Origin of the sequence: Flavihumibacter sp. ZG627, assembly GCF_000814325.1 — a bacterium.
Lineage (GTDB): Bacteria > Bacteroidota > Bacteroidia > Chitinophagales > Chitinophagaceae > Flavihumibacter.
In genome coordinates this window covers 634,387-692,057 of the sequence record NZ_JPHF01000002.1, presented here as the reverse complement: position 1 = coordinate 692,057, position 57,671 = coordinate 634,387, and the positions used below count along the sequence as shown (strand labels likewise).

General features: G+C 42.8%; 40 protein-coding genes and 1 tRNA gene (2 of these 41 only partly in view). 17 read left to right on the top strand and 24 right to left on the bottom strand.

Annotated features, from left to right (window positions below; genetic code table 11):
* Nucleotides 1–249, bottom strand: partial view of a hypothetical protein gene (locus HY58_RS06465; RefSeq protein ID WP_039129432.1) — the 5' portion only. 66 nt of this gene lie to the left of the window's left edge; only the first 249 of its 315 coding nucleotides appear in the window; its start codon is at nt 247–249; its stop codon lies beyond the left edge, outside the window.
* A 48-nt stretch (nt 250–297) separates the two neighbouring features.
* Nucleotides 298–1,185, bottom strand: a complete 888-nt coding sequence (locus HY58_RS06460) for a hypothetical protein (RefSeq protein ID WP_156123597.1) — start codon at nt 1,183–1,185, stop codon at nt 298–300.
* A gap of 212 nt (nt 1,186–1,397) precedes the next feature.
* Here HY58_RS06460 and gyrA point away from each other — a divergent pair, with 212 nt between their 5' ends.
* The gene (gyrA, locus tag HY58_RS06455) at nt 1,398–4,010 is read left to right on the top strand and encodes a DNA gyrase subunit A (RefSeq protein ID WP_052323887.1); all 2,613 of its coding nucleotides are present in this window, start codon (nt 1,398–1,400) and stop codon (nt 4,008–4,010) included.
* A 35-nt stretch (nt 4,011–4,045) separates the two neighbouring features.
* Nucleotides 4,046–5,329: a lipopolysaccharide assembly protein LapB gene (locus tag HY58_RS06450; RefSeq protein ID WP_039129426.1), complete on the top strand. Its 1,284-nt coding sequence runs from the start codon at nt 4,046–4,048 to the stop codon at nt 5,327–5,329.
* Between the two features lie 248 nt (nt 5,330–5,577).
* Here HY58_RS06450 and HY58_RS06445 read toward each other — a convergent pair whose 3' ends face one another.
* The gene (locus HY58_RS06445; RefSeq protein ID WP_039129424.1) at nt 5,578–6,849 is read right to left on the bottom strand and encodes an NAD(P)/FAD-dependent oxidoreductase; all 1,272 of its coding nucleotides are present in this window, start codon (nt 6,847–6,849) and stop codon (nt 5,578–5,580) included.
* A gap of 68 nt (nt 6,850–6,917) precedes the next feature.
* On the bottom strand, nt 6,918–8,150 hold the full coding sequence (serA, locus tag HY58_RS06440; protein WP_039129423.1) for a phosphoglycerate dehydrogenase: 1,233 nt from the start codon (nt 8,148–8,150) through the stop codon (nt 6,918–6,920).
* A 139-nt stretch (nt 8,151–8,289) separates the two neighbouring features.
* Here serA and HY58_RS06435 point away from each other — a divergent pair, with 139 nt between their 5' ends.
* Genes HY58_RS06435 through HY58_RS06420 form a run of 4 tightly spaced genes read left to right on the top strand, consistent with a single transcriptional unit; the run spans nt 8,290 to nt 13,125 of the window.
* Complete coding sequence (locus HY58_RS06435; protein ID WP_156123596.1) at nt 8,290–9,504, top strand: serine hydrolase; 1,215 nt, start codon at nt 8,290–8,292, stop codon at nt 9,502–9,504.
* 39 nt (nt 9,505–9,543) lie between these two features.
* The gene (locus HY58_RS06430) at nt 9,544–11,049 is read left to right on the top strand and encodes a bifunctional ADP-dependent NAD(P)H-hydrate dehydratase/NAD(P)H-hydrate epimerase (protein ID WP_039129422.1); all 1,506 of its coding nucleotides are present in this window, start codon (nt 9,544–9,546) and stop codon (nt 11,047–11,049) included.
* 7 nt (nt 11,050–11,056) lie between these two features.
* Nucleotides 11,057–12,121, top strand: a complete 1,065-nt coding sequence (locus HY58_RS06425) for a proline iminopeptidase-family hydrolase (RefSeq protein WP_039129418.1) — start codon at nt 11,057–11,059, stop codon at nt 12,119–12,121.
* Nucleotides 12,121–13,125 (top strand): sodium:calcium antiporter, encoded by a 1,005-nt coding sequence (locus HY58_RS06420; protein ID WP_039129415.1) that lies wholly within the window; start codon nt 12,121–12,123, stop codon nt 13,123–13,125. Before HY58_RS06425 ends, HY58_RS06420 begins: the two co-directional genes overlap by 1 nt.
* A gap of 22 nt (nt 13,126–13,147) precedes the next feature.
* Here the strand turns inward: HY58_RS06420 and HY58_RS06415 are convergent, their stop codons facing one another.
* The 8 genes from HY58_RS06415 to HY58_RS06380 all read right to left on the bottom strand — a co-directional run bounded on the left by HY58_RS06415 (nt 13,148) and on the right by HY58_RS06380 (nt 25,498).
* Nucleotides 13,148–14,311, bottom strand: coding sequence for an exo-alpha-sialidase (locus HY58_RS06415; RefSeq protein WP_039129412.1), 1,164 nt, complete (start codon nt 14,309–14,311; stop codon nt 13,148–13,150).
* 2 nt (nt 14,312–14,313) lie between these two features.
* The gene (locus tag HY58_RS06410) at nt 14,314–15,813 is read right to left on the bottom strand and encodes a sialate O-acetylesterase (protein ID WP_052323885.1); all 1,500 of its coding nucleotides are present in this window, start codon (nt 15,811–15,813) and stop codon (nt 14,314–14,316) included.
* Nucleotides 15,810–16,997: an AGE family epimerase/isomerase gene (locus tag HY58_RS06405; RefSeq protein ID WP_052323884.1), complete on the bottom strand. Its 1,188-nt coding sequence runs from the start codon at nt 16,995–16,997 to the stop codon at nt 15,810–15,812. Before HY58_RS06405 ends, HY58_RS06410 begins: the two co-directional genes overlap by 4 nt.
* Nucleotides 16,998–17,012: 15 nt before the next feature.
* Complete coding sequence (locus HY58_RS06400) at nt 17,013–18,260, bottom strand: MFS transporter (protein WP_039129407.1); 1,248 nt, start codon at nt 18,258–18,260, stop codon at nt 17,013–17,015.
* Between the two features lie 8 nt (nt 18,261–18,268).
* A complete protein-coding gene (locus HY58_RS06395) occupies nt 18,269–19,489 on the bottom strand; it encodes a kelch repeat-containing protein (protein ID WP_082022063.1) in 1,221 nt (406 codons plus the stop codon).
* Nucleotides 19,434–20,375, bottom strand: coding sequence for a dihydrodipicolinate synthase family protein (locus HY58_RS06390; RefSeq protein ID WP_039129405.1), 942 nt, complete (start codon nt 20,373–20,375; stop codon nt 19,434–19,436). The genes HY58_RS06395 and HY58_RS06390 overlap by 56 nt, the downstream gene beginning before the upstream one ends.
* A 131-nt stretch (nt 20,376–20,506) precedes the next feature.
* Complete coding sequence (locus HY58_RS06385) at nt 20,507–22,087, bottom strand: RagB/SusD family nutrient uptake outer membrane protein (protein ID WP_039129403.1); 1,581 nt, start codon at nt 22,085–22,087, stop codon at nt 20,507–20,509.
* Between the two features lie 27 nt (nt 22,088–22,114).
* Nucleotides 22,115–25,498: a SusC/RagA family TonB-linked outer membrane protein gene (locus HY58_RS06380; RefSeq protein ID WP_039129399.1), complete on the bottom strand. Its 3,384-nt coding sequence runs from the start codon at nt 25,496–25,498 to the stop codon at nt 22,115–22,117.
* Nucleotides 25,499–25,635: 137 nt separating this feature from the next.
* Here HY58_RS06380 and HY58_RS06375 point away from each other — a divergent pair, with 137 nt between their 5' ends.
* Nucleotides 25,636–26,343 carry a FadR/GntR family transcriptional regulator gene (locus tag HY58_RS06375; protein WP_039129397.1) on the top strand — a complete coding sequence of 236 codons (708 nt, stop codon included), beginning with the start codon at nt 25,636–25,638 and terminating at the stop codon, nt 26,341–26,343.
* 12 nt (nt 26,344–26,355) lie between these two features.
* On the opposite strand, the gene HY58_RS06370 is transcribed toward HY58_RS06375, so the two are convergent.
* Together HY58_RS06370 and HY58_RS06365 are read right to left on the bottom strand one after the other, a co-directional pair.
* A complete protein-coding gene (locus HY58_RS06370) occupies nt 26,356–27,597 on the bottom strand; it encodes a DEAD/DEAH box helicase (protein WP_039129394.1) in 1,242 nt (413 codons plus the stop codon).
* Nucleotides 27,598–27,660: 63 nt separating this feature from the next.
* The gene (locus HY58_RS06365) at nt 27,661–28,938 is read right to left on the bottom strand and encodes a hypothetical protein (protein ID WP_039129391.1); all 1,278 of its coding nucleotides are present in this window, start codon (nt 28,936–28,938) and stop codon (nt 27,661–27,663) included.
* 135 nt (nt 28,939–29,073) lie between these two features.
* On the opposite strand from HY58_RS06365, the gene HY58_RS06360 reads away from it, so the two are divergent.
* Together HY58_RS06360 and HY58_RS06355 are read left to right on the top strand one after the other, a co-directional pair.
* Entirely contained in the window at nt 29,074–30,417 is a 1,344-nt protein-coding gene (locus tag HY58_RS06360; RefSeq protein ID WP_253271513.1) for an MATE family efflux transporter, read from the top strand.
* Nucleotides 30,418–30,820: 403 nt separating this feature from the next.
* The gene (locus HY58_RS06355; RefSeq protein WP_082022062.1) at nt 30,821–32,083 is read left to right on the top strand and encodes a C1 family peptidase; all 1,263 of its coding nucleotides are present in this window, start codon (nt 30,821–30,823) and stop codon (nt 32,081–32,083) included.
* An 83-nt stretch (nt 32,084–32,166) separates the two neighbouring features.
* On the opposite strand, the gene HY58_RS06350 is transcribed toward HY58_RS06355, so the two are convergent.
* Together HY58_RS06350 and HY58_RS06345 are read right to left on the bottom strand one after the other, a co-directional pair.
* Nucleotides 32,167–35,205: a SprB repeat-containing protein gene (locus HY58_RS06350; protein WP_039129384.1), complete on the bottom strand. Its 3,039-nt coding sequence runs from the start codon at nt 35,203–35,205 to the stop codon at nt 32,167–32,169.
* Nucleotides 35,206–35,466: 261 nt separating this feature from the next.
* Nucleotides 35,467–38,517: a hypothetical protein gene (locus tag HY58_RS06345; RefSeq protein WP_156123595.1), complete on the bottom strand. Its 3,051-nt coding sequence runs from the start codon at nt 38,515–38,517 to the stop codon at nt 35,467–35,469.
* Between the two features lie 587 nt (nt 38,518–39,104).
* On the opposite strand from HY58_RS06345, the gene HY58_RS06340 reads away from it, so the two are divergent.
* Genes HY58_RS06340 through HY58_RS06330 form a run of 3 tightly spaced genes read left to right on the top strand, consistent with a single transcriptional unit; the run spans nt 39,105 to nt 43,608 of the window.
* Nucleotides 39,105–40,868 (top strand): thiamine pyrophosphate-binding protein, encoded by a 1,764-nt coding sequence (locus HY58_RS06340; protein ID WP_039129378.1) that lies wholly within the window; start codon nt 39,105–39,107, stop codon nt 40,866–40,868.
* Nucleotides 40,869–40,877: 9 nt separating this feature from the next.
* Nucleotides 40,878–42,608 (top strand): FAD-dependent oxidoreductase, encoded by a 1,731-nt coding sequence (locus HY58_RS06335; protein ID WP_039129375.1) that lies wholly within the window; start codon nt 40,878–40,880, stop codon nt 42,606–42,608.
* On the top strand, nt 42,601–43,608 hold the full coding sequence (locus HY58_RS06330; protein ID WP_039129374.1) for a 3-oxoacyl-ACP synthase III family protein: 1,008 nt from the start codon (nt 42,601–42,603) through the stop codon (nt 43,606–43,608). Before HY58_RS06335 ends, HY58_RS06330 begins: the two co-directional genes overlap by 8 nt.
* On the opposite strand, the gene HY58_RS06325 is transcribed toward HY58_RS06330, so the two are convergent.
* The gene (locus tag HY58_RS06325) at nt 43,588–47,523 is read right to left on the bottom strand and encodes an AAA family ATPase (RefSeq protein ID WP_039129371.1); all 3,936 of its coding nucleotides are present in this window, start codon (nt 47,521–47,523) and stop codon (nt 43,588–43,590) included. The genes HY58_RS06330 and HY58_RS06325 overlap by 21 nt on opposite strands.
* A 118-nt stretch (nt 47,524–47,641) precedes the next feature.
* On the opposite strand from HY58_RS06325, the gene HY58_RS06320 reads away from it, so the two are divergent.
* Both HY58_RS06320 and HY58_RS06315 read left to right on the top strand, forming a co-directional pair.
* Nucleotides 47,642–48,226, top strand: coding sequence for an alkylphosphonate utilization protein (locus HY58_RS06320; RefSeq protein WP_039129368.1), 585 nt, complete (start codon nt 47,642–47,644; stop codon nt 48,224–48,226).
* 28 nt (nt 48,227–48,254) lie between these two features.
* Nucleotides 48,255–49,775, top strand: a complete 1,521-nt coding sequence (locus tag HY58_RS06315; RefSeq protein WP_039129365.1) for a serine hydrolase — start codon at nt 48,255–48,257, stop codon at nt 49,773–49,775.
* Nucleotides 49,776–49,845: 70 nt separating this feature from the next.
* On the opposite strand, the gene HY58_RS06310 is transcribed toward HY58_RS06315, so the two are convergent.
* On the bottom strand, nt 49,846–50,415 hold the full coding sequence (locus HY58_RS06310; RefSeq protein ID WP_039129362.1) for a hypothetical protein: 570 nt from the start codon (nt 50,413–50,415) through the stop codon (nt 49,846–49,848).
* Nucleotides 50,416–50,827: 412 nt separating this feature from the next.
* On the opposite strand from HY58_RS06310, the gene HY58_RS06300 reads away from it, so the two are divergent.
* Both HY58_RS06300 and HY58_RS06295 read left to right on the top strand, forming a co-directional pair.
* Complete coding sequence (locus HY58_RS06300) at nt 50,828–51,202, top strand: LytTR family DNA-binding domain-containing protein (protein WP_039129356.1); 375 nt, start codon at nt 50,828–50,830, stop codon at nt 51,200–51,202.
* A gap of 91 nt (nt 51,203–51,293) precedes the next feature.
* A complete protein-coding gene (locus tag HY58_RS06295; protein ID WP_039129354.1) occupies nt 51,294–53,102 on the top strand; it encodes a hypothetical protein in 1,809 nt (602 codons plus the stop codon).
* Between the two features lie 85 nt (nt 53,103–53,187).
* Here the strand turns inward: HY58_RS06295 and HY58_RS06290 are convergent, their stop codons facing one another.
* From HY58_RS06290 to HY58_RS06275, 4 genes are all read right to left on the bottom strand, one after another.
* Nucleotides 53,188–53,634, bottom strand: a complete 447-nt coding sequence (locus HY58_RS06290) for an RES family NAD+ phosphorylase (RefSeq protein WP_039129352.1) — start codon at nt 53,632–53,634, stop codon at nt 53,188–53,190.
* A complete protein-coding gene (locus tag HY58_RS06285; RefSeq protein WP_052323882.1) occupies nt 53,631–54,062 on the bottom strand; it encodes an antitoxin Xre/MbcA/ParS toxin-binding domain-containing protein in 432 nt (143 codons plus the stop codon). Before HY58_RS06285 ends, HY58_RS06290 begins: the two co-directional genes overlap by 4 nt.
* Before the next feature lie 93 nt (nt 54,063–54,155).
* Nucleotides 54,156–54,229, bottom strand: a tRNA-Pro gene (locus HY58_RS06280).
* A gap of 191 nt (nt 54,230–54,420) precedes the next feature.
* Nucleotides 54,421–55,125, bottom strand: a complete 705-nt coding sequence (locus HY58_RS06275; protein ID WP_039129349.1) for a hypothetical protein — start codon at nt 55,123–55,125, stop codon at nt 54,421–54,423.
* Between the two features lie 366 nt (nt 55,126–55,491).
* Here HY58_RS06275 and HY58_RS06270 point away from each other — a divergent pair, with 366 nt between their 5' ends.
* The gene (locus HY58_RS06270) at nt 55,492–55,803 is read left to right on the top strand and encodes a hypothetical protein (protein WP_156123594.1); all 312 of its coding nucleotides are present in this window, start codon (nt 55,492–55,494) and stop codon (nt 55,801–55,803) included.
* A 30-nt stretch (nt 55,804–55,833) separates the two neighbouring features.
* Here HY58_RS06270 and HY58_RS06265 read toward each other — a convergent pair whose 3' ends face one another.
* Complete coding sequence (locus HY58_RS06265) at nt 55,834–56,850, bottom strand: dipeptide epimerase (RefSeq protein WP_039129343.1); 1,017 nt, start codon at nt 56,848–56,850, stop codon at nt 55,834–55,836.
* A 17-nt stretch (nt 56,851–56,867) separates the two neighbouring features.
* Nucleotides 56,868–57,671, bottom strand: the final stretch of a protein-coding gene (locus tag HY58_RS06260) for a 4-alpha-glucanotransferase (protein WP_039129341.1). 1,887 nt of this gene lie beyond the right edge of the window; only the last 804 of its 2,691 coding nucleotides appear in the window; its start codon lies off the right edge, out of view — the gene reads right to left on this strand; its stop codon occupies nt 56,868–56,870.

The window sequence follows — 57,671 nt, the reverse complement described above, 5'->3', positions numbered from 1 at the left end:
CTGATGATCTTTATAAGGAGCTACGGCATCAATTAGAAGTGTATATTTCCCAGGTTTTACAGATAGATTAAAACTGCTCCCAATGTGGCGGGATTGAATAGTGTCTTTCCCGTTAATTAACCATACGTTGCGTAAAGCCATAGCTGGTACAACCTGGCCTTTGATATTACATACTGTTCTCTCTTTTGCTGCTTCCAGTGTAGTGACTGCTGCAATGGTACCCAATAGTACCCATGTTGATTTGGTCATGATTTCCCTGATTTTTAAATGCTAACGGTAAGGGATGGAGGAAAAACGCTAGTATTCAATGACCGTGCCAAGCCCATTGATACCGATGATGCGGGTGCGGATTGCAACGCCATATTTGCTTTCAGGGACAGCTATTGTGATCGTCTGGGAAGGTTGGATTGATCCAATTAAAAGGTTTTCGGTATGGTGGATCACCTGGTTCTTCTGGATAAAATCAATTGCCACCACTACATCTTGCAGAGGTTTAGCGCTGGTATTGGTAACAGAAAGTTTAAGGCCTGATATCCCTCCAAAAAGGCCAACTGAGTAATCGGATTTCACTATTGTCAGATGCCTCTTAAGGGAAGCAAATTCAAGAACCGGGTTGGGTGGGATTGTAAATAAGTTATTATCTGAATTATTATTTCCCGGCATATTTGCAACCATGGATGCCATCTCGGGAACTATATTATCCCGGCTCTCATTGTTTTTTTGTTGTGATCGTTTTCCGGAGGTGCCGAAGTAGATACCAAAAGAAAGAAGTAGTATAAGTGCACCGGCAATGTATATTCGGTTTCCCTGCTTTTCTGAATGATTCTGATGGCTTAATTGACTTTCGAGGCTCTCTGTTACATTGGCTGAAAACACGCCTTCATCTGTAGCGCCGGATGTTATTTCCCTGGCTGGAAGAATGACCGAAACATATTTTCGAGTATATGTTCCCAATTGTGACCTTGGCCAGGATGAATTTTCATGGTGGTGAACAGTGCTATAGAGGTCATCTTCAGCTACTGGTGCGTAAGCCACAAGTTCTTCAAATTCACAGGGGTATTTCCATGATGCACTTTTCCCTTCGGACCAAACAAGGTCGTAGGCTTTAAGTTGCAACCGGACCAACTCTTCAAAAGAATATGGTCCGGATTCAATGTTATTTCGCAACAATCTATACTGTTGCATAGCCATCATTTTTGTAGTTATAAATCAGGCAAGACTGTAAAATATCCCGGACTATAAATGTACAAAAAAGCCTTGGTACCGAAGGTGGAAAAAATGGGTTTAAAATGGTCATTTTGTTAAGGTTTTAAGGCTTAAAAATGGTAGATTTGCCAACCTTTTGGGAAGCTATTTTCACAACAATCAAATACCGCACCGGCGGTTAAATATTAAGCATGGAAGAAAATCTGACGCCACTGGAAACAAACGACTCCAACCGCATCGTCCAGATCAATATTGAAGAACAGATGAAAACGGCCTATATCGATTATTCGATGTCGGTTATTGTTGGTCGCGCACTTCCCGATGTTAGGGATGGACTGAAGCCGGTTCACCGCCGTATTCTTTTTGCGATGAACGATCTGGGTATGTCTTTTAATAAGCCCTTTAAAAAATCAGCGCGTATTGTTGGAGAAGTATTGGGTAAGTACCATCCACACGGAGATTCTTCTGTATATGATGCCATTGTGAGGATGGCACAGGAGTGGAGTATGCGTCACACACTGGTTGATGGCCAGGGAAACTTTGGTAGCCAGGACGGTGATGGCCCGGCCGCAATGCGATACACTGAGGTTAGGATGCAACGGATCGGGGAAGCGATGCTTCAGGATATTGAGAAAGATACCGTTGACTTCCAGTTAAACTTTGATGACTCACTTCAGGAACCAACGGTTTTGCCAACCCGCATTCCACAGTTGTTGGTGAATGGTTCAACTGGTATTGCCGTAGGGATGGCTACTAATATGATGCCGCATAACCTGGGTGAAGTTGTTGATGGTTGTATTGCATATATTGATAATCGTGAGCTCACTGCAGAAGATCTGATCAAATATGTAAAAGCTCCGGATTTTCCAACCGGTGGAACAATTTGGGGAATGGATGGGGTAAGGCAGGGATTGCTCACCGGCAGAGGCAGGGTAGTGCTGCGGGGCAAAATGCATGTTGATACTAAACCCAGCGGGCGTGAGCAGATAATAATCACTGAAGTTCCTTACCAGGTGAACCGGGATGCACTTTGTGATAAGATCGGACAGCTGGTAGTTGGAAAAGTAATTGAAGGCATTGCGCATGTCAACAACGAATCAAACCAGAAAGAAGGTACGCGTATCGTTATTGACTTGAAAAGAGATGCCGTAGCCAACGTGGTTATAAATATGTTGTTCAAATTCACTGAACTGCAAACTTCATTTGGTATTAATAATGTGGCATTGGTAAAAGGTCGTCCCAAGACACTTAACCTAAAGGAACTGATCCATGAATTTGTTGAGTTCAGGCATGAAGTGGTCGTTCGGCGTACAAAGTTTGAACTGAAAGAGGCCCAGAAACGAGCTCATTTATTGCTTGGTTACCTGATTGCTCTTGATCATCTGGATGAAGTAATAGCACTGATAAGAAGTTCTGCAACTCCCGACATTGCCAAAGAAAACCTGGTAAATGCCGGATGGGGCCTGGATGAAATACAAGCTAAAGCAATCCTTGAATTGAGATTACAGAGGCTTACTGGTATGGAGCGCGACAAGATCCGGGAAGAATATGATGAACTGATGAAACTTATCACGCATTTGCAGGAATTGCTTTCGAATGAAGGAATGCGTTATGATGTTATAAAAACGGAACTACTTGAGGTTAAGGAAAAGTTTGCAACACCTCGTAAATCAGAGATTACATACCTGGCAGATGAAATGAATATCCTTGATTTCATTGCTGAAGAAGATGTAGTTATTACGATTTCCCATCTCGGTTATATCAAAAGAACCTCCGCCACAGAATACCGTCAACAACGCCGCGGAGGCAGGGGGGCAATTGGAGGTAAAACCAGGGACGAGGATTTTATAGAGCATATTTTGGTTGCATCAACACACCATAGTTTGATATTCTTTACGGAGAAGGGAAGATGTCATTGGATGAAGGTTTATGAAGTGCCTGAAGGAGAGAAGAATAGTAAAGGCCGTGCCATTCAGAATCTAATGCAGCTGCCCCCGGATGACAAGGTTCGGGCAATTATTGATGTGGCTAACCTGGATGATAAGGATTTTGTCCAGAGTCATTATATTGTACTTTGTACTAAGCAGGGCATTATTAAAAAGACCCTCCTTGAAGATTTTAGCAGGCCGCGTCAAACTGGCGTAAATGCTATCACCATTGTTGAGGGCGACCAGTTGCTTGATGCCCGCATGACCGATGGGAGCAGTGAGATCATGATGGCGGTTAAAAGCGGTAGAGCGATCCGATTCCCGGAATCCAAGGTGCGTCCAACAGGCCGTGGAGCAATTGGCGTTACCGGTATCGAAGTGGATGAAAAAAATGATGAAGTTATTGGTATGATTTGTGTCAAAAAGGACGATATTGAAAAAACTGTCCTCGTGGTAAGTGAAAAAGGATTTGGTAAGCGTACTGAGATTGATGAATACAGAATTACAAATCGAGGCGGTAAGGGTGTCAAAACAATCAATGTCACCGATAAGACAGGCCCGCTGGTGGGTATTTTGGATGTAACTGAGAAAGAGGATCTGATGATTACTTGTAAGAGTGGATTGACGATCAGGACCTCCATTGCAGATATCCGTGCAGCAGGAAGAGCCACCCAGGGTGTTAAACTTATTAGTCTCCAGGGAGCGGATGAAATTGCGGCAATTACTAAGCTTGACGAGGTGGAAGATATTCCGGCAGTAGAAAGTGAAGGAAATGTGAATGCTTTTGTTGAAGGAAGCTCTGACACAACCAATCAGGCAGGAAATCCATCTAATGACGCGGAGAATACCGGTGAAGAAGAACCTCAAAACAATTAATTATTTTTAAAACCTTCAAACATAAAAATAGTCTGATGAAAAGATTCCTACTTACGACGTTGCTTGCAAGTGCCATTCTGGGTGCATCAGCGCAGAACCTGGAAAAGATAAAGGACCAGGTTAAGAAGAAAAATTATACTGAAGCAAAAACCCAGATTGACCAGTTCCTGGCAAATGAAAAAAATGCCAAGAATTCGGAAGCATTGTATACAAAGGCCAAGATCTATAACGAGATTGCTCAGGATCCTGCTTTAGCGGCGAGCAATCCGGATGCACGGTGGACAGCATTTGAAACACTGAAGCAGTATGTCGCTTCTGATGAAAAAGGCGAAGTAGTATTGCTGCAACTGGATAATTACAAACCTCTGATGGATATGTACCAGGGTTACTTTAAAGCAGGGGCAGAAGATTATAATGCCAATCGCTTTGAGCCGGCATACGGCAATTTCAAGAATTGCCTGGCGGTGAGTGAGTACATGGCTGAAAAAAAATGGAGCAACGTTGCCCTCGACACAACGGTTGTGCTTTATGCCGGCATTAGTGCAGAAAAGTCTGGTAAGCGTGACGACGCGGCCCTCTATTACGGTAAACTTGCTGAAGCGAAGGTTAGCGGAGAAGGTATGGTAGAAATCTACAAATGGTTGGTGGATCATCATTATAATCAGAAAAAAGACCCTGCTGCAGCAAGTAAGTATCTGGAACTCGGTAAATCAATTTACCCGACAGATCCATTCTGGGCTGCCTTTGACCTTGATATGGCCCGCGATAATGGTGATAAAAAAGTCCTTTTTGAAAAATACAGATCCGTTTTAGCCGCTGATCCAAATAATACTTCAATCCGGTATAATTATGCCGTTGAATTATACCAGGAAGGCTACAAGCCGGATGTTGCTCAGCGCCCTGCAGACGCCGACCAACTGATAGCGCAAGCAAAGGAAAACCTGGAAAAAGTCATTGAATTGAAGCCGGATTATGCTGCTGCATATTTAGTTCTTGGACAAATTCAGTATAACCAGGGGGTTGATTATAACAATCAAAATAAAGCTATCCGTCCTCCGGCAGGTGGTAAACTCAAGCCAGAAGAACTTAAGAAAAAGGAAGAACTTCGTGGATTGATCGCTCAAAAATTCGATGCTGCAGTGCCTCATTTTGAAAAAGTAGATGAACTGTTGGGCTCACAGGGTAAATTAAAAATGGATGATAAGGGATATCTTAAAGATGCCTATGATCTCCTTATAACCATTTATGACAATAAAGGGAATAAGGAGAAGGTAAAGTTCTATGAAGAGAAGTTTAACAACGTTGATAAAGTCCACTAATACATTTTTATAGAATAAAAGCCGTCTCTTACGAGACGGTTTTTTTTTATTAATTTACTGATCAACATGTATTTATTGAATACTTTGATTGTTTTATAACACTTAGAGTATAGGTTTTTTTTATTATTGGAGAATGCATTTTCCGCAGGATATGCAATATTTAATGACCTTATTTCCGAACTCCAAGTAGACTATAATTTATATTATGTTAAATAGTATTATCCTTGATGCAGGTGATCACTCTTCTCTTAAGCTTCGGCAGGCTCTTTATGGAACTCTCTAAAAATAAGGCGTAGTGACTGGTCATAGGTCATATAATTGTATAACCAGTTGATAAATACAAATAGCCGGTTTTTAACCCCCAGTATCAACATCAGGTGAAGGGCCATCCAAACTAACCAGGCAAGGAAACCTCCAAAATGTAATTTAGGCTTTGGAATATCAACAACTGCCAGATTTCTTCCAACAGTAGCCATGGATCCCTTGTCTTTATATTCAAAAGATTTCAGATCCCCTTTTCCTTGTAATATACGGTTCAGATTATAAGCAATGTTCTCAGCTTGTTGCATAGCAACTGGTGCAACCTGGGGATGCCCATTTGGGTAGTCTTCCTTAGGCATCAAAGCGATATCACCTACCGCAAAAACATTCTCTAATCCATTGATCCTATTATAGATATCAACAGGTAACCGGTTCCCTCGCTGAGGTAGTACATTTTCCAATCCGGCAGGTATATGCCCCCGAATCCCTGCAGCCCATATAACTGTAGCTGTGGGTATTGAATTTCCATCCTTACTACTCAGATTTCTTCCGTCATAACCTGCAACCTGTGTATTAAGTAATAATGTTACCCCTAATTTTGAAAGGTACCTAGCCGCCTGTTCTGAACTCTCTGCACCCATTGTAGAAAGCACTTTGCCTGAGCCCTCTACAAGATAAATGTTCATGTTGCCGAAATCCAACTCCGGATAATCTTTAGGCAGAACATAATTTTTCATTTCAGCAATTGCACCAGAAACTTCTACACCTGTTGCCCCTCCACCTACCACAACCACATTTAATAGTCTTTGAAGTTCATCCGGGTCATTTTCGGTAACCGCCGCTTCCAGGTTCTCCATCAACCGATGTCTTATTTGAAGAGCTTCAACGGTTGATTTCATTGAGAAGGCGTGGGTTTCAATTTCTTTGTTTCCAAAGAAATTGGTACCTGCCCCCGTGGCAATAACCAGGGTGTCATATGGGATTGGACCTGAATCTGTGATGACAGTTTTGGCTTCAGTATCAATCCTTTCTATGTTGGCTAACCTTATCCGAACATTCTTACTATTGTGAAATACCTTCCTTAAAGGAAAGGAAATATTGCTGGCATCCAGCCCGGCCGTGGCAACCTGGTAAAACAATGGTTGGAACTGATGATAATTAAACCTGTCAACCAATGTTACCTCGAACCCATTTTTGTTATTTAATTCTCTTGCTAAACGGAGTCCACCGAATCCCGCTCCTGCTATTACCACTTTCATTTTATCTGTTTTAGAAACATTTTACGGTTAGCGCAAAATGCAGGCCGCATATGGAATTTGCCGGTATCTTAATAAAGGAGGCGTACTTTAATAGTATCCTTTACATCTTTCAATAATTTTTGAGCCTGGCTTGATAATTTTTTGTCGACGTCAAGCACTACATATCCGATCTCTTCATTCGTTTTGAGATACTGACCCACAATATTGATTTTATGCCTCGATAATTCAGTATTTATTGCAGAAAGTACCCCGGGAACATTTCGGTGAATATGCAAAATACGGTGAGTTGATTCCTGCGGCGGAAGACTAAGCTCCGGCACAGTCAATGAGCCGTAACTATTTCCCATTTCCAGATACTGAAACAACTTCATGCTAACATCTTCCCCAATATTTTGCTGCGCCTCTTCGGTTGATCCACCGATATGCGGGGTAAGGATAACATTGGGTAGATCCTGAAGAGGACTTTGAAATCTCTCTCCGTTTTTTTCTGGTTCCCACGGAAAAACGTCAATTGCGGCTCCACTTAATTGTCCTTCCACCAAATATTTGCGGAGGGCATCCAGATCTACTACTTCCCCCCTTGCATAGTTCAGTAAAATGCTGCCATTTTTGAAATATTTCAGGATAGATTTGTTGATCATGTTTTTTGTCTGGTTCGTATCTGGTACATGCAGGGTTATTATATCAGATTCAGATACCAGTTCCTTAAGAGATTTGCAGGGGATAGCATTTCCCAGGGGAAGTTTAGTCAAAATATCATAATACTTAACCTTCATCCCCATTGCTTCTGCCATAATGCTTACCTGGGTGCCAATATTTCCGTATCCAATGATTCCCAATGTTTTACCTCTTAATTCATAGCTACCTTTAGCATCTTTCATCCAAATTCCTTCATGGGCTGATTTATTTTTATCTGGTATACGGCGTATCAGCATAATTGAAAGTCCGATCACGAGTTCAGCTACTGATCTGGTATTTGAATAGGGTGCATTGAACACAGCGATTCCTTTTTTGGTAGCAGCCTTAAGATCGATCTGGTTTGTACCGATGCAAAAAGCACCAATTGCCTGCAACTTGGTTGCAGCTTCAAGCACTTTCTCTGTTACAATAGTCTTGGAGCGGATACCCAATAAATGGATGTCTTTGATTTCGCGTATAAGATCGGCTTCTGATAAAGCGCCTGTTAGCTTTCTTACCGAAGCGTATCCCTTCTGTTGAAAATTTTTAACTGCTTTGTCGCTAATGTTTTCGAGGAATAAAATGTTGATTTTGTCTTTTGGATAACTGGTTGTTGGTTCCATATTTTTTGCTTGCTATGTACAAATATCCCTGATTTAGCCCATAATTCCTTGCAGGAAAATACCTTGCGGCATAAGATTTGCCTATCCCAATGCGTTATATTTGTCAAATCCATATCCTTACCAGATAAAAAACAATGTATTGAAAAACAGATTAGTACAATTGATTCTGCTAAGTGCAGTACTATATGGCTGCCGTGAACAAGCTGGCAAAAAAATTGCCAGTGATGCTGCTACCCAGCCCCCTGTAGAAGTTTTTCAGGTTGGGTATGCCGATAAAATGACGGCTATTAAATACGAATCTGCCATTAATACTTTTTTTAACCGGAATTTAGGTGCAAGAGGGTTTAATGGTTCCTGGCTGGTTGCAAAGGATGGTGAGATTATTTCTGAAGGATACAAAGGTTATCGCGATCCCCTGCAGAAAGACAGTGTACTGACCTCAACTGATGCCTTTCACCTCGCTTCAGTGTCAAAAACCTTCACGGCAATGGCAGTCCTTAAACTATGGGAAGAGGGCAAATTGTCATTGGATGCAGATCTTTCTACATTTTTTGATGAATTTCCATACCCCGGCACCACCGTCAAGATGTTGCTTAACCATCGAAGTGGTCTACCCAATTATACCAATTACCTCGATGTTTATAAGTGGGATAAAAAAAAGCAGGCAACAAATCTTGATGTTCTAACTACGCTCTACACCCTTAAGCCGGGATTACAATTTCCAACTGGCAAACGCTTTAGTTATTGTAACACTAATTATGCCCTGCTGGCTCTTATTATTGAAAAAGTTTCTGGTCAAACATACCATGATTATCTGACAAATACATTTTTCCGTCCACTCCAAATGAATGACACTTATGTGTTTCGCGAGGTGGATTTTGAACGTTCTCTCCCGTCTTTCGAATGGAATAACCGGAAATATGGCCTTGAATTCATGGATCTGGTTTATGGTGATAAGAATATTTACAGTACTGTTCGCGACATGCTCAAATGGGACCAGGCGCTTTATAGCAATAAGCTATTCAAAGATTCAACTCTATTAGCTGCATTTTCGGGATACAGTTATGAAAAGGCAGGAACACGTAATTATGGACTGGGCTGGCGTTTAACCGAAGTGGAAAATGGAAAGAAAATCGTTTATCATAATGGTTGGTGGCATGGTAACAACACTGTTTTTATAAGGCTTCCTGAAGAGAATGCAACTATCATTGTTCTTGGTAATAAATTCAATAGAGGAATTTACAAGGCAAAGCAACTCTGTGATCTTTTTGGAGATTACCGCCAAAGTAATAATCGCTTCCAGGATAAGGAAACGGAGAACAACGAGACAATGGTTGGCGGCGGCTCCAATTAAAGCAAACAATTCACTACATTCTTTTTTGTACATTTCGGTATGGTAGTGTTATCAGCCGAACAAGTTCATGGTTGGGATAATTTCACCATGGACAAGGAATCAATTGCTTCCATTGATCTGATGGAAAGAGCCTCTTTAAGGTGCGTTGAATGGATTGAATCTAGTGGGCTATTAAATCATCAATTTGCTGTTTACTGTGGTAAAGGCAATAATGGAGGTGATGGACTTGCCATAGGTCGACTATTACATGAAAAAGGATGCCAGGTTGAAATTTATATTCTTGAGTTTGGGCATTTGGGCACACATGATTTTCAACATAACCTGCAAAGGCTTCATACTCTGCCAGTAAATATCCACTTCCTTCAGCCCGGCACCAAACTTCCGGATATTCCTGATGAAACCATTGTTGTTGATGCCTTACTTGGTACTGGAATCAATCGCGCTGCAGATGGTTTAATGGCCGCCATCATTCAACATATCAATGCCTCAAAGAATATTGTTATCAGTATTGATCTGCCAAGCGGTATGTTTTGTGATTTAGCCACCATTCCAAATGCATGTATCAATGCAACTGTAACACTGAGTTTCCAGTGTTACAAACTAGCCTTCCTTGTTGCAGAAAATGCTTCATTTTTTGGAAGACTTTTCATTTTGGATATTGGTCTGGCAGATGAATATTTATCATCAATAACACCGGAGTATGAGTTGATGGACATTGTTATCGCATCTGGGATAATCAGGCCCCGACCACCTTTTGCACATAAAGGAAATTTCGGTCACGCCTTATTGTTTGCTGGCTCAGAAGGTAAAATGGGTGCTGCTATTCTTGCGGCTAAAGCATGTCTCCGAACCGGCGCAGCTCTCTTAACCTGTATGGTGCCACAGGATGGATTGGCAATCATACAAACAGCCCTGCCAGAGTCCATGGCCATTGTTGCTTCCAAAACCGATGCTTCTCTTCCCCTACCCTCCCTCGATATGTATACTATTATTGGTGCTGGCCCGGGAATTGGTATTGGTGAATCAAGTGCTAAACATCTGCATGAAATTTTAAAGGCATCTACAATACCTATGGTGATAGATGCCGATGCTCTGAATATTCTTTCTAAGAATGCAGAATGGCTAAATTTGCTTCAACCATTTTCAATTCTTACACCTCATCCAAAAGAGTTTGATCGGATTGCAGGATTACATGATTCCGATTTTGCACGTATAGCCACTGCCAGAAGATTAGCTAAAAAGTATCAGCTTATAATAATACTAAAAGGTCACAGGACCCTGATTGCCATGCCAGGAGGGCGCGCGTGGTTTAATACAAGCGGGAATGCCTCCATGGCAAAAGGGGGAAGCGGGGATGTGCTAACGGGAATGATTACCGGCTTACTTTCGAGAGGTTATGCACCAGAACAAGCAGCCCTGCTGGGAGTTTATCTACACGGACTTGCTGGTGAACTTGCAAGCGATATTCATGGGGTGGAATCTGTGCTGGCAAGTGATATAGTTGAAAATATCGGTAAGGCTTTTCAGGCATTAGAAAACAAATAACATTTATATGAAACTATCCTTTCCCAAGGTCCTATCAAGTTTAATGATCCTGAGCCTTTTTTCAGGCTCATGCCAAACCAACGAAAGTCAGGCACCTAAAGAAACAGACAATAAGAACTATTTTTTATCCAGCGAAGAAGGCGTAAGAACAGGTGGAGTAAAAGTTATTCCGATCGAAACCCCAAAAGGCCGCTTCAATGTATGGACGAAGCGTTTTGGGAATAATCCCAGGATCAGGTTATTACTATTGAATGGAGGTCCGGGTGCAACCCACGAGTATTTTGAGTGTTTCGAAAGTTATCTGCCAGCGGAGCAGATCGAATTCATTTATTATGATCAATTGGGCTGCGGCAATTCTGACAATCCCAATGATACGGCTATGTGGGACCTTGCACGTTATGTTGAAGAAGTAGAACAAGTTCGTAAAGCGCTTGATCTGGATAAGGATAATTTTTATTTGCTTGGTCATAGTTGGGGTGGAATTCTTGCAATGGAATATGCATTGAAATATCAGGATCAATTAAAGGGCCTGATAATTTCGAATATGATGTCAAGCTGTCCGGATTATGGTAAGTATGCCGATGAAGTACTTGCAGCTCAAATGGATCCGAAAGTACTGGATAGCATTCGGGCAATTGAATCGCGGGGTGACTTTTCAAACCCTCGTTACATGGAATTATTGATGCCAAATTTTTATGCAAAACATGTTTGCCGGCTACCGATGGATAAGTGGCCTGAACCCATGACAAGATCCTTAGGTAAAACCAATCAATCACTTTACGTAACCATGCAGGGGCCAAGTGAATTTGGCATAGCTGGAAAGTTAGAGAAATGGGATCGGAAGGCTGACCTTTCCCGGCTAACTATACCTGTTATGACAATTGGTGCAAAGCATGATACAATGGATCCCGAGCACATGAAATGGATGGCCGGCCAGGTTCAGAACGGCACTTATCTTTATTGCCCTAATGGAAGCCATATGAGTATGTATGATGATCAGGAAACCTATATCAACGGTTTAATTAAATTTTTGAAAGGAGTTGATGCTGGTAAGAATAAAAATATTCTTTGATGGAATATTTACTCGCTTTTGGCGGATTCTTTGTTTGTTGTATAATTATTTTTTTTGCAGGAAGAAAGCTGTCCTGGTACGGTGATAAAATCGCTGAAATAACAGGATGGGGTAAAGCGTGGGTTGGACTGATTTTAATGGCCTCTGTTACCTCATTACCAGAATTAATGGTTGGTATAAGTTCATCTGCAATTGTTGAGGCCCCAGATCTTGCCGTAGGTGATATATTAGGTAGCTGTGCGTTTAATCTCCTTATCCTGGCCGCAATGGATGCATTTGTTCCTGACCATAAACCTATCTTCAGTATTGCTTCTGCCTCGCATATACTTGCAGCGGCCCTAGGGATTATTCTGGTATCCATGGTTGGCTTCGCTCTGTTCTTACCAAATGAATACAGACTATCTAGTTGGATAGGTATATCCAGCCTACTTTTCACGACGATTTATTTATCATCAATGCGAATTATCTACCTCTTTGAACAGAAGAAGCAGGAATTGATAGGACCTGATCCACCCAAAACGATAGAACATGGTTTATCTTTAAATCAGGCGTGGAAAGCATATGTTTTTTATGCAGTAATTATTGTGGTAACTGCTCTCGCATTACCATGGTTTGCTGAAAAAATATCCACATTAACTGGATTGAAGGAGTCTTTTGTGGGCACAGTATTCCTTGCTATATCAACATCTCTGCCAGAGGTTGCAGTCTCTATCGCGAGCGTACGAATGGGGGCAATTGATCTTGCCGTTGGGAATTTACTCGGATCAAATCTCTTTAATATTTTCATCCTTGCAATCGACGATATCTTTTACACCAAGGGTCTTCTTCTCAAAGATGCGTCCGATTCGCACATCAGTTCCGTTTTATCCGTTATTATTATGTCAGCGATCGTGGTAATCGGTCTTACTTATCGGATCAAAGGAAAACGATACTTTCTGGCATGGGATGCAGCATTGATTTTGATTGTATATATTGTAAATATGATAATCCTTTTGAACCAATAATTTTTGTATTTAATTTATCGGGTCACCACTTTATAATTTTAAATACAATCCTGGAATAATTTTCTTTTTCATAAAGCACACCGATCTTCTTTCTTGATAATTTAACAAGGTCGGAATAGGCTGTAAAATCTCTTTGTTTATCATTGTTACTCTTATCTACAACAATACTTTTTGAATATTGAAGTCCATCATTATAACTGATCCGTAATGTTAGATTATCCCTTCTTCTGGTGTCGGCTGCGTTGCAAAATGCTATGATATTCTTTCCTTTCTTTTTACCAACAGTGAGGATGCTTCCCTGATTAACCGGATCTGGAAGATTGGTATCAAAATAAGTAGTATCCCAGCTTTCACCACCATTGCTGCTTATACTAACAATACGTGCACGGATATCACCCTGCTGATTTCGTGAGTTCATCATTAGTTTGTCGCCAGACATTTCTGTTGCCATAGATTCATTTCCTCCCGGCGTACTCACTGTTTGGGATAGCCGGAAACTGCTGCCATGGTCATCTGTGAAGAAACCGTGTGCCTTATAATCCTCCGCTTTTGGTAGCGGATCTCCCGCGGAATGATTTGCTGCCACAAAAATCCTTCCTTTGTACTTTCCTGAACCAAATTGCATAGCGTGTCCGGGTGTATTTGCATAACTTCTCCAATCTTCAGAAAAATTATATGATGGATTCAATTGTGGCTGCCTGGGGCGATGTGTCTGTACAGTGATGTTAACAGGCTCTGACCATGTTAGTCCGCCATCCGTTGAAGTCTTGTACCATACCTCCCTAAATCCATTACCTTTTCTTACCTCCCCTTCATGGTTATTGCCCGTATTGTAAAACAAGAAAATTCTGCCTCCTGGAAAAGCAGGATCATAAAGGTCAACTACAGGTGCGGGATTTCCTGCCTGCATCTGATCGTAGTCCACAACAGTTTGAAGAGCGCTCCAGCTTTTGCCTTTATCAGTACTTTTCTTTAATACAATATTGATATCGCCAAAATCTCCCGCATTGTTTACCCGCCCCTCGGCAAACGCAAGTAAGCTGCCGTCAGGAAGTTTTATAATTGCCGGGATACGATAACTCTTATGTCCCTCATTGCCGGAAACAAAAACAGGAACTGCTTTATCTTGTGCAAAAGACTGAAGGGAGAACAAAACGATAAATATTGAGAAGATAACCTTAACCATGATTATTTGATTTTTACTTTAAATGTTGATGCAGGAAGCTTTTCGCTATTCACGAGATTGCCGTCACTAAATGGTTTCCAGCCATAATAGATATATTCTGGTTTGAAGTTAACGCTGACGATGATTTTCTTATTAATAATTAAAGCCTGAACTTCATTGATGCCATCCACAGAAAAACCACGTAGGCCCTTTCCATCAGAAGTTTGAAGGCCTTTTAGCGCATGTTTGAATCGCAGAATGACTTTACCTTTCTTGTACTTCACATGTGTGGGTTTTGGACCTGAATATTCAATATCCCTATGCCCATAATGAAAGTGTAATGCCAGCTTTGAAAGCCTCTCCCCTACCGTTTTCTTATCTCTTGGATGCACATCATTTCGTGCTCCGATATCACTGCTTACTGCCATGCCTCCATACTTCACTTCGTCGGATAACTTACGTTGTTCATCACGGAACAAAGGCCAGTAGGTTGATCCGTAATTAGTGGTATCAATAGAGGATAGCTGAACCCAGTAAAATGGCAACGCAGGCTGATTAAATGTATTTCGATAATCATTGATCATAAGGTTCATCAGGCTCCGGTATTCAAGAACCCGCGACATTTCCAATGAATTTGTTTCACCCTGGTATAAGATAACGCCTGCAATAGGATAGTGCTTTATCGGTAAAATACCCGCCTCATAAGCAAATCCAGGTTTGTAAGGATGGTTTGGACCATCTGGTTGTACATTCGCTTTTTCAACAGTACTATTCTGAAAGCCGCGTTCCCTTGACCATGCAGGTAATTCATGGTTATATAACCAGTTACCTTTGATCTTCCTGCTAAACAATGAATCTGAAGACAATGCTTTTCTACTGATAAAAGTTTCCAGAGGTGCACCTCCTATGGACAGATTAATGAGCCCGATAGGGATGCTTTCTTTTCTTGTAAGTTCTTTTGCAAAGTAATATCCGATAGCACTCATATTCTTTACTGTATTGCTATCGCATTGTTCCCAATTACCCTGATAGAAATCTTCCGTATTCATCTTTTTCATGATGGAATCTGAAAACGGAATTCCATAAATTCCTTTCCCTGCATATACAGGATTGTAGAATCTTATAAGAGGTTGATCTGTTATATTTATTTCCTCCCTATAGAACTTGTCCTTTGAAAACGGCCATTCCATATTTGATTGACCAGTACATAGCCATATATCCCCAATGAGTAGATTGTTTAAATAGGTACTGTCATTTTCTGATCGGATTATGACCTTTGAAGGCAAAGTGCTTGCTTTTTGTGGAGGGAATTCAATCACCCAGGTAGAGTCAATACCAGTTAGGGTCGTCTGTTCTTTATTCAGGAATTTTATGGTGACTCTTTTACCCGGCAGCGCCCGTCCCCTGAAATTAATTGGATGGTTCCTTTGCAATACCATATTATCAGAAAAGAATTCATCAATCTGTAATTGTGAAAAGGAGATAAATGGTGTCAGCAATAAAAGGAATAAAAACTTTATCATGATTGCTGGAGGTGTTCATTGAGTATCTGAGTGCAAATCCATTCCTGTCGGGGTAGGTGAAAAGGACCTTTAAAGAGATTTCCCTTTGCTGTTTGGGCAATTGTTCCATCTCTATGTAAGTATCCAAACCATTCTCCGTTTTCCCTGTCATGAAATTTGTTATAGGCATAATCATGAACCATTTTATGCCATTGAGCATATTTTGCATTTCCTGTCATCAGGAAAGCAAGTAGTGTAGCGATGATTGTTTCATTATGAGGCCACCAGAATTTCATGTCCTGCCAGTATTCCTGTACCGGTTTATTATAAACATCTCTGTAATATAATATCCCGCCATATTCTTTATCCCATCCCCTCTCCCACATGTAATCCAACATACGGCAACCGAGAGAAATAAGATGAGGATCATTATTGCGCTTTCGGGCTTCATAAAGTATGAACCACGCCCCTTCAATAGCATGCCCGGGATTAAGTGTTCGGCCATCAATGTGGTCAATAATACTGCCATCTGGGGCAACCTGCTCCATCACACATTTTATATCATCCTTTACAAATTTTTCTTCTATCTGACTTATCCAGGTACTAATCCATTCATCACAACGATCGTCGCCAATCGTTTCCCGAAGTTGCTGAGCAGTATTCATCATGATCATTGGTACACCGATACCAATGGTAGGACGGGTATCAAAATATTTAGGTTGTAGCAGGCCCTTGGTTGTTGCATATTCAATACACTTACCGAAAAGGAATCTGGATTTACTTGCCGCTTCAACGTCACCGCTTGCAAGCGAATAGGCGGCCATGGCAATTACTGCGAATGTTTCTGAAAAAAAATATCGACGTTTACGAATAGGTCTTCCATCTCTCGTTGTATGGAAGAACATCTGGCCATCCGTATCGAAGCAATGCTTTACCAGGAATTCATAACCCAGCTTTGCCCCATATAACCATTCCTGCTTTTTCTCAATAGTGTTGTATAGTGTAGAAAGCAGCCAGGTGGCACGTCCCTGAATCCAAACCGCTTTATCATCATCTATCAAACTCCCATCGTGATCTCTCATAAGTAGAAATCCACCTTGCTCATGGTCATAGGATCTGGGAAACCAAAAGGGAACGGTATCATCCAGCAATTGACTGGAATAAAAGTTCTTCAGCTCTAGTAATTCCTGTTTAGAGTATGACATCGTTGAAATATTATATTAATCTGTAGACAGCTCATCATAGTTATTGACTTTGGGCCTGAGGAAATATAACTGGATCATCAGAACAACCAATACAATTACTCCAAGCATGGCAAACCCTTTTCCCAGATTACCCGCGTCTGTTGATTTTCCCAGAAGATCAGTTATCCAGGCTCCAAAGAACACCCCTGTCATATTCATTAAACCATAAGCAGTAGCCCTGTACTTGGAAGAAACAAACTGGCAAAGTATGGGCATATTATTAGCATCGAACATTCCAAAACCAAATCCGAAGCAAAACGCTGCGCCAATGATGTGGAATAGAGAGTGACCAAAACCCAGAAATAATAATGCCGGGATTGTTAACCCAAGACCTATTGCACTAGTATAGATCCGGCCGCGTATATTTTTCTGTACCCATTTGTCGGAAAGGATTCCTCCGAATATTACGCCGATGAATGAAGAAGCAGCTATCGTAATTGTGGCAATGGGACCAGCCTGCGCCATTTCAATATTCAGGTTCTGTGCAAACAATGTTGGCAGCCAGTTTTTGGTTGCCCAACCAGGAAGGCTCGGGATAGCAAAATAAAATAGAATGATCCAGAAGGATATATTGGTTAGTAATATCCCGATCCCTTTGAAAATGGATTCTTTGTTTGCTGCAGGTTTTAATACAATCCTTGTATCCGGTTCTACAGCCTTTTTCTCTCGCAAAAATAAGATCAGCACGCAAGAATATAGTATCCCCACCAAACCAAAGCTTTGAAATGTATGTTGCCAGGAAAACTTATCGGCGATAGTTGCTCCAAATCCGCCGAGAGCTTGTCCCATATATAGTCCAGTCATATGAATACCGATGGCAAGTGATCTTGTTTTGTCAGAGTGGAAATCTGCAATTAAGGACAAGCCAGCCGGAATATATAGTGCTTCACTCACTCCCATCACGGCTCTCAACCAGTATAATTGGTTGAAACTGGTAGCATATCCCATGGCAAAAGTTACACCTGACCACACAAAGAGGCTTCCGATAATTAACCATTTCCTATTGAATTTGTCTGCAATGATTCCGGAAACCGGACTCATCAGTCCATAGATCCAAAGGAAGATGGCCATCAGAATACCAAAATTTTCTGCCGATTGAAGCTCAACAATATCGACCTGCATGGATGGCTTCATTGTGGAAAGCATTTGCCTGTCCATATAATTGAGTAGAGCCACCACCCATAATAGTCCAACCAGGATCCATGGATATTTTTTGGAGTGCATGCCGATTGTTATTTTATATATGTTTTACCCGATAAAATATTCGGGCTGCGTATACCTGCTTTGATTTCCCCGCTTGGAATGATTATCTCATCATTCCATTTTAATGCAGTTGTTGTAACAGGTGTGCTGAAAGGAATTGAATCAGTTCTTACCCATTCATTATTCACTGTATTATACCGAAGAATTTCGCTGCTGAAGCCTGGATGACCAGCCTGTAATTGATTTTTTTTATCCACCAGCTGCTCCTTTCGTTTTGTATCGTTTTCCTTTGCTATTTCGGCAATCAGTCCCTCAACTTTTGTGAATGTATTTCCTGTATCTCCTCCAAAAAGGAAAATATCCTCACTGCCAATTGGCAGGCCTGTACCTGCCGCCATAGCATAAGGCATGGATGCTTTTTCTGTCCATGTATTTTTATCGGTATCGAATGCAAACATGGTAGAGTAGATCTCACTCACTCCCCCTGCAATTCTTCTCCTCCCCCCAATAAGATAGATATTGGTATTATCTTTCTCCATCTGATTTAAAAGAACAGCATGAGAAACTCGTATAGGGAGTTCCGGCATTTGCTCCCAACCTTTCGATAGATTCTCAAGGTTAAGTCTTAGAAATTCATTTGAAACGGAATCGATTGATTCCCCACCAGCCAGGTAAATATAGGAGCCAATGGATGTAGCCGCAGCATTAGCAACCGGAATTGGCAAAGCCGGTAGTTGATTAATGCTGATCGATTTGCTATCGGGAATGAATTGAACCATCCAAACGGAGTTTGTGAGTCCGTGAGGAGTTTCTCCGCCAGCATAAATGATTCCACCAGGCGTGGCACAATTAGCTCCATAGGCAACCGGATTTGGAAGTGAGTCTGTATTTATGAGGATTAATTCTCCATGCTGGCCCCGACCATATATATAAATGGATTTATGATATTCTTTCTTCCCCCCTTCCCATGGTAATCCCAATGGAAAATTAGCTCCCCCCGCAATCACCAGATGGTCATTATGTATTCCTGCAAGGGGTCCGGCAAGGCCCGTGGCTTCAGCTTTTCCGCTATCTGCAGGTAAAGCTGAAGCAATTTTCCATGCAATGGTAATCTCCTGCTCACCTTGATCGCAGGAAGTGGTATATGACAACATAATAATGGCTATAAGGGAAATGATTCTTCCTTTCATTGGATCAGGCATTAACTGAAACTGCCTGCCGTGAGCAGTACCGGGTGAATCCCAATTCATTTACATCATTCTGAAATAATGTAAATGCTTTACTGTCCATATTTTTTACCGGCAGCCTGAATTCTCCACAATCGACCCCTACAATCTTCATGTATGCTTTACCAGTTGCAATACCACCATATTTGCCTAAAAGCCTGATCATATCAATAGACATTTGTTGCAGTGATCGCGCGGTTTCCTGCTGATTGTTTTCATAGGCCTCAATCAGATCATAGTATAACGGTGCGGCATAATTGAATGTGCTTCCAACGGCCCCTTTTGCTCCCAACGAAAGTGCCGCGAGCATATTCTCATCACGCCCCCAGAGCATATCATATTTTCCTCCCTTAAAACGCAGGCAGGAGAGAAAATCCATGAAATCTTCATGTGTATATTTAATGCCTGCAAAGTTCGGGATCAGTCCATCCACCTTTTGTAGTAGATCGATCATTGGGAAGTTAACTCCTGTGAGTACAGGAATATGATAATAATAAAAAGGCATATCCGGAACAGCAGATGCTATAATTTGACAACATTCTGCCAGCATGTCAATACCCGAAGGTTTAAAATAAAATGGCGCGGTGAAGGAGATAGCATCCAGCCCTATTTCCTTTGCATGAAGGGCCAGTTCAATACTATCTGCAATGCATGTTCCTCCCAATAAGGGCATCACTGTGAAATCCGGATCAGAACTTGTACACTTGGCCCATGCTTCTGCAACAGCCTTTTTTTCTGATAGTGACAGTGATACTCCCTCGCCGGTGGAACCGCAAATAAAGGCCCCGGTAATACCATTATGCTTTAGAAAGGAATAATAGGAAGGTATAATCGATAGGTTCAGATCGCCATTAGCATCCATTGGAGTGAATGGAGCTGCAATCAAACCTTTTAAATGATTGTTGTGCATAAAACAGGTTTATAATTTCGTTTGTTGCTATTGTTTATAAAAATCCATAAAAATGCCGGAAGCAGGAATACTTCCGGCATAATAATAAGAAGCATTATGAACCAACCTGGCTGTTACCAGCAGCCAAAGTATTATTGGGGTTTTGCTGTCTCATATCCCGGAGTCTGGTTAACGAGGGGGTCGTTTGTCCAGATACTGGGTGGAATGGGCCATAAAACCATATGTGCCTGAGTAGCTTTGTCTAGTACACCGTAAGGATGGTTCGTGCTTATGAATACCATTGGTTGGCCCCCAACCTGCATACGGCGGAGATCATACCAGCGCTTTCCTTCAAAAACAAACTCTTTACTACGCTCCTCAAAGATTGCAATCTCATTCGCATCCTTGCTCCCATTTACAAAAGGAGCAGGATCATTTGCCAGTCCACCGAATGCCCTGTTTCGTATTGGTTGTACGAACTCCGTTGGATCTCCACCTTCGGCATTAACGATCTCAGCGAGCATTAACAACCTGTCGGCCTCACGATATACCGGCCAATCGTCTGCAAAGTATCTTTTGTTTGCATCGATGGTCCCCAGGAATTTCACCAACGCAGTATTCCGAACAGTTACAGTATATGGTTGAGTTGATGTGTTTACTTTATAGTAATCATAAAAAGTAGCATCTCTTCTTTTATCGGCCAGATCATACGACTGATATAATTCGAACTTATAACGGTAGCGCTGGATGATCTGCTGAGAATTGGTGGCTGCAATAACCAATGGATCAACCAGGAAATTACCTACTCCTGCACTAACAGTTGAGTCCTTGTAATGCTGGCCGTCGAAATTGTAGGTTGAATAAGTAAAGGCAGATACACCGGGCATCTCAACTTCCCCAACCCTGTAACGAAGTGCAAAAATGATCTCATTGTTGCTTTTCTTATTGTAAGCAAAAACATCTTTGAAATTATTCTCGAGGGCGGGGCCGGTGATGGACAAAAGTGCAGATTTCGCTTCTGCCAGGTCAGCAGTTGTTGCATAAACCTTAGCCGACCAAAGATATACTTCACCTTTCAACATCAAAGAAGCGTTCGGACTCCACAATGTTTTATCAGCAGATGGGGTAGCGCCAAATAATTCTAACGATTTATTGACATCATTCTTTATCACTGCAAGTACTTCAACTTCTGTTGACCTTGCCCTACGGAGCGTTACCTGGTCAGTATTGCCATTCAATACTTCAGGTTCAAGCCAGATGGGAACACCACCATAAGTACGCAGTAGTTGAAAATAGTAATATGCCCGCAATCCATAGGCCTGCCCCAGGAGAAATTTTTTTCTATCCTCCGTTAGGAAACCAACTTCATTCACCTTCTGGATAAAAAGGTTCAATTGAAGAATTGGATTATAAAATCCTCCCCAATTACCTACACCTGCTGAGTTTTCATCTAGCCTTTGTTCAATTATCTGCAGTTCATTGAGGGATGTGTTCTGTACATCTATATTACTAAAGCCTCCTCCACGCATTTCACCAAGACGCAAAAACATGAACTGGTTATTGCGGAACTGATTGTGTAATCCCACCATAAAATTGGAAACCTGTGATTCGTTCTGCCAGAAGTTTCCATCTCCGAAATAATCTTCTGGGGCGAGTTCCAAAGTCTTTCGACAGGAAGAGAATGCAACGATGGCAATCATTGACATCCATATGAGGTGTTTAATCTTATTCATGATCAAAATATTTATTATTTCGGAGTTTTAGAATGTTAGGTTTGCTCCGAATATCAGTGAAGTTGGAATTGTATAGGCGCTGCTTTGTGATCCGGTTCTTTCTGGCAAATTCAGGAGATCGTTTGAAAGATATCCAAGGTTTTGCCCAGTAACTGTCAATGTAAGTCCTTCTACCCTGGCTCTTTTCAATAATGAGGAAGGTACTGAGTAACTCAGTGATATCTCACGGATTGCCAGGTAACCTGAATTGACCCAAAACATATCACTTGGACGATCAAAATTCTTTGTGTTTAATTGATCGGCCCAGGTATATCGGGGATATTTAGCATCTGGATTTTCAGGTGTCCATGTATCCTTTACAATATCAGTGGCATTGAATTCACCCTGCATACTTCCCAGTGCCCACATTTGCATAAAATCCTGCTGGATATGACCCAGACCAAAATCAACCCTGGCAAACAATGAAAGTCCTTTCCATGAAACGGTTGTGTTAACTCCACCAGTCCAACGGGGAATAACCCTTCCAAGAGAAACCTTATCACGATAGTCAATTGTATCATTTTTATCGATATCTCTCCACATCATATCTCCCAACTTGGCGGAAATATGGTTGGTAAGTCCTAATTCACTGATCAGTTTAGCGCTGGCTACTCTTCTTCCAGCTGCTCCACCATACTGAACATATCCTGCCGCAAGGTCAATAACATTATATGCATCCAGGTCTTTCTGATTACGAATAATCCCATCGCTAACGTATCCGAAAATTTCTCCAAATTCCTGGCCTTCCTGGTAACCGCCAACCCAAATAACACGTCCTGTTTTAGGGTCGTATATCTGCTCTCCACCCTGACGGTTGTTCTCATTTCCATTAAAGGGAAGTTTTTCAATGGTATTCTTATTCCACGCAGCATTAGCTCCGATGCTCCAGGAGAGGGTTCTCCCATTTACCAGTTTATAAGAAGCTTCCAGTTCTACGCCCCTGTTACGCATACTACCATTATTGGTACGCAACTGGCCGATTCCTGATGAAAGCGGCAGACCTACATAGGCCAGCTTATCAGTAGTAAGTCTGTTGTAGTAAGCAACTGAGGCATTCAGTTTATTATTGAGGAAGCCCATATCAGCACCTACTTCAATTGTACTTGATTTTTCCCAACGAAGATCTGGTATTGCTATGCCGGTCTGCAAAAATCCAATAACTCCGTTATAAGCAGTTTGTGAACCATAAGAACCCTGGAGTTCGTACAATCCGATACCATTGCTTGTACCTATTCCTATATTTCCATTCAGTCCCCAGCTTGCACGCAGTTTCAGGAAGGAGAGCCAATTATCTGTAGCGGCCATAAAGTTCTCACGATGCGCCATCCAGCCCACAGATACACCAGGAAATGTTCCATACTGGTTGTCGCCCAGCAAACGGCTATAACCATCACGCCTGATCGTAAATGTTGCCAGGTACTTCCCATCATAATCATAATTGATCCTTCCAAATCCTGACATGATACGTTCCCTGAAATGATATGAATCAGTTCCCCTGGTTTGAGTGGTAGCATTATTAAGTGTCAGACCCAGATCCTGGAAATCATCCGTTGGCGCGAGACTTCCACTTGCTGAAAAACCGGTACCATAGAGATTGAAATACTCAAATCCAGCCATGGCAGCAATATTGTGCATATCAGAGAAGCTGGATGTATAATTCAGGATTGCATTATAGGTTTGACGAGTTGTTCGGTCAAAACTATTGGAACTAAATCTTGTTCTATTCCAACCTGTATTAGGATTGGTATAGCTCAACAAGCCCGTACGGAAATCCTTATTAAATGCCTCATACAGTCCTTCGTCATACATTAGAATACCACCAATACGCGCATAGAGATCGCGGGTGAAATTGACCGTAAATGCCTGGTTGAGAGTAAACTTGTCCGTTTGATTATTACGTTTGTATTTATCAATATTTACTGCCGGGTTACCATCACTTGCATCACGACCCAGTAATAGTTCGCCATTAATATTAGTGCCACGTAATGTTGGAGGAGCCGATAACATTCTTCCCCAAAAATTACTTTCACCATTCTGCAGGCTCTGATCTCTCCAGTTGGCTTTCGCAAATTGCAAACCACTCTCAGATTTCAACCATTCTTTAATTTTGTATTCACCATTCAACGCCAGATTAAGCCTGCGATAAAACGTTGCAATGGAAAGTCCATCTTCATCAAAAAATCCAATATTGGCATAATACTTTCCTTTATCATTACCACCACTCATTCCAATATTATAATCCTGAACAGTTGCCTTATCTTTAAGGCCATAATCTCCATAGTTAAATTCCTTATAAATCAGATCGGCAAAAGTTCCATTGGGGTCATAAGCGCCATTCGCATTGGTTGGAACTGCATCTTTCATAGTTTTCCATCCATCTCCTTGGGTAAGCAGTTCACGGTTAATATCATTTAAACGCATAGTGCTCCAAACTGCCCGACTATCATAATTTCCATCAAGAATATTTCCGTTTGCATCTTTATACAGATTACCGGTCCCTCTTGGGCCAACAGCTCCTAAGGTTGCCGCGCCTAATACTCCATTTTTTATAGCTTCCACAACTGCTCTGCGCTGCCAGATGATATAATCCTGAGCAGAAAGAAAATTATATGGCACATTGAGGTAGTTGATACCGTTCTTTGCTTTTAAAGTAATAGAAGACTTTCCCGACTTTCCTTTTTTAGACGTTATTAAGATCACTCCATTGCTCGCACGGGCACCATAAATAGCGGTTGCTGAGGCATCCTTTAGAACTTCAATGCTCTCAATTTCTTCTGGGTTTATATCACTGAGTGAGCCCCGTACCTGACCATCCATAATGATAAGCGGACTGCCGCTGCCATCGAAATCAGTACCGCCGCGAAGTATGATTGATGGTAATGAGCCTGGACGGCCTGTTCCGGTTGAAACCCTGAGGCCTGGAATAGTTCCTGCCAAAGCCTGTGCAGGGTTGGATCTAACACCTGTTTCCAGGATTTTGTTATCTAATTTAGAAATGGAGGAAGTGACCTTGGAACGCTTAATTGTACCATACCCTACCACTACAACCTCATCCATTTTTTGATTAGACAAGCCAAGGGCCACGTTAAATACAGTTTTCTCCCCCACTGCCTCTTCAATGGATTCATAGCCCAGATAACTAAACACCAGGATATCAGCAGGTGCTGCCTGGATTGTGAATTCACCATCAGCACCGGTTTGGGTTCCGGTGTTTTTCCCTTTGATAGTTACACTAACTCCCGGGAGGCCTTTACCATCTTCCCCGGAACTCACCTTTCCGGTAATTGTTTTTGACTGGGCAAAAGTGCCTACCCCAAATAGCAGTCCTGCAAACACCAGCAGGAAGCGCAGGCAAGTAATCGTTTTTCTCATAACAGTTTTTTTATTGCATTATGTATGACATAATAAAATTAGTTACTATTTTAACATTGACAAATTTTTTTTTTATAGTTTGATCTGTTTAGCCGGGAAAAAACAGAATAGGCTATTTTTACCGAATAATAAACACAATGGCTATCAAGGCTTTATTAAATAATTTTAAAACAGTAGATACCAGTTCACTCGTGGATAAAGTGGAAGCGAAGCTGGTTCAGCTGCTACAGGACAGGAAACTTAAGGTTGGTGATGCCATACCCAAGGAAATTGAACTTGCTGAAAAACTCGGGGTAAGTAGAACTGTAATACGAGAGGCCCTGCTTCGCTTGAGGGTAATGGGCCTGATTGAGTCAAAAAAGAAGAAGGGTTCAGTAATCACCAGCCCGGATCTGTTTGGAGTAATGAGCAAGAGTATGAACCCTCACATACTTGACCAGGATACACTAAAAGAAATGTTTGAATTGCGATTAGTTCTGGAAATTGGTATGGCTGATTTCATTTTCCAGAGAATTACTCCGGCTGATATCGCAGAGCTTCGAAAAATTGTGGCTAACGAACCTGATTCAGCGCATATGCATCTATTCAATATTGAGCATGAGATAAAATTTCATGGAAAGCTGTATGAGATCACAGGTAATAATACCATGAAAAAATTCCAGCGCTTACTCCTGCCCGTTTTTGATTATGTGCATCATAGTGGTTTACTTAAAAAACAACTTACGCCTAAAAAATTTGTTTCCCATAAAGGACTTGTTGATATAATTGAAAAAGGAAATCCGGAAATGTTCCGAAATGGAATGCGTAACCATCTGGCATCTCATTTCTCCCGGCTATTCGATTGATCTTCTATTACCCTATTTCTTTTTCTTTTTTTGAGCGGCTTCTGCAGCCTTATTGCCTTCTTCGAGTAGTTGGCGCCAGTTATTATGTGGCGTTTCTTCGGAGAAGGCTATGGTTTCGCGATAGGCATTTTTGTCTATGGTCATCTCCCTGATATCTTTACCGATATAAGCCTGTATGGCTTCCAGTAATTCTTTTTCTTCCTTACTGCAAAAGGATACTGCCTGCCCTTTTTTTACTCCCCTGCCCGTTCTTCCAATTCGGTGGACATAGTTTTCCGGCACATCCGGCAGGTCGTAATTAACCACATAATCAACATCCGGTATATCGATTCCACGAGCATTTACATCAGTTGTTATCAAAAGTTTCACCTCTCCGCTCCTGAATTTCTCCATCACTTCCAACCTGTTGTCCTGTTCCTTGCCACCATGCATCACCAGGCTTTCGATGTCTACTCTTTTCATGGCAGCTTCCACCCGTTCCGCTCTTACCTTGGTGCGTACAAAAACAAGGATCTTTGCATCTGGTAACTCCTTTACCAGCCTTTCCAGGAAAAAGCGTTTGTCATCCATCTCCACCCAGGCAAAAGCATGTTCTACATTTTTTGAAACGGGGTCCTGTGGTGATACCTGTATGCGTATGGGATTTCGAACCATTGCATAAGCAAGGTCCTTTATCTTCAGGTCGATAGTTGCGGAGAAGAATAGTGTTTGGTGCTGACGGGGAAGTTTCCGTTTCACATCAGCGATATCTTTATTGAAACCCAGGTCAAGCATATGGTCGGCTTCATCCAGCACGAGAATCTGCACAGAACTAAGATCAATAAATTGCTGGTGTAACAGATCAAACATTCTACCAGGCGTTGCAATCAGAACATCAACACCTCTTTTCAAAGCCTTGATCTGTGTTTCCTGTTCAACGCCGCCAACAAGTCCAAGTATTTTCACATCCGTATACTGGCCTATTTGTTCAAAGACACCCGCAATCTGGATGGCCAGTTCACGGGTGGGAACCATAACCAGACACCTCAAAAGATGCTGGGGTCTTTTACGCTCCAACTGCTGCTGGATAATATGTAATACCGGAATGGCAAAAGCAGCTGTTTTTCCAGTGCCTGTTTGGGCAATTGCCAGAACATCCTCGCCTTTCAGGATGGACGGAATAGCCTTGTATTGTATATCAGTTGGCCGTTTAAAACCCAGTTCAGCAAGGCTTTCTTTAATGTCGGGGGAAATATTGTATTGTTCGAACTTCATGCAAAATTGATCCCCCGAAAGTAATACAAAAAGCATCATGGCAGTTAGCCATGATGCTTTGATTTAATATCCATAGATCTTTGACTGGTATAAAATATCACCACCATTGTCACGAATGGTCACAACGTAAATTTTATTTGACGACTGTTGTAAATCTAACAGGATGCTATTTTGCTGATTCTTTAACTGGAATTTTTTACTTCCCTCCAGCACTCCGTTCAATGAATGAACCGTAATATTTATATCCTTTTCTATTCCCTGGTAAACATTGGCTTCGAGCCGGTTATTGGCAATAAGAAGTTGGTTCACTTTGAACATAGATTCCGAAATACTATTCACTGTAACTGATTTTGAGTAGCTGACCCTTCCCTGCTCATCTGTCTGTTTTAATCTATAAAGATTTTTTCCTGATGAGGGGTGCTTATCAATAACCTGGTATTTTTTCTTTCCACCTGCCAGATGATTGCCATTTATTTTTTCAACAGGATGCCAATTCTCCAGGTCCAAACTCTTTTGAACGGTATATTCAACAGGTTCATTCTCTTCTTCCACCAGCCAGTCTATGGTAATGGAACCATTTGTTTTCCTGGCTGTGAAATCGAGCAGTTTAACTGGCAAAATAACCAGTTGGTTCATGAAAAACGGCCGAAAAAATATTGAGGTATGCCTTGTTTGATTTGTACTGCCGGAGGCAATAGCGCCATTCCGGTAAAGGATACTGGAAACATTCACGAAATTCATCTGGAACATCGCTTCCCTGCGGGAGGAATCGATCAGATTGATAGTATTTACTCTACCGATTGCTTTACTTCGGATTCCATCAAAAGAAACTGTCAGGGTTGTAGGAGTCTGGATGGCATAACCGCCGGGCGTACCAGCCTCAATAAATTCTTTCAACCCATTACTGTCGCCATCAACATCAACTGCCGTTACCGCCAGGCAGGGTAACACCGTATCTGTTTGGGTTCCTGCCTTTTTGAAGAAGATCTTCCATTCAAGGTAGGATGTGTCATTGCCTTTGTGATTATGATTCACATAGGGTTGCCAGGCATCATCATACCCTTGTCCCGCTGCAGATTTTGACGCGTCCATCTGTGCCAGTGATATAGTGGCATTCTTCATGACCAGGATCTCAATATACACATCAATACCCGGTGAAGCTGACGCAAAAACCCATAGATCGCCGATCTTGGTACTGCTTGGCAAGCCCTTTACTTTTTTAGGATTTATCATGGAGAAATTAGGTGCGTTGCTGCACTGTGCTGTTAATTCAGCAGTGGGAATAAGTAAGATCAGTGATAATAAAAATGAAGTGAAAATGAGGGTAGATTTAAGTTTCATAGGCTTGACGATTAAATTTTTGTTCTAAATAGAAACCATTAGAATCTGTTCAAGAACGCAGGTGGGGAGAGCTTTAGTGTACCACCCGAAAAAATTGTGTGGCACTAGTAAGTAATTGAAAATCAAATAGGTAATTTGCGCCGTAGAATTACTGATGGCATGTTACGAAAAGAGGCGAATAGTACGATAAAACTGGCCCTTCCCATAATAATCGGGGAGCTTGCCCAAATGGCCCTGCATATCATTGATGCCGCCATGGTGGGTGCCATAAGTTATAAACATCTTGCTGCAGCAGCGCTTGTTCTCAATGCCATGAATATACCGTTTGTGATCGGCATTGGCATGACCATATCTGTTTCTCAAATGGTATCAATGGCCCATGGCCGAAAGGACACACAACAGGTATCGCACTACCTGTTTAATGGATTCCTGTTATGCACTGCAACCGCTCTGATAATCTCTGCCATGTTGGTTTTAGGAAAACCGATCCTTTATCACCTCAGGCAGGATCCAGAAGTAGTTGAACTTGCACTGCCCTTTATGGAGTTGATGAGCATATCTATTATTCCCATGCTTCTATTCATGACCCTAAAACAATTCACGGATGGATTGGAATTTACCCGAACGGCCATGTTGCTTTCTCTCGCAGGTATGCCTGTTAATATATTCCTGAACTGGCTATTGATTTATGGAAACCTGGGTTTTCCACGTCTTGAATTAGTTGGGGCGGGATGGGCAACATTAATTACAAGGTCACTGATATTTATTGTTCTAAGTGCTATAATACTCAACCATAAGACCTTCTGGCGATATGTGGCCGTAAGGCAAAAGCAATGGAAGCTGCGCTGGCGTACCATGGGTGAATTGCTGCATATTGGTATTCCCAGCAGCCTGCAGATTGGAATGGAAGCGGGCGCATTTGCGGTATCCGGACTAATAATCGGAACCATCGGTGCCGTAGCACAGGCATCACACCAGATTGCCCTGAGTTGTGCATCTTTTACTTTTATGGTGTCCATGGGTTTGTCGCAGGCTGGTTCTATTCGGGTAAGCAATGCATATGGACGTAAAGACAGAAACCAGATTTCCCGGATAGGAAAGAGTACTCTAATCACAGCCCTTCTCTACGGTATTTTTTGCGCTATATGTTTTACCATCTTCCGACATCAATTACCGGTATTATTTAATAAAAATGAGGAAGTGGTAGTTTTAGCAGCTTCACTCCTTCTCTATGCCGCCATCTTTCAGATATCTGACAGCACCCAGGCAATTGGCGCAGGCTTATTGAGAGGTATTAAGGATGTAAAACTACCTACTATTTTTGTTGCAATTTCTTATTGGGTGGTCGGCATTCCGGTTGGATATTTCTTCGCTTTTCAGGGCGGAATGGGCGCTGCAGGGATGTGGCTGGGATTTATTGTGGGACTATCACTAGCTTCCATCTTCCTGATTTTACGATTTCTCAAAATGAGTCGTTAACATTTCTTTGCTGATAATCATATGATTGTGATTTTCTGGATATCATGTGGTAAAAATAATATCCCGCCATCGTCTCGTTGGCATTAATTTTGGTACATTAAAAGCAAATAAACATCTATCAATAGGTAATTCTATTGGTTGGAGTCAGAATCGTAGAAGAAAGTTAATCAGGCAGGACATGAGGCGTAGTGTTGAAGTTGTTTAGTGAGTTCGTACCAACTGTACCTGTTTGAAATATACAACTCCTTACATACAAGGAAGAAATATCATTAAACGAAGTTGGTATCAATTAAGAACATTTGTTGTTCATTGCTTATATGCATGCGCTGCAAATAAGTAATAGCAGATAGAATGTAAGTTGTGGTCAGCAGACATTATTGAAACCAATAAACTTGAAAAACCAATGAAACGTTTTACGTTAAGAAGAGAGCTATTGCTCTTAGTGAGTACTGCCATGTTATGGACCGCCTGTCAGAAAGAAGTGAGTCCTGAAGCATCTATCCAAAATGAAATTGAATCGGCCGATCTAAGGCTTAGCGGTGTGTTGGAAGAAGACGAAAGTCACTGGAATATCATTCCGGTTATCTCCTCTCAAAATACAATGCTCAAACCTGCTACCACAGGAAAACCAGGCGCTGGGGGAAAAGTAAAAGATTCTGATGGTGATGGAATTCCTGATACCTCTGATGCCTGCCCTACTCAAATGGAAACTTTCAATGGCTACCAGGATACGGACGGTTGCCCTGATACGGCACCTGTAACTACTTCACCTGATACTGATGCTGATGGTATTCCTGATGATAAAGATGCTTGTCCTACACAAAAGGAAACTGTTAATGGATACGAAGATGGAGACGGTTGCCCCGATACAGTACCTCCACCCACTGCAACAGATACCGATGGTGACGGAATAACTGATGATCAAGATGGATGTATCACACAAAAAGAAACTGTAAATGGATACCTGGATAATGATGGTTGTCCTGATACAGTACCAGTTGTAACAGAGCCCACTACCCTCCCTTCTTCTTATTCATTGGTTATGCCTCCTGTAAGTAACCAGGGTGGAGAAGGATCATGTGTTGCATTCTCAGTAACCTATGCACGCTCCTATGAGCAGTTCAAGCGTTCTGGGGCTACTTCTTATAGTCAGTCCACCAATATAATGAGTCCTGAATTTGTATTCAATCAGATTAAAGTTGATGTGAATTGTTCTGCCTCCAGCTTGCTGAGTGCTTATGACTTTTTAGTTTATAATGGTGTATGTACCTGGCAATCCATGCCTTACACAAGTAGTAATGGATGTTCATTAATGCCTACAACCGAACAGCTTTCAGAAGCATTAAATTATAAGATCAAGGCATATTCACAAGTTTTGGATACTGATATTACTGCCATCAAACAAATGATTTATGCTAAACGTCCGTTGGTTGGTCAATTCAGTATTGATGATGGTTTCAGAACTGCCGGTCCAGGTTATATCTGGAAAACGCTAGGTTCAAATACGGGCCTGCATACCCTGGTGATTTGTGGTTATGATGACACTAAAAAAGCATTCAAAGTACTTAATTCATGGGGTACTGGCTGGGGTGATTCAGGTTATGGATGGGTTGATTACACTTTCCTTGCCTCTGTATCTTCTAAATTATTAGTGATGGAATTTTAACTTTGGTTTTATTGTTTAAGCTTAATAAAAGCGTGCGGAACACCGGACGCTTTTATATTAGCGAACTCCTTATTCAATTCATCTTATTTTCCTGGTAACAGAGTGCCTTTCCAACTTTCATTTCCAATGGATAATTTGTATATCAAAGCTGATCTTTGAGTAGCAGGAACTTTATATTGAAGTGTCTGGAGAACACCAGATTGAACCCTGCCATTATAAATTACTGCAACCCTTCTGCCAAGCATATCGAATAATTCCAGACTAGCATTACCTGAAACCGGGCTTATTACCCTGAAATTTATCTCATTGCCATACGGATTCGGGAATGCTCTGATAGCATTTGCGTCTCTGATGGCACTATTACCCGAAGCGTCAGATCCAATTGCCGGTGCTGCAACTATAAGACTTCTTGTAATAGTACCACAATCACCATGATCAAGCTCATTGTTTGCTGCAAGAACATCAGCAAGTGCAGCACATTGGCATCCGTTTATAAATGCATTAGCAATGGCTGTTTTTAGTTGAGCATAACTGGTTATGCCATCTGGTAGTGGATAATCTGCAAGGGAAGCTGCATTAAGCAGCGCAGCAACACCATGTCTGGCAAGTTTATTACAATTATCTCCGCCGGTAGTGATTGCCTCTCCCATTGTCAAACTGGCGCTAAGTCCACAACGGTCATCAGCGGTTGTGATTCCAAAGAAGCCAAAGAAGCTGGTGCCACTATAGAATCCCGCAGCCTGTGCTATTGGATCAGTTGGGCTATCCCAGGTGAGTAATCCATTGTTCCGACCCTGCCAGTATCCTGGTGTACAGCCATGTCCTCCGGTACAATTCAATGTAACGGTACATGTTGTAGTACATCCATTATCATCTGTAATTGTTACTGTAAGAACCGTAGAAACTGCTGTGCCCGCAGTATATGTAACAATTATACCGGTTCCTGAAACAACACAGCTTGTAACAATCCAACCTGCGTTATCACCGACTGCATCAAAATCTGCGGTACATGAATATGGACTTGTTCCACCGGAGACTGTTCCTGTAACCGTATTTCCTGAACTGCCACAGGGTGCATTTGTTGCAGGGGCTACCATATTGCAGGTTAGCTGAGGTGGTTGAGACACAAAGATGTTTGCGGACTTCGTACATCCGATGTCGTTGGCATCACGTACAGTAATTGTATAATTTCCTGAAACAAGACCAGTAAATGTGTATGGATCTGTTACGGCACTGAATGCACTTCCATTAATGCTCGCTTCATATAATCCCGAGCCTCCACTGAAATCTGCAATTATGGTTCCATCACCATCTCCATAACAGGATACAGGTGTCATATCAAGGCTTACGAATACATCTCGTACAGTAACTCTGTATTCACATGACTTAACCGGAATAATTCCCGGAGCTTTATTGGTGATCGTCAATGTTAAAGTGAAGCTGCCAGCTCCGGTAGACGATACTATTGCATATATTTCTGAACCGGTTACAACCTCAGTTGTTATGGTTCCATTACCGGTTATACTCCAATCATAAGTGAAATCTGTATTCTCTGGGATTGGTGCATATGGTTCGGTAAGATCCAACGGATCAGTGTAGGTGTACTTTAATCCAGTAGTATTGACACATACCGGATTCTTTCCTGTAATATTACAAATGGGCTCACTGGCAACTGGCCTGATTTCCACTATATCCTCGGCTACACACCCCTTACTGTCTGTAACAACTACCTTGAAGCTATAAGATATATCAAGATTTCCTACATCAGTAACAGTAAACAAGGCAGCACCTGTTGTTGCATTATAACTGAATGAAGTTGCATCATCAGGGGATATCTCTGTCCATTCAAAACTATAACCTGGTGTTCCACCAGCAGGTGTTGCAGTCAGATTTGCCTTATTATCTTTTGCAAGATTCAGTTCATAAATATCATCACTGATTTTCTTTACTGCAGCATTCTCAGTGGCAAGCGCATCAACAGCTGGTAATGGATTAACTATTCCTATTACTTCTGTGCGGGTGCTGGTACAATTCAATGTACTATTATGGCATTCAACATAATATTTATGAGTGCCTGCAGTAAGACCTGATTTGGTAAGCGTAGTCCCATCTGCTGAGAGTCCATCAGCAACTGTTAATTGTGTACCCCCTGTAGCGGCTGTAAACCACCTAGGAGTGGTACCTGCACTTTCACTGCAACTGGCAGTAAGCACAATGTCTTCTCCAAAGCATTCCTCATCTCCAACAACAGTTGGTGGATTAGGAATCACATTGAATTCCCCTGCAACAAGATCCTGTAATGATGCTGTAAGTGATTGGGAATTCCTTGTCTCTAACAGGAATCTGTTGAAACAAAGACTCGCATCAGGTTCATTGGTGAAATCTATATAACCTTCAAAGAAAAGTGGATCGGGATATTCTCCTGCCGTTCCACCTGATTTGGGCGTGAATGTCCAGCTTTCTGTAAATGGCCATCCGGCGTCACCTGCATTAACTCCTGCCGGTACAAACTGCTTAGCCTTGTTTTTGTTTGTTGCAACAAGGGCATCAATAGCTGTATTAATTACTAAAATTGTTCCCTGGCGCTCATAAATAGTGGGCTTTGCAGTTCCTCCACCATTTGTAAAATTGCTGATGGCAAGTATATCTCCATCAACATTCTGACCAACAAAGCCAGTGCCGGGATTGGCACCATTTCCTGTGGGAGCTATACCCCCATGGAAAAACCAGAACCCTATCTGTGCATCCCCATTTACAGCAGTCCTGTCTCCGAAAAAATATATTCTTTTTCCGATAAGTACAGCACCTGCATTTGCAATATCTCCCTTGTCATTTGAATTTCCGAAAACCCATTTCCAGTTTCCAACAAGGTTTTGATCAGCTGAACCCTGGGCCCATGAATCATCTATATGGTTAACATTAACAGGATCATGGCGAAAGGTTTTTGCGATTATATGGGCAGCATTACTTTTTAGAACTGCAGGCCAATCTGATGGGTCACCATCTACTGTAATAGTTTGCGATAAAGAAACCTGTGAGGCAAGTATCGAAATAGTGATGAGTAAGATTGGGATAATATTCAACCTGCAGTATTGAAACACTTTTGTTATAATGTATTTCATACCGATTATTTTTGGGTGATCAACTTATTATGTCATATGTTACTCAACTGTAAGGTGGACTGAGATCTGATTCGGTTGGCCAGATAAATAAGTTGAAAACCAAAAAAGGATTTTCAGCAATTCTGCATTGCCTGCAACTTACTATGTAAGTCCTGATGGACATTTTCCTTTGATCGGTTTCAGAGTAATTAAGAGGTTTTCAGGAGCACGGCAAAAAAATGGATGCCTGTAGAAGCTACAGGCATCCATAGAGATATTCATTTATTTCATTCCTATCAACTTGCCACTTGTACGTAGTCCACCAACTGTGAACACATATACAAGACTTGTTCTTTGTGATTGCGGAACAGCATACTCACGGGTAAATGGTCTGCCTGCTTCCACATATCCTTCAAATACTGTCTGAACTTTTTGTCCAAGCATATTGTACAATTCCAATGTTCCTTTTCCGGAGATTGCAGACTCAAGCGTAAACCTTATCCTGTCTGTAAATGGATTCGGGGCTGCATTAACCTTATTAGCTGCTTCCAGTTTTATCTTAATATCATCCGGACTTCTTGCTAATGTTGTTGATCTGTTTTCATTATTCAGCAGAGTATTCAATCCTGATGCACATTCTTCAGGTGCTGAAGTACATAATCCAACTGTTGCGCTTACGCTATAACCGGCACCTGGCATCAAGCCTGTAAACTCAAGAGTTCCAACTCCACCGTACACCTGTGTTTGATCGTAGGCGGCATTTCCAGGCTGGGTAACCCTGTAGGAGGTGCCTTGTACCGGTGAATTAATGGTAAGGGAGAATGTTGGCTCATCACAATCTGGTGCATTGTACGTAACCGATGGTCCCGCTACCTGTGCATTAATAACGAGGTCCACATAATCTACATCTGTACCACAACTTGGATCAAAGGTACTAGTTACAGTAAGCTTAAGTGTAACTGTTCCACCACTTGTGCTTCCGTTAAGATGGGTGATCAAAACAGTTGGTGAATAAGTTCCGCCATTCTGGATTGCTACATTAAGATCAGGATTAGTTTTACTATCCACTGACCATGATGGAGTACCATTTGTACCAGAGCCAGATGGACTGAATGTATTTCCTGTTGATATCCAGCATTGGGCTGCGGGATCTGTTCCGGCATCTGCTGTTGGATCTGGATTGACTGTAACAGTTTTTGTACAGAATTTCTCTGGTATTATTCCCGGGGCTTTATTTGTAATAGTTAGTTTTACTTCAAAGCTACCCGGAGCTCCTGCTGTTACAGTAGCAGATATTTCACTACCTGTTACTACCTCATTTGTAATGGTTCCATTTCCGGTTATTGTCCAGTCATAAGTGAAATCTGTGTTCTCCGGAATTGGTAATCCATCATTAGGATCTGAATAAACATATTTCAATCCTGTCCTGTTTTCACATGCTGTACCCGGACCGGTAATATTACATGTTTGCTCGGCGGATGTTGGTCTAATAGTTACAATATCAGTTGCTGTACAACCTTCCGCATCTGTTAAAGTAACCTGGAATCTATATGATGTACCTAGACCAGTCAAACTGGTAACGGTGAATACTGCAGTACCGTCCCCGCCATCTAAAAAAGTTGTAGCATTATCAGGATCTAATTCGACCCAAACATAGCTGTATGGTGTTGTTCCTGTAGTTCCGGATGCTGTGAGGTTTGCAACATTGTTCTTATTTAAATTTAGATTATAGGAATCATCTACTTCAACCTCCTGACCTCCAACTATTATTTTATAAACTGTCACTGCTGCAGATAGAGTTGCCAGTCCATCCACTTCCGGCAGGTCATGAACAGTTCCGGTTACAGTTGACCTTGGACTAACACAACCAGTTGTTGCATTATAACACTCTACATAGAATGTATGAACGCCTACTGCAAGTCCTGATTTGGTTAGGGTTGTACCATCTGCAGATAATCCATCTGAAGTTGTTAATGCTGTTCCTCCAGAAGGTTGTGTAAACCATCTTAATGTATTACCAGTTCCGCTGCAGGATGCTCCAAGAACGATATCAACGCCAAAGCATTCATCATCATTTGTGACTGATGGTGCCGCAGGGTTGTCATTCACGATTCCTTCAGCTTTTACTTTATCACTTGTACATCCAAGATCAGCCCTTACACATGCAACCCAATAGGTTGTTGTACCAGCGGTTGCGGTATTTACCGCAACTGAAGTTGATCCTCTAAGTGAAATAATGTCATCATCAATACCAGCACCCTCAGTTTCATACCATCTTACCTGACCAGAACCGCTGGCACAGGTAGCTGTAAGATTCAACGTTCCTCCAACACAAACCGGACTTACCGGATCAACAGTTGGTGTGCCAGGCGCAACTTCAAAACTACCGAATACCATATCCTTCAGGGTTGCACTGATTTCATGGGAGGCTCTTGTCTCCATCAGGAAATTAGTGAAGCAGAAATTTGCGGTAGGGTCTGCCGCCTCCATTGCTGCAAGGTCAACATAACCTTCATAGAATGCATTATCGGGGTATTGTGTGAGAATGGTACCCTTGCTATCTGTTGAATAATACCAATCTGTCCTTACTGGGTTTCCTTGTGCATTAAGTATAAAAAAGGGCCAGTCTGCAGCACTCAATTCTGTTGAGTTAGGTGCTGTTACAGCCACCGCATTTGTTTTACCTGTGCCCAGCGTATTAAGGAATGATTGAAAAGTTGGTACCCCGGTTGCAGATACTGAAACCACCTTATAAACATCAACATCAGCCTGTACGCCACCGTTGGTAAATTCACACAAAACCAGAAGATCTCCCACCGTATGTACAGCTGCTCCACCATTTTCATTCTCAAATTTATTAGTGGTAGGATTTATTCTTACCGGGCTAAGGAAAAACCATAACCCGATTTGTGCTGAACCACTTACTGATCTGCGGTCACCGAAGAAAAGTAATTTTTTATCTGTTGATGAATTAATTACCAGCATTGAACCGGCATTCAGAATATCATCCTTAGGCGGGGTGCTATTTCCACCGCTTAGCCATCCTGACATTGGAAGATCATCTTTTGAACCTCCGCCAGTGAAAATAGAAACATCAACGCCTGCAGCATTTAAATCATGCTGGAATGTTTTGGCAATAATATTAGGCGAGCTGTTTCTTAGATTAGTAAACCAATCAGCAGGGTCACCATCAATATTAAAAGTAACAGTTTGGGCCAGTGAACTAAATGATAATAAAATTAATTGCAGGGATAAAGCAAAAGTCAACAAGAATTTCTTGTTTTTATTTTTTCGCTTGAACCGTGTTTCAGAGTTCGTTAAAAATTCTTTCATGATAATTGGTTTGAATGGACAATAAAGGGCTGTTACCATGTGAATACATGGTTTCAGATAAAATCATTGAATAGAAATTCTAACTCAGGGAGGGCCCGCATCATTAGCAGGACATAAATAGAATGGAGAGGTCGGGACAAGGTTGGGTTTAAAGGCAAATTCACAAAGAGAACGATCAACAAGTACCCAACTCTTGCGCCCGGCCAATAGCAATGCTGGCCGAACTGTATGGGAGTTCATGTTCAAAGGTTTAGTGGCGTTATGGGATCAGGACTTGAACTTTGTCATTTGCTTTCAGGAGGTGCGAGGGGCTGCTAAATCAGAAGATGACGAATATCGCCTTAACATACATTACATAGAAGAAACGGCAGGTAGGAAACGGGTCGGGTAAGGGTCAAACTTCGGAGTTGATAATAAAGTTAGTTTTTTCCTTTAGAAAATGGAAATATTACTACAGGTTTTTTTTAGCAAAAAACAATAAAACACTTAGCCTACTGGTGGAATATTAAAAATTAATTTTTAAAACGTATATTCCATATCGTAATAAAACCCCTATCGGTCCGTCATCTAATTGCGGGCCTTTTTTTATGCCAAACCCAGTAACCGTTAGCGATGCTCTCCTTCATTACCTGAGCCTCGAAAAAGTAGATCATGTATTTGGTATCCCCGGCGGAGGCCTGGCTAATCTACTTACCGCATTCAAAGACAATCGGCATCGTTTCAACTTTATTATCTGCCGCCATGAAACCGGCGCCGCATACATTGCCGATGGTTATCATCGCGCAACAGGTAATCTCGGCGTGGTAATGGTAACCACCGGCCCAGGTGCCACTAATGCCCTCACCGGAGTTATGAATGCGCAGAATGATGGTTCTGCCCTATTGCTAATAACAGGTGAAGTAAATGAAAGCTATTTCGGAATGGGATACCTCCAGGAAGGTACCGACGCCAAACTTAATATTAACGGCATCTATGCAGCAAGCATAGGATATACTGCCATGGTTTCTGATAGTTCTAACCTTGAAACAATCATCCGCCAGGCGCTACGTGATGCGCTTTCCATTCCGCATAATGCTGTGCATATCAGCATGCCCAATAATGTTACTACCGAAGTGATTGTGAAGCCGCAATTATTAGGCAATACCAGCAGCTATCGCTCCATTCCAAAAGGCGCGCCATTAGATGAAGTGAAAAAAGCGGTGAAGTCTTTGCTTAATGCTAAACGACCGGTTATACTTCTCGGTAATGGTTGCAGAAATGCACTGGTGGAACAGTTGCCCGCTTTGGAAAAATTCGCTTCTCGCTACGGCATCCCCATCATGACAACAGCCGATGGTAAAGGCATTTTTCCCGAGTCGCATCCCCTATCGCTTCGCGTATATGGTATCGCCGATTGCCTCTGGCCTTATTACTGGCTGAGTGGCAATGATGCACAGGATCCTTATGATGGCATTCTCGTACTCGGCTCTTCCCTCAATGAACTGGCAACAAATAAATGGCTTCCCCTCCTCGTTCCGAAAAAGGGCCCTTTCATCCAGGTTGATATGGACCAGGCATCTATCGGCCGGGCATTCCCGGTTACCCAGGGAATTGTTGGCGAAGCTGGCGCCTTTATAGAAGACATGGAAAAACTGATGTCTTCCTTTCCCCCTGATAAAGAAATGGTGAAGAAGAGAAAATCTATTTTAAGCGGTATAAAGAAAAAATATTCTCCTTTCGCCGAACCGCTTCAATATAATTCAAACGCTAAGCCTCTCGAACCTGCCGCCCTCATGCGATGCCTGCAGGAGAACCTTCCCGCTGATGCTGAAACCAAAATATTCCTGGATGCCGGTAACTGCGTTGGCTGGGGTGTACATTATCTCGAAGTAAGCAGTCCATGGGCCATTCACAGCGCCCTGGCAATGGGACCCATGGGGTTTGGCGTGGGCGCCGTGCTGGGGGCTAAATTCGGACGCCCTGATGCCACCTGTATCGGTATTGTGGGCGACGGCGCATTCCTCATGCATAGCGGCGAAGTATCAACCGCCAGCCAGTACAATGCAGGGGCTATATGGATCGTATTGAACGATAACAACCTTAATATGGTAACACAGGGACAGGAACAATATTTCCCCGATAAAAAGGACCCTGATATCTGGGAGAAATTGTATTCGCTCGGTAACCCTGATATTGCAAAGATCGCGGAAGGGCTGGGTGCAGATGCTTACACCGTCAACAGCACCGCTGAACTGAAAAAGCTGCTTCCCAAAATATTGAAATCTGCCAATAAGGGCAGAAAACCACAGGTGATTGTCGCCAATATAAACAGAACCAGCGTTCCACCATATTATAATCCCCTTTACAGTTAATCAACCATCATGAAGAAAAAAGCAAATACAACCCCCGAATATGATATAGCTGTAGTGGGCGGTGGTGTTGGTGGAGTATATACTGCATGGAGACTACTCACCGATCAGCTCTCTTCTCCCCTGCTTAAAAAATGGCGGGGTAAGAAAAGTAATCTTAAAGTGGCACTGTTTGAAGGCAGCGACCGTATTGGCGGACGATTACTCACTGCACGACCTCCCGGCTTTCCCAACATGAATTGTGAGATCGGTGGCATGCGCTATGTATCATCCCAGCGAATTGTTGCCAGCCTGGTGGAGAATGAACTTAAACTCCCACGCCATGAACAAACCGTTGACCAACCTATCAATATTGTTTATACAAGGGGACATCGTTTGCGGAATTACCAGTTGTCAGACCCTGATCTTCTTCCCTATAAATTATCCGATAAAGAAAGAGCCTTCCTGCAGCAGGGCAATACCGCCAGCGATTTAATTGGCTGGGCCGTAGAGCAGCTGTTTCCCCAGGTAAAAAAACTCAGTGGTGAAAAGCTCGAGAAATTCCTTCAATCTGCTACCCTCGATGGAACTCCGCTCTATGAACACGGATTCTGGAATATCCTCGCAAAGGTTATGAGTGAAGAAGCTTACCAGATCGCGAAAACAACTGTTGGATATGATTCCCTGGGAATGAATGCCAACGCCGTGAATTCAATTGCCGAATATTTCAACTTTACCCCCGATGTAAAATATTATCTGTTCAGCCAGGGATATGATTCAGTGCCATGGACGCTTCAGCAACAATTTGAAGCAGCCGGCGGTGAAGTGCACCTCAACAACTGGTTGCAATATTTTGATTCGACTACCTTATCAGATGGCACAGCCGGAGTATCATTACAGTTCATGGATGGTGAATCATCATTCACCGTCAATGCCCGCGCCATCGTTCTCGCGATGCCGCGTCGGTCACTGGAACTACTCCTGCCCAAAGGGCCTGTGCTGGATCCTGAACAGGCGCCACAGTTTCGTTATATGATGAACGCCGTGGAACCGGTTGATCTTTATAAAATGTTCCTCGCATATAAAGAACCCTGGTGGGAAAAAGCTTTCGTTACACAGGGCAGGTCATTGACCGACATACCCGTGAGACAATGTTATTACTGGGGAGTGGAAGGCCGCCAGCCGGGAGCTGATCCCAAAAATACCAACGCACTCCTGATGGCCTATAATGATATGAGCAGTTCTGAATTCTGGGGTGGACTCCGGGGGCTGCCCCTTGGTCCGGGTAATGCCATCCACTGGTCTCTTCCCGGCAATAAACGCATGAAGGGTAAATCGTCATCCAATAATATATTCACAAGGAAAAAAATGCCCCATGCGCAGAAAGACGAGAAAAATGATTGGGCTCAACGGCTGCGTAATAACTGGGATGAGCATACTGCTCCCCGTAAGATGGTTGAAGAGATGCATCGCCAGATCATGGAAATGCACAATATCAAGGATGCCCCTGAGCCTATGGAGGCTGCATTTGTAGATTGGTCGGATGATCCCTATGGTGGTGCCGTTCATTTCTGGAACTCGGGTTATAAATCATGGGAGATACTTCAGCAGATGACAAAACCGGTAAATAGTTTCCCCTGCTATATTTGTGGTGAAGCCTATTCAACTAACCAGACATGGGTAGAAGGTGCCTTACAAACAGCAGAGATCGTATTGCAGCAGCATTTCAAGTTAACATCCCCTAAATGGTTGACAAATGGGTAAGCTCTTGCCAAGGATCACCGGACTGGGATATGCGCTCCCCCAAACCATAAGGCGTAATGATGATCCCATTTTCAACTGGTTGAAAAAGCATATTACTGATGGTGAAAAATTATTCACCGGCTATCATACAAGACATGTTCTTAAGGATGAAGAAGAACTGGTTTCCATCATGGTTCATGCAGCTAAAAAAGCAATGGATCATGCTGGTATTGTTGCTGCAGATGTTGATATATTAATAGGTACCGGCTCCATGGGAAAATATACCAATCCCAATGAGCTGAACGCCCTGCATAAGGAACTGGGTTTGCCTTCCTCTACCTGGGTAATTCCAACCAATTGTGAATTCAGCCATTATAATGCCGCACTTCTTTTTGCCGATTCGCTGTTAAAAGCCGGAAGGGTAAAAAATGTATTGATTTGTGTGGGGGGTAGCTGGACCAGAAATGTAAGTTATCACACTCCACAGTCTGTTAGTGCTGCAGACGGTGCCGGTGCTGCGGTTATGCATATGAGTGATGATGCAACTTGCTGGTCGGTAACTGATTACAATACGATCACTGATTCAAAATACTATGGTACAATGTTCACTAAGAATGAAGCGGTATCATGGTATGATCCGCATTTGAAAGAGCAGCAATTATGGACGGCACCCTATTTCCAGATAACAGACGATGGTATCGAGGGTTTTAAAACCTTCGGGATGAATACCACGCCTCTTGCAGCAACAGCAATAATGAAAAAACATAATTTAAAGGGATCAGATATATGCCTGATAAGTCACCAGGCATCGGAAGTTTTGATGGATAACTGGAATAAGGTTATCGCCCCATCACAATACATTAATACCATTGAAACATTTGCCAATATGGCTCCTGCCAATATCCCGGTTAATCTGGCATGGGCAACCGAACATGAGCATTTTCTGCAAGATAACCTGGTGCTGCTGGCTATTGGTCCCGACATGCATGCTAATGCCCTTCTATTGCAAAGAGGGTACTGAGGCTCCCCATCTTTCATATGCATTTTTCATTTCTTCCTCTTTACCAGCAGGGGCACCGTTAGTTATAGACAGCAGGTGACGGTATTTCTGGATCAATGCAATATCATGCAGGAAGGCTGCATTTTCTGCCAGCACCAGTGCACTTCTAAGCCTCTCTTCGGCCTGTATACCATCACCTTTAGCACCTGCCATTATTCCTTCCAGCAATTGCGCTTTGTGTTCGAAATTAGTGGAGCATAAACCAGCCCAGTGACGCATGGTGCTGATGCCGGCAAGGCTCCTCTCCATCAACTCCGGCGATGAACCATTATTCAATAATCCGGTAAGCGCGGCAAGAGTTTCAAATTGTACCAGGTCAACTTCAGCAATTTGTCCCTCAATTGCGGGCCGCAGTGGTATTGCTTTTTCTGCCCAATCCAGTGCACCTTTCCAGTCGTTATGATGAAGATGCAGTTTAACCCTTGCCACAAGGTAATAGCCTATCTGGTTGCCCAGTTCGGTCTGGAAGATGGATGCGAGGTCTTTTTCTTCATTGTATTCATGGTCTGTGAGTGAAAGCGGATGCTCTGTTTCACCCGCCAGCGCTTTTGCAAACTGGAGTTCCAGTATCAGGTGGAAGGCAGCATTCATCACTCTTCGCTGGTTGATATCCATATGCTCTCTTGCTCTCTCTTTGATCTCCTGCAGTGGTCTGCCGCAGGCTGTCATATAGACCACATGACCCGATAAATTAAAACAGGCAAAGAGTATATCACCCGATGCAAATCCATGCCTGGCGGCCTCCAATGAAAGCGGAAGACTATTACTGAAAGGATGCGACCAATGATTATGGAACCAGGTATGCACGAATGCAACCCTTGCAAACAGACTGTGCTGGTTATTCTTATCCATATCAAGCGCCAGCTGGCTCCATGCATAGGCGCCGGTCCTGTCGCCCGTCATGCCCCTGTAAATTGGTGAGTACATAGAATATACATCTGCTGCAGCAGTACCACTGCCATGCTCAAGTGTCATGCGCAGGCATGTGACCGATATCAGTGCAAAGAGTTCGATCTGCTGGCTCTGGAATGCCAGGGGCCCGATCCGCAAAAGCATCAGGATAATTCTGTCTATTACAGGATCTTCCAATTTTTTTAAGGAGATAAGATCTGATGGCTTTTGGTCACCCATAAGCGCCATTATCTTTCCCATGTTGGCGCCAATTGTTACGCCAATCATCGCCGGGTCCCTTTCTATTTTAACTCCCAGAAGCTCCACTCCTTTTAATCCTACATCAACTGACTGCCGGGCAAAGCCATTGCTGAATAAATGGATGGATTCTTTTTCGAGATAGTCGGCTGCTTTTGCATTATTGCCCGCCTTCTCCCAGTGATAAGCTAAACGGGCATAGATGGCATTGAGGTTATGGTGGAAATTGGTTTCATACCAGTTGGCAATTTCATGGTGTAATTTTTTCTTCTGCTCAGAAAGTATCATCTCATAAGCAACTTCGCGGGTGATGCCATTATGAAAGGAATATCCATTGCCGCCATCAATACGTTCATGCAGTATCAATCCGGCGCGGTTGTTTTCTTTCAGGAAATTCGGCACCATTGTTTTTTCCTGTTGTATCGGGAAGATATCCTGAACCAGTTCTGTGGCGAATCGCATCCCTGTAACACTTGCTACTTTAAGTGCAAGCTTTGGACCCTGTTCAATATTATCTAACCGCATCCTGATCATTCCCTGGATGGTTTCCGGCAAAGGAAGATTTTCAAGTGATGTTGCATTTGTTGCAACACAACTATTATCATTGATGAGGATGGCACCCTCATGATGAAGTGCCTGTATTATTTCAACACAGTAAAATGGACTTCCCTTTGATAGCTGTGCAATTATATTGGTGACAGATGAATTTACATGGTCAACGGAAAGTATTGCTTTAATAAGTTCTTCCTGTTCTTCAGCGGATAATGGCTCCAGCATATGTATGATGGCTCCGGCATGATGAAACCTTTCTGCCTGCTGGCCTCGAACAGGTTCAAGGGCAAGGATCAGTAAACAGTTCTTTACCTGTTGTGCAACAACAGAGGCAAGTTGCCAGGAAGCCTCATCCATCCAATGGGCATCATCAATGATCAGCACCATTGGTTTTTCAGAAGCCGCTCTCTGCAATATGTTCAATAAAAGTTTGCGGGTTTCTTCTTCCCTTTGGTGGGTGGTAAGCGAGCGGATGAATTCACTGTCGTCCATGTCAAGCGCCAGCACAGCATTAAGCAGACCCGCTTTCTCTTTCATTTCCTCGCCCAGGTATTCATTCACGCTTTCCCGCATGGCCTCTTTGCCCATGATGGAAGTAGTACCTGTCATTTTACCTATGATAGATCGCCATGAATAATACGGAGTTGTTTGTTCAACCGGGTCGCCGCTGCTGGAAAATTGTTCCACCTCAAGTCCTATCATCCTGCTCCTGAAATCGGATAGAAGTCTCGATTTACCGGAACCGCTTTCGCCCATCAGTGCAAGTGCTGCTGAGCCTCCACTCATCGCCATATTGAACAGTTCTTCAAGCAAAAATTTTTCCTTCTGCCTGCCTACCAGGGGATGGCCCTCGATCTTATTGCCCGACCTGCTTTCAATAGAAACAGGATTCCACACTTTAACTTTATCGCCATGCCCTTTTATCGGAAGTTCCAGCGGATCGGCATAGAAAAAATCATCCCTTGTCGCCTTCATGGTTGACTCGTCACAGGTGATCTGTCCCAGTTGCAGCTGTGCAAGCCTGGCGGCGAAATTCACCACATCACCTATCACTGTATATTGTCGCAGGTCATCATTTCCCAGTATTCCGCAGAATGCTTTTCCTGTGGCCACTCCAACGCAGGCATCAAATCCCGCAGCAGACAGAACCTCCTTGATCTGGATGGCGGTAAGTACCCCTCGATGTGGATTGTCTTTGTGTGCAGCAGGCGGCGGACCAAATACGATCAGTATATTGGCGGCCTTTTCATCAAACCAGGTTTGACTGAGAATTCCGTTATGACGGATAAGTACAGGCGCAATACAGTTCACTGCTTTTTGCATGCTCTGCGATGCCAGCGCAGTATCAGGATCAATATGGTAGAGCTGTGTGAATACAATAGTAACCGGTCTTAATTCGTCTATCCATTGCAGATGTGCGGCATCCAGGTTAAAGGAAACCGGCAGGGGTATAAAAAGTTCCAGTGTTTTTTTCGCATTGCCATCAAACAGGATCGATGCTGCATCATGGCGTTGGTAGTTACCGGGTTGTACCGTAAGGATGCCGGCATTGCCGGTTATCTCATCAATATCATGATCGTGCCGGAGCGCTGCCATCACATTTGCCGACACCAGTAATTCGCCCGGCCTTCTTGTGGAAGCACATGATCTGAGATCGCGCAGCGCATCCCCCATAACGGTATAATGCCATCTGCCATACATACCGGAGATCTCCAGCAACTGGCAGGCGCCGCCGGCAGCTACTACATGTAATCGCAGCCTTTCTCCCCTGTCATTGGTGGCACCCGGCGATTGCAGAATGGCATCGCCACAGGCCGTTGCCCGCAGAGCCGCTTCCCGCGAAGACTCCAGGCTGCAGGGCCAGGCCGCCAGTACACCATCACCGGCAAATAAAACCGGCTGTCCCCCGAATTTCCTGATAAGCGTAAGGACAGGATCATAATGGTTTTTCAGTATCATGGAGATCTGTTCCACCCCATTCACATGATCCTGTAAGAGCCGGTTTGATAAAGGGGAAAAATCACAGATATCGATCCATAAAAGAGCAGCTTCTTCTCCCAGTAGTTCACCCGGAATTCTCAAAGGCGAATGGCTGAAAGCTTCCCGCAACATTTTGGGAACAAAACTGGCGATGATCAGTTGGGGCTCATCATCGGTAAGGATCTTATGCTGCATGTTCAGGGTTTAATAATCAGGTGCCTTAAAAAGCCGCATATAAGATACATATATTTTAAGCATAAAGGGAATACTTACCTTTCCACTTTATTCACCCATTTTTCCACCAAGCTATAATATGACAGGCGATAAAGAAATACTGGTAAGAAGTGATAACAAATGTGAATTGTGTAAATCAACATCGGCTTTGAGTTTTTACAATGTGGCTCCCGAATCGGCTTCGGGTCACGACAGCCGCGTTTATCTCTGCGCCAAATGCCAGGCACAACTGGAGAAGAAAGAACCTTTGGATAGCGGCCACTGGAAGTTTCTCCCTGAAGCCATGTGGAGTGAGGTGCCCGCCATCCAGGTGATTGCATGGCGTATGCTCAACAGGCTTCGCCAGGAAAGCTGGGCAGCCGAAAACCTTGATATGATGTACCTCGATGAAGATACCCTTGCCTGGGCCAAAGCAAGTGGTGATCATGATAACGACTCCGCTCCTGAGTTTCATAAGGATGCCAATGGAAATATTCTCAGCGAAGGTGACTCCATCGTGCTCACCAGATCATTGGATGTTAAGGGCAGTAATGTGAATGCAAAGATGGGAACCATCGTCAAAAATATCAGGCTGGTAAAAGATAATACAGAACAGATCGAGGGAAAGATTGAAGGGCAAACCATCGTCATCCTCACCAAATATGTGCGTAAGCAGGGAAGCTGATCTTCTTCACTAATCATCGAATTCTTTTATGACAATAAAGGTTAACCGATTCATTGTTGCATTGGTAATGATACTATCCATCAATCATAAAGCCAATGCCCAAACCCAATCCCCCGATAAGAAACTGGAGCAGGTATACCCTGTTGTGGATTCGATTTTCAGGGCGGCTGAACAGCGTAATCATTTTCCGGGACTGGTATATGGTATTGTTGCCAATGGTAAGCTGATCCATACAGGAAATATGGGATATGCCAATATTGAAACCAGATTAGCAGCGTCGCCTCAATCCGCGTTCCGGATCGCTTCCATGACAAAAAGTTTCGCTTCCGTTGCCATCCTTATCTTACGCGATGAGGGCAAACTGAAACTCGATGATCCTGTTGCTGATTATATAGTTGAAATGAAACCGCAGAAGATGCTTACTGCCGATGCTCCCCCACCCACCATAAGGCATCTGCTTACGCATGCGGCGGGGTTTCCGGAAGACAATCCATGGGGCGACAGGCAGCTGGATATTTCAGAAGAAGAAATGCTTTCCATGTTCCGCAAAGGGATCTCGTTTTCAACCGTGCCGGGCACCAATTATGAATATAGCAATATGGGATTTGCCATGCTGGGTTATATCATAAAAAAAGTTTCGGGAATGCCTTACCAGCAGTTTATCAATACCCGGATACTTAAACCCCTTGGTATGAATAATACCTATTGGGAGTATGATGAAGTGCCTGCACATGCATTAGCCATAGGCTATCGCTGGGTTAATGGAAACTGGGTGAAACAGCCCATGGAGCATGATGGCGCTTATGGAATCATGGGTGGCATGATCACTACCATGGACGACTATGCGAAATATGTTGCTTTTCAATTATCGGCATGGCCGGCGCGTGATGGTAAAGAAGAAGGCCCCTTGAAAAGAAGCTCCCTACGCGAGATGCAGCAGCCCTGGAATTTTAGTTCGCTGCAGGCCAATTATCGCTATCCCTCGGGAAGGCCTTGTGCTTCGGTGTCGGCTTATGGATATGGGCTGCGGTGGACAAATGATTGCATTGGACGTATTTCGGTTGGGCATAGTGGTGGGCTCCCAGGTTTTGGATCTAACTGGACCATGCTGCCCGAATATGGGATTGCTGTCATCAGCTTTATCAATCTCACTTATGCTCCTGCCTCCTACCTGAACACAATGGTATTGGATACGATGCTGCAACTGACGGGAATGAAACCCCTTGCAGTACCGGTTTCAGCGATCCTTAAAACGAGACAGCAGCAACTGGTGGAGATCCTTCCCCACTGGAAAAAGGAAAAGATCGAGGGGGTGTTTGCGGAGAATTTTTTCCTGGATTATTTTATTGATTCACTACGCAAAGAATCAGCCGAAATATTCTCTAAAGCAGGTAAAATAATAAGCGTTGAAGAGATGGTTCCCGAGAATAACCTGCGTGGTCATTTCCTGATGAAAGGGGAAAAGGGAGATGTGAGGATTTACTTCACTTTGTCGCCCGAAAATCCTGCGCTGATCCAGGAATATAATATCCGGCTCCTGCCAAAATAATAAAGATCCCCCGGTAAAAACCGGGGGATGATATTCCGAACCGCAGATTCATGCGGGGATCATTTCGCCTTTAAATGATCATTTCCAGTCGCCCTTCATTTCCGGGGATATCCCAGGCTGAGGCTACGATTGTGCTACCGATCAGGGAAGAATTTTGCTGGACGGCAGTATAGATCCAGTTATTTCTATTGATCTGGTGCATCACTGCGTTGCCTGATTCCAGAAGTTCACCCGTGGGGCTATAGATGCTGACGGTTACATCAATTACCCTGAAATCATCTTTAGCGCTTATAACGATCAAAGATCCAGGTGTACCGTTGTATTTGCCAGTTTCTATTTTTTTCACTACCGGGGCTTTCAGGAAATCCCTGAAAGCAAGGTTATACCCTGTTTTCCCCGAAGGAGCCTTACGGTCGTACTCAAACTTCAGTTCCGGATTTTCAATGGCACCCTTTGCATAATTGGCTGCCATAGTAAAACGGTCGCGGGCCAATTCCTGTCCCTCCGTTGGTACGAAGTCCTTGTTTTTTGAAGGCATACGGGCGATAATTGTGTCATCGCCTCTTTGCTTGTAGACAAACTGATTGCCTAATTTTCCTCTTGCGCCTTTTACAAGAAGATTGTTGGTGATTTTACTCATACAAAATGAAATTTAATTTTTTAAAAAATATTGGTTTATGTTTCACTATTCCGGAAGAAAGCCTCTTGGGGCACTCCTCCCATTTGGCTTGAGTGGCGCTTCCGGATCAGATCAACAATGCAAACATACTGTCGGAAAAAGGGGTGTTTTCAGGAATTGTGATGGCGCTATTCTTAGGATGGGACGGAGTCTAATTAAACCTGGGACGAATGCACTCAAATGGAACTAATAATGTGCTGGGTACTTTCTCTTCACCAAGTCCAAACCATGTGTGAAACAAGTGCCTGACAAGCTAAAACAGGCCATTTTACACATGGTTGACACTATCACCACACTTCTATTGCACTTAGGCCGGACTTCCCCTGAGCCGGAAATTTCATTAATTTAATTCCCTAAACCAATACTAACTGCTATGAGCACCCCTTATTACTTTTATCGGAATAATGGTTTCCTTATGCAAATGCACATTGATGTGATTGCTCTTCTTGAAGTGAATAAAAACTATGTGCGATTTTTTACAAAACATGGTCAGGTGGATATTCGCACAACCTTGGAAAATGCATTGGCACAACTCCCCAAAAACCATTTCATACAGGTGCATCGATCTTATGCTGTCCCCTTTAATCAAATCGACCGTATCGGAAAGGATTCTCTTTTCATTTTTGCTGATCCTAACCTTGAAATTCCGATATCAAGAAAGTACTATAAAGAACTGCTGAAACATATCAAAATAATTGGCCCTGATTTACTGGAACCAGATCAGACCGATGAAAACATTGAATTATAGGTAATTTAAAGAGGCGGAATAATAAAAGACAATGTTGTCCTAATATATTATCTTTGCAGGAATTATTGTCTAAATAAGTTCCGCAAGCAACATGTATTCTTCCTCCTCCCACAGCTTCCATATCCCTGTAATGGGATTGGCATATACCATTGATAGTCCCATTAAAGTAGCCCGGTTTGGCATCTCCTCTGTTATCAGCATTGTAGAAGACCGCCTGATCGAAATGATGCGACAACACTACTATCCCACCATTGGTAGGGAATACCAGCCCATCCCCGCTTCTGAACCTGATTATAAGGCGAGGCGGATCACTGATTATTTAAATCTCGTCAATACCATTGTTCAGCAACAGGTGGAAAAACTGAGGTCAGCAGCTTTTGAAGCAGGATCGGATATCGTGCAGTACTTTGAAATGTTGCCTGATAATCATGTTTTGAAACAGCTATACCAGCAGTTGATGCAGACAACAGATAATGCGGAGAAAGAAAAAATCGCATCCCGGTTGAGATCGGCCATTCATCCCGGAAGTATCGACGTTAATATCATGACCAAGGTTGATCGCGAGGTTTATAAAGCGGATGGAACAACAGTGGAGAATGGGTCTGAAGCAATTTCATCATTAAGAGGATATGCAAACAGTGACCTAAGAAATTCTTCTGTTGTGTTCTCTGCGGGCATGAACCCAAGGCTATATAATTTCCTTGAAAATTGTAATGCCTTTGATGTTAATGACGATAATGATTTTACTAAAAAGGTGATTGTAAAAGTGAGTGATTACCGCTCGGCGATGATACAGGGAAAATACCTGGCAAAAAAAGGGATCTGGGTTAGTGAGTTCAGGATTGAATCGGGATTGAATTGCGGTGGACATGCATTCGCAACCGAAGGATATCTGCTGGGACCTATCCTGGAAGAATTTAAAACAAAGCGGCAGGAACTTATTGATACGATTTTCGAAGTGTATAACGCAACACTAATTAAAAAAAATAAGAAGCATTTTCTCTATCCTCCTAAATTGAAAATCTCTGTTCAGGGAGGCATCGGCACGCATGAGGAAGATGCGTTTTTGATCAACTATTATAATCTGGATAGCACCGGCTGGGGTACTCCTTTTCTGTTGGTTCCGGAAGCTACAACGGTAGACGATGATACACTGAAACTGCTTAGTAGAGCTACAGAAAAAGATCTGGAGTTAAGTCACAATTCTCCTTTGGGTGTAAGGTTTCATTACCTGAAAGGCACCAGTTCCGACAAAGAAAAATCGGGCAGAATTATGAATGGAAAGCCCGGTAGTCCCTGTACTGAAAAGCATCTTGCTTTCAATACCGAGTTTACCAAAGAACCCATTTGTACAGCCTCCCATAAATACCAGAAGCTGAAAATAGCAGAGTTGCAATCGCTTAACCTGCCGGAGCCACAATACAAAAAGCAATTGAAAAATGTGTTGGATAAAGAGTGCTTATGCGTGGGACTCAGTAATGCTGCCTCTATCAGTTATGAGCAACCATTTATAAAAACACTCAAAGCAGTCACCATTTGCCCCGGACCGAATATTGCAAATTTCTCTAAGATCGTTTCCCTGCAAACAATGACAGATCATATCTATGGCCGTACAAACATTCTAACCAATGCTGATCGGCCGCATATGTTCATTGCCGAGTTGCATTTGTATATCGATTACCTGAAAGAAGAACTGGAAAATGATTTCCAGAGTGATAATATTCTTCCCCGGAAAAAATATTATACAAGTTTCTATAATAACCTGTTGAGCGGGATAGCATACTACAAAAGTCTTGAAGAACTAACCGCAGAATCAAACCGGTCTGGGTTTCTCAAGGCACTTGACAATGCATTGCTGGAATTGAATGCCTTGAATTATCACTTTGCTCTCCTTCGCTAAAGCTACGGCGGGCAGCGCCCAACGGAGTTTTAACAAAGTAGGGCCGTGCCCATCGGAGTTTTAACGAAGTAGGAAGGTGCCCAATTTATTTCAACAATCTTTCATCAAAAGCGAATTTCTCTATAGAATGCATTTTGATGCGTGTAAAATCGGGATGCCGGGGATTTATCAGGTAGTTATATTCTTCTGAAATGATGGCGGAAGGCACTTGTAAAACGGCGGTGGTATTTTCTTTTAACCACTCATCTCCAATGGCCTGGCAGGAAGTATAACTGATATAGTCTTGCCATCTGGCTGGCAGCTTGCTTTTAATCTTTTTTATTTTGAAATCATCGGGAATTTGTATCAGCGTAACCCGGAAGAGATCATCAGATCCAATGCTGCGTCGGTGGACCATATTTTCAAGGCATGCCAATGCCCTGGTACTGGCTGCATACAGCATGAAATGCCCGTTGCTGTTCCATCGGGCTGCACGACCCGACGCGGTAAGCTTCCCGGCCCATTGTGCCAGGGTGATGCGATAAACGATCATGCCAGCGCGCCGTATTCAATGCGGAGCAATTCCTCCATTACGAGGTTGATGCCACCTTGTGTATAGAGCAGTTCAAACGGAACAATGCCGCCTAATCCTGAAGCGGGTTGCTTCAACCAGAGATTGAAATCTTCTGAATTACCAAAAATCTCCTGTCCCTTTTTGTAGAGTGCCATCAGCTGTAAAAGCTGTTCGCTCTCTGTGCGGCCCAACTTATGCCGGCGAATGCGGTAGTTGTCGATGGTTTTGGGTGTAACATCAATAAAGGCGGCTAACTGGTTTTTATTCAAGGCTGTGATCTGGATGATCTTATCAAATACGGATACAGCTAACCCCTCAGCAGCCTTCATTACCATCGCAACGGGATTTGATAGTTCTTTCTCGTATTGGCGAAAAAGAGAAGACTTGGTATTTAAGGTAGCACTCATGGGAGAATTATTTCTTTATAAATGTAAGGAATAATTACGTTATGGGGAAGGTAAAAATTCAGCCCGCCTGCGCTGAAGCTTCGGCGGGCGTTGTCGGGATGACTGGATTCGAACCAGCGGCCTCTTCGTCCCGAACGAAGCGCGCTACCGGGCTGCGCTACATCCCGAAATTTGCTTTCATGAGATTATCTAATCAAAAAATACAAAAAATTTCAATAAGTGCTAAAACAACATCCAGAAAATTACGTCTTCAAGAATATTGCATAGAAGGCGCGTTCTCATCAAATGTATATGTGAAAGTGAAATAAAAAACCCGCTGTATGAGCAGCGGGTTTTTCGGGTACAATCAATGAGCGTTTTAATTTACATTGGTGGGAACTGCATAAAAACGAAGCTGTAATAAACGCAGCCCATCATTCTCTACACTCCAGTAATAATCCTGAAGTCTGTCATCAAATAAAGGATAGCGTTCTACCGTACCATCTCCATCCAGATCAGCATAGATATATAACAATTCTTTTGATACATTTTCAAAGCCAGTTCTACCTTTATTACGAACTGTTACATAGCTTTCCAGGCTGCATACATCCTCGCCGGCAGAAGGATCATAAGCACAGGTAGTAATGCCCATGGATCCTCCGGGCTTTCCTAAAGCACGTGCGAACACACTGTAAGTTGTGATGCCATCATTTTCGGGGTCGGGATTAGGAAGTTGGAATTTTGCACCATCCTGGTCTGTTCCGTTTGCATCCAGTACCGCAAAATCATCACCTTCTTTCAAAAAGATCTTTGTGTTGCCGCTTAGGTTCACAAAAATACGATGTCCATTCCCACTGGTCATGTCTGCGGTTTTACCTTTAGGCACGCCAATAATGTTAAGGTTATAATGAGCACCACTTGGTGCACCATTACCTGTTGCACTTGCTGAAAGGTGAGATCCCGATTTCAATTGTAATGTTTCATCGAGGGTGATTTGATGATCAGTGCGTGCTGCTTCTTTTTGGCAGCTAATCATTAGGGCAAGGGGTGCTGCTAATGCAAGCAGCCATTTGAACTTTTGCATAGTTTCAATTTTTGAATTTATAAATGAATGATATGAGACAACAATAAGTATAGTAATGAGAACCTACACAAATGAGGGTTCATCAAACTACGTGTTGTTTAGGATTTGGAAGGGCAGGATATGGGAGTGGCGACGCTGCGTTTAAAACAGGTTATCAGATTAGAACCTAAAGATTAAACATATTAGAGGATTATGCAATAGTAAATTTACTATATTAAAAAATTTTAATCTTGTCCCTTTTGTGCTTTGGTAACATACTTCGCATATTTCCGTTCATTTCCTATCTTACGGTATAATTGTTGGATCATGATTCATCTAAACATTATTAAGTATCAAACATTATATCTATCGTTTATTTTGTTTCTTGTGGCATGTAATAAAAACGACAAAGAATTGTATGGTATGTATACTTATTACAACGAGGATCCCATGGCCATGCAGATGATGGCGATGAATAATACATTCTTTAAATTATATGATGGTGACAGTATTTTATATCATACTGAAATTAATGGGAAAAAAACATATCACCATGTGGGGAAGTTCAAGGTAGACAAAGATCAAAAGCAACTTTCTGTTACATGGAGTTCTGGAAATGTATCCCCTATTTTACAACTTGAAAAACAAGACAACAAGTACGCTATCAAAGTTGGCAATTCGCTATACGTAAAAAAATAAGAATGTCGATAGATGATATGCAGACTTTATTTACTCCAGTTGAACCGTAATGCCCAATCCCGGCGATGATGGCAAACTCACCTTGCCGAAATCATAACTCAAACCGGTTGCAAGGTCTTCAGACAACAAAAGCGGACCATCCATATCAAGCCAGTCGGCCAATGGACCAAGATGCGCCAATGCCGCAGAACCGATTGTGCTTTCATTCATACATCCTAACATGATCTTCATGCCGCGTTTTCTTGCATCCGCTATCATACGAAGTGCAGGCGTTATACCGGTGCACTTGGTGAGCTTGATATTGATCCCATGGAAATGACCCTCACATTTTGCCAGGTCCTGCTCATAAACACAACTTTCATCTGCCACTAGTGGCAATGGACTTCTTTCATATAACCAGGCCATCCCTTCCCAATCATCCTTGGCAAGGGGTTGTTCTATGAACTCCACATTCATTGCAGCAAAGGCGGTTATTTTCCCGAGTGCCTCCTCTTTTGTCCAGGCTGCATTTGCATCAATACGCAATGGAGTATCCGTATGCCGGCGAAGTGATTCCATGATCTCGATATCACGGTCGGTTCCCAGTTTGATCTTGTACACCGGCCATGGCGTTTCCTTCATTTTCTCTATCATCTTTTCGGTACTGTCGATACCGATGGTATAATCCGTAACCGGCATATTTGCAGGGTCTGCACCAAATAGTTTGTACAGCGGCTGTCGCCTGATCTTACCGAACAGGTCCCAGGCGGCCATATCAAGGGCACTCACCAGGAAACCATTCAGCGGGAGCAGGTGGTGGAGGTAATGCCAGTAACGGTCGGGTGTAGTAAAGGCAAACTTCTCAACAAAGGTTTGTTTGGCCAGAAGATCAGCCTGCATCTTCTCCACGGGAATATTATAATAGGCAATGGCCGGCGCCTCACCATATCCAACAATACCATTCAATTCCAGCTCAACAATAAAAGTTGGCTGGTGTGTTTTTGTTCCTTTTGAAATGGTAAAAGGATGGGTGAAAGGAAGCGCCTTGATAAAGGATCTTACACGCATGTTGCAAACCTATCAAATTATGCTCTACCGCCCGCTTTAATGTATTCTTTCAGAGAATGGTTGAACTCTTTTTCCTTCAATAGTTCTTCCAGCGTCATATGCATACGGTAGCGCCAGTAATGTTTTGGATTGGAAGGAATATTGATCCGTTCTTCCGATGGGTCGCTGCGGCGCAGGTCACCGTCTACTCCCATCAGATCCTGTAACTGGAATACCGCCCACATTGCAGGAGAATACAGATGCTGAATTACTATAGCTTTATTGATCCAGGCTTCACAGAAAGCGGGGGCCTCTCCCCATTGGCCAAGTTCGTTGTTGAAGAATCGCTGGGTCTTTTCCCTATCCTCTTCCCACCAGCCCCTGATGGTACTCATGTCGTGGGTAGAGGGCGTTACCACAGAAAGGTATGGCGCATTATTGGGATGAAAGAACTCATGCGCAGGGTCCTTGGGCATGCGCTGGATCTCCAGGCTCAGGATGCCCAGGTGTCGCATCACATCTGGAACACATGCAGGCACCATACCAAGGTCTTCGCCACAGATAAGCATATTGGTGGAAGCTTTCAGGGCGGGTAATTTATTCATGGCTTCCTGCATCCAGAAATCATCCTGACGGCGGTAGAAATAATCTACGTACAGGGCTTTGAGTTGTTCTTTTGTATTCCATTCCAGGTCCTGGTAAGAACTGGTATGTTCCATAGCAAAACGGAAATGAAACTTCTTCCCCTCTGATCCCGCTTCTTCAAAGAGGATCACGTTGGTATGCAGATCAAGCAGTCCCTGCTTTAATCCCTGCAGATGGTCCTTGTCTTCGTGCGCCAG

What these genes read in the sequence shown, in the direction of transcription:
- HY58_RS06295 (WP_039129354.1), top strand. Translation starts at nt 51,294, where the DNA reads ATGTATTCTTCCTCCTCCCACAGCTTCCATATCCCTGTAATGGGATTG.
- HY58_RS06310 (WP_039129362.1), bottom strand. Translation starts at nt 50,415, where the DNA reads ATGAGTAAAATCACCAACAATCTTCTTGTAAAAGGCGCAAGAGGAAAA.
- HY58_RS06325 (WP_039129371.1), bottom strand. Translation starts at nt 47,523, where the DNA reads ATGCAGCATAAGATCCTTACCGATGATGAGCCCCAACTGATCATCGCC.
- HY58_RS06340 (WP_039129378.1), top strand. Translation starts at nt 39,105, where the DNA reads ATGCCAAACCCAGTAACCGTTAGCGATGCTCTCCTTCATTACCTGAGC.
- HY58_RS06320 (WP_039129368.1), top strand. Translation starts at nt 47,642, where the DNA reads ATGACAGGCGATAAAGAAATACTGGTAAGAAGTGATAACAAATGTGAA.
- HY58_RS06370 (WP_039129394.1), bottom strand. Translation starts at nt 27,597, where the DNA reads ATGAAGTTCGAACAATACAATATTTCCCCCGACATTAAAGAAAGCCTT.
- HY58_RS06400 (WP_039129407.1), bottom strand. Translation starts at nt 18,260, where the DNA reads ATGCACTCCAAAAAATATCCATGGATCCTGGTTGGACTATTATGGGTG.
- HY58_RS06390 (WP_039129405.1), bottom strand. Translation starts at nt 20,375, where the DNA reads ATGCACAACAATCATTTAAAAGGTTTGATTGCAGCTCCATTCACTCCA.
- HY58_RS06330 (WP_039129374.1), top strand. Translation starts at nt 42,601, where the DNA reads ATGGGTAAGCTCTTGCCAAGGATCACCGGACTGGGATATGCGCTCCCC.
- HY58_RS06425 (WP_039129418.1), top strand. Translation starts at nt 11,057, where the DNA reads ATGAAACTATCCTTTCCCAAGGTCCTATCAAGTTTAATGATCCTGAGC.
- HY58_RS06285 (WP_052323882.1), bottom strand. Translation starts at nt 54,062, where the DNA reads ATGAGTGCTACCTTAAATACCAAGTCTTCTCTTTTTCGCCAATACGAG.
- HY58_RS06395 (WP_082022063.1), bottom strand. Translation starts at nt 19,489, where the DNA reads ATGAATTGGGATTCACCCGGTACTGCTCACGGCAGGCAGTTTCAGTTA.
- HY58_RS06335 (WP_039129375.1), top strand. Translation starts at nt 40,878, where the DNA reads ATGAAGAAAAAAGCAAATACAACCCCCGAATATGATATAGCTGTAGTG.
- gyrA (WP_052323887.1), top strand. Translation starts at nt 1,398, where the DNA reads ATGGAAGAAAATCTGACGCCACTGGAAACAAACGACTCCAACCGCATC.
- HY58_RS06445 (WP_039129424.1), bottom strand. Translation starts at nt 6,849, where the DNA reads ATGAAAGTGGTAATAGCAGGAGCGGGATTCGGTGGACTCCGTTTAGCA.
- HY58_RS06300 (WP_039129356.1), top strand. Translation starts at nt 50,828, where the DNA reads ATGAGCACCCCTTATTACTTTTATCGGAATAATGGTTTCCTTATGCAA.
- HY58_RS06420 (WP_039129415.1), top strand. Translation starts at nt 12,121, where the DNA reads ATGGAATATTTACTCGCTTTTGGCGGATTCTTTGTTTGTTGTATAATT.
- HY58_RS06380 (WP_039129399.1), bottom strand. Translation starts at nt 25,498, where the DNA reads ATGAGAAAAACGATTACTTGCCTGCGCTTCCTGCTGGTGTTTGCAGGA.
- HY58_RS06265 (WP_039129343.1), bottom strand. Translation starts at nt 56,850, where the DNA reads ATGCGTGTAAGATCCTTTATCAAGGCGCTTCCTTTCACCCATCCTTTT.
- HY58_RS06460 (WP_156123597.1), bottom strand. Translation starts at nt 1,185, where the DNA reads ATGCAACAGTATAGATTGTTGCGAAATAACATTGAATCCGGACCATAT.
- HY58_RS06450 (WP_039129426.1), top strand. Translation starts at nt 4,046, where the DNA reads ATGAAAAGATTCCTACTTACGACGTTGCTTGCAAGTGCCATTCTGGGT.
- HY58_RS06405 (WP_052323884.1), bottom strand. Translation starts at nt 16,997, where the DNA reads ATGTCATACTCTAAACAGGAATTACTAGAGCTGAAGAACTTTTATTCC.
- HY58_RS06385 (WP_039129403.1), bottom strand. Translation starts at nt 22,087, where the DNA reads ATGAATAAGATTAAACACCTCATATGGATGTCAATGATTGCCATCGTT.
- HY58_RS06415 (WP_039129412.1), bottom strand. Translation starts at nt 14,311, where the DNA reads ATGGTTAAGGTTATCTTCTCAATATTTATCGTTTTGTTCTCCCTTCAG.
- HY58_RS06275 (WP_039129349.1), bottom strand. Translation starts at nt 55,125, where the DNA reads ATGCAAAAGTTCAAATGGCTGCTTGCATTAGCAGCACCCCTTGCCCTA.
- HY58_RS06365 (WP_039129391.1), bottom strand. Translation starts at nt 28,938, where the DNA reads ATGAAACTTAAATCTACCCTCATTTTCACTTCATTTTTATTATCACTG.
- HY58_RS06430 (WP_039129422.1), top strand. Translation starts at nt 9,544, where the DNA reads ATGGTAGTGTTATCAGCCGAACAAGTTCATGGTTGGGATAATTTCACC.
- HY58_RS06375 (WP_039129397.1), top strand. Translation starts at nt 25,636, where the DNA reads ATGGCTATCAAGGCTTTATTAAATAATTTTAAAACAGTAGATACCAGT.
- HY58_RS06355 (WP_082022062.1), top strand. Translation starts at nt 30,821, where the DNA reads ATGAAACGTTTTACGTTAAGAAGAGAGCTATTGCTCTTAGTGAGTACT.
- HY58_RS06345 (WP_156123595.1), bottom strand. Translation starts at nt 38,517, where the DNA reads ATGAAAGAATTTTTAACGAACTCTGAAACACGGTTCAAGCGAAAAAAT.
- serA (WP_039129423.1), bottom strand. Translation starts at nt 8,150, where the DNA reads ATGGAACCAACAACCAGTTATCCAAAAGACAAAATCAACATTTTATTC.
- HY58_RS06315 (WP_039129365.1), top strand. Translation starts at nt 48,255, where the DNA reads ATGACAATAAAGGTTAACCGATTCATTGTTGCATTGGTAATGATACTA.
- HY58_RS06290 (WP_039129352.1), bottom strand. Translation starts at nt 53,634, where the DNA reads ATGATCGTTTATCGCATCACCCTGGCACAATGGGCCGGGAAGCTTACC.
- HY58_RS06410 (WP_052323885.1), bottom strand. Translation starts at nt 15,813, where the DNA reads ATGATAAAGTTTTTATTCCTTTTATTGCTGACACCATTTATCTCCTTT.
- HY58_RS06350 (WP_039129384.1), bottom strand. Translation starts at nt 35,205, where the DNA reads ATGAAATACATTATAACAAAAGTGTTTCAATACTGCAGGTTGAATATT.